General features: G+C 65.1%; 53 protein-coding genes and 1 pseudogene (2 of these 54 only partly in view). 17 read left to right on the top strand and 37 right to left on the bottom strand.

Annotated elements, in window-relative coordinates; translation table 11 throughout:
• Window positions 1–191 carry the 3' portion of a sulfurtransferase TusA family protein gene (locus GWK63_RS00760; RefSeq protein WP_007397055.1) on the top strand. It extends 49 nt beyond the left edge of the window, so the window shows 191 of its 240 coding nt (coding positions 50–240); the start codon falls outside the window, past its left edge; its stop codon occupies window positions 189–191.
• Here GWK63_RS00760 and rimI read toward each other — a convergent pair.
• The 13 genes from rimI to hrcA all read right to left on the bottom strand — a co-directional run bounded on the left by rimI (window position 181) and on the right by hrcA (window position 13,958).
• Window positions 181–630, bottom strand: coding sequence for a ribosomal protein S18-alanine N-acetyltransferase (gene rimI, locus GWK63_RS00755; protein WP_039998511.1), 450 nt, complete (start codon window positions 628–630; stop codon window positions 181–183). The two genes, GWK63_RS00760 and rimI, sit on opposite strands and share 11 nt — an antisense overlap.
• Window positions 627–1,337, bottom strand: coding sequence for a tRNA (adenosine(37)-N6)-threonylcarbamoyltransferase complex dimerization subunit type 1 TsaB (gene tsaB / locus GWK63_RS00750; RefSeq protein WP_039998512.1), 711 nt, complete (start codon window positions 1,335–1,337; stop codon window positions 627–629). The genes rimI and tsaB overlap by 4 nt, the downstream gene beginning before the upstream one ends.
• 3 nt (window positions 1,338–1,340) lie before the next feature.
• Entirely contained in the window at window positions 1,341–1,925 is a 585-nt protein-coding gene (locus tag GWK63_RS00745) for a malonic semialdehyde reductase (protein WP_007397058.1), read from the bottom strand.
• Between the two features lie 33 nt (window positions 1,926–1,958).
• On the bottom strand, window positions 1,959–2,522 hold the full coding sequence (locus GWK63_RS00740) for a NifU family protein (protein WP_007397059.1): 564 nt from the start codon (window positions 2,520–2,522) through the stop codon (window positions 1,959–1,961).
• A 114-nt stretch (window positions 2,523–2,636) separates the two neighbouring features.
• Window positions 2,637–3,980, bottom strand: a complete 1,344-nt coding sequence (locus GWK63_RS00735; RefSeq protein ID WP_007397060.1) for an ATP-binding protein — start codon at window positions 3,978–3,980, stop codon at window positions 2,637–2,639.
• A 50-nt stretch (window positions 3,981–4,030) separates the two neighbouring features.
• Complete coding sequence (locus GWK63_RS00730) at window positions 4,031–4,804, bottom strand: response regulator (RefSeq protein WP_007397061.1); 774 nt, start codon at window positions 4,802–4,804, stop codon at window positions 4,031–4,033.
• Between the two features lie 191 nt (window positions 4,805–4,995).
• Window positions 4,996–6,303: a tol-pal system YbgF family protein gene (locus tag GWK63_RS00725; protein WP_223846602.1), complete on the bottom strand. Its 1,308-nt coding sequence runs from the start codon at window positions 6,301–6,303 to the stop codon at window positions 4,996–4,998.
• Window positions 6,304–6,423: 120 nt separating this feature from the next.
• Window positions 6,424–7,194 carry a MotA/TolQ/ExbB proton channel family protein gene (locus tag GWK63_RS00720; protein WP_034926875.1) on the bottom strand — a complete coding sequence of 257 codons (771 nt, stop codon included), beginning with the start codon at window positions 7,192–7,194 and terminating at the stop codon, window positions 6,424–6,426.
• An 88-nt stretch (window positions 7,195–7,282) separates the two neighbouring features.
• Window positions 7,283–7,705, bottom strand: a complete 423-nt coding sequence (locus GWK63_RS00715; protein WP_223846601.1) for a hypothetical protein — start codon at window positions 7,703–7,705, stop codon at window positions 7,283–7,285.
• Between the two features lie 145 nt (window positions 7,706–7,850).
• Window positions 7,851–8,982, bottom strand: a protein-coding gene (gene prfB, locus GWK63_RS00710; RefSeq protein WP_099963273.1) for a peptide chain release factor 2 whose coding sequence is annotated in 2 segments (ribosomal slippage) — window positions 7,851–8,912 and window positions 8,914–8,982 — 1,131 coding nt in all. Because the reading frame shifts where the segments join, the coding sequence is not laid out codon by codon here.
• 62 nt (window positions 8,983–9,044) lie between these two features.
• Window positions 9,045–11,609 (bottom strand): penicillin-binding protein 1A, encoded by a 2,565-nt coding sequence (locus GWK63_RS00705; protein ID WP_039998514.1) that lies wholly within the window; start codon window positions 11,607–11,609, stop codon window positions 9,045–9,047.
• A 261-nt stretch (window positions 11,610–11,870) separates the two neighbouring features.
• Window positions 11,871–12,758 (bottom strand): aldo/keto reductase, encoded by an 888-nt coding sequence (locus GWK63_RS00700; protein WP_007397069.1) that lies wholly within the window; start codon window positions 12,756–12,758, stop codon window positions 11,871–11,873.
• 120 nt (window positions 12,759–12,878) lie between these two features.
• Complete coding sequence (gene hrcA, locus GWK63_RS00695) at window positions 12,879–13,958, bottom strand: heat-inducible transcriptional repressor HrcA (protein ID WP_007397071.1); 1,080 nt, start codon at window positions 13,956–13,958, stop codon at window positions 12,879–12,881.
• Window positions 13,959–14,101: 143 nt separating this feature from the next.
• On the opposite strand from hrcA, the gene rph reads away from it, so the two are divergent.
• Both rph and rdgB read left to right on the top strand, forming a co-directional pair.
• The gene (gene rph, locus GWK63_RS00690; RefSeq protein WP_034927256.1) at window positions 14,102–14,830 is read left to right on the top strand and encodes a ribonuclease PH; all 729 of its coding nucleotides are present in this window, start codon (window positions 14,102–14,104) and stop codon (window positions 14,828–14,830) included.
• Window positions 14,827–15,447, top strand: coding sequence for an RdgB/HAM1 family non-canonical purine NTP pyrophosphatase (rdgB, locus tag GWK63_RS00685; RefSeq protein ID WP_007397073.1), 621 nt, complete (start codon window positions 14,827–14,829; stop codon window positions 15,445–15,447). Before rph ends, rdgB begins: the two co-directional genes overlap by 4 nt.
• Window positions 15,448–15,592: 145 nt before the next feature.
• On the opposite strand, the gene GWK63_RS00680 is transcribed toward rdgB, so the two are convergent.
• The 4 genes from GWK63_RS00680 to truB all read right to left on the bottom strand — a co-directional run bounded on the left by GWK63_RS00680 (window position 15,593) and on the right by truB (window position 20,752).
• Window positions 15,593–17,011, bottom strand: coding sequence for an NAD(P)H-dependent flavin oxidoreductase (locus GWK63_RS00680; protein WP_039998517.1), 1,419 nt, complete (start codon window positions 17,009–17,011; stop codon window positions 15,593–15,595).
• Between the two features lie 90 nt (window positions 17,012–17,101).
• Entirely contained in the window at window positions 17,102–19,240 is a 2,139-nt protein-coding gene (pnp, locus tag GWK63_RS00675; RefSeq protein WP_034926867.1) for a polyribonucleotide nucleotidyltransferase, read from the bottom strand.
• Between the two features lie 297 nt (window positions 19,241–19,537).
• The gene (gene rpsO / locus GWK63_RS00670; RefSeq protein ID WP_034927253.1) at window positions 19,538–19,807 is read right to left on the bottom strand and encodes a 30S ribosomal protein S15; all 270 of its coding nucleotides are present in this window, start codon (window positions 19,805–19,807) and stop codon (window positions 19,538–19,540) included.
• 24 nt (window positions 19,808–19,831) lie between these two features.
• Entirely contained in the window at window positions 19,832–20,752 is a 921-nt protein-coding gene (truB, locus tag GWK63_RS00665; RefSeq protein ID WP_007397077.1) for a tRNA pseudouridine(55) synthase TruB, read from the bottom strand.
• A gap of 252 nt (window positions 20,753–21,004) precedes the next feature.
• On the opposite strand from truB, the gene GWK63_RS00660 reads away from it, so the two are divergent.
• Complete coding sequence (locus tag GWK63_RS00660) at window positions 21,005–21,976, top strand: MlaD family protein (RefSeq protein ID WP_007397079.1); 972 nt, start codon at window positions 21,005–21,007, stop codon at window positions 21,974–21,976.
• Window positions 21,977–22,185: 209 nt separating this feature from the next.
• On the opposite strand, the gene rbfA is transcribed toward GWK63_RS00660, so the two are convergent.
• From rbfA to rimP, 5 genes are read right to left on the bottom strand one after another with little or no spacing between them, the layout of a single operon-like run.
• Window positions 22,186–22,602, bottom strand: a complete 417-nt coding sequence (rbfA, locus tag GWK63_RS00655) for a 30S ribosome-binding factor RbfA (protein ID WP_007397081.1) — start codon at window positions 22,600–22,602, stop codon at window positions 22,186–22,188.
• Window positions 22,603–22,625: 23 nt separating this feature from the next.
• A complete protein-coding gene (infB, locus tag GWK63_RS00650) occupies window positions 22,626–25,328 on the bottom strand; it encodes a translation initiation factor IF-2 (protein ID WP_099963274.1) in 2,703 nt (900 codons plus the stop codon).
• Window positions 25,325–26,032, bottom strand: a complete 708-nt coding sequence (locus GWK63_RS00645) for an RNA-binding protein (RefSeq protein WP_007397083.1) — start codon at window positions 26,030–26,032, stop codon at window positions 25,325–25,327. The genes infB and GWK63_RS00645 overlap by 4 nt, the downstream gene beginning before the upstream one ends.
• A complete protein-coding gene (gene nusA, locus GWK63_RS00640) occupies window positions 25,992–27,539 on the bottom strand; it encodes a transcription termination factor NusA (RefSeq protein WP_034927251.1) in 1,548 nt (515 codons plus the stop codon). Before nusA ends, GWK63_RS00645 begins: the two co-directional genes overlap by 41 nt.
• Before the next feature lie 20 nt (window positions 27,540–27,559).
• The gene (gene rimP, locus GWK63_RS00635) at window positions 27,560–28,210 is read right to left on the bottom strand and encodes a ribosome maturation factor RimP (RefSeq protein WP_034926854.1); all 651 of its coding nucleotides are present in this window, start codon (window positions 28,208–28,210) and stop codon (window positions 27,560–27,562) included.
• Between the two features lie 175 nt (window positions 28,211–28,385).
• Between rimP and GWK63_RS00630 the strand changes: the two genes are divergently transcribed.
• The 3 genes from GWK63_RS00630 (at window position 28,386) to GWK63_RS00620 (ending at window position 31,351) form a co-directional block, all read left to right on the top strand.
• Window positions 28,386–29,027 carry a hypothetical protein gene (locus GWK63_RS00630; protein ID WP_172459740.1) on the top strand — a complete coding sequence of 214 codons (642 nt, stop codon included), beginning with the start codon at window positions 28,386–28,388 and terminating at the stop codon, window positions 29,025–29,027.
• A complete protein-coding gene (locus tag GWK63_RS00625) occupies window positions 29,024–30,298 on the top strand; it encodes an AAA family ATPase (protein WP_007397087.1) in 1,275 nt (424 codons plus the stop codon). The genes GWK63_RS00630 and GWK63_RS00625 overlap by 4 nt, the downstream gene beginning before the upstream one ends.
• A gap of 111 nt (window positions 30,299–30,409) precedes the next feature.
• Window positions 30,410–31,351 carry a hypothetical protein gene (locus GWK63_RS00620; protein WP_007397089.1) on the top strand — a complete coding sequence of 314 codons (942 nt, stop codon included), beginning with the start codon at window positions 30,410–30,412 and terminating at the stop codon, window positions 31,349–31,351.
• Between the two features lie 82 nt (window positions 31,352–31,433).
• On the opposite strand, the gene GWK63_RS00615 is transcribed toward GWK63_RS00620, so the two are convergent.
• Both GWK63_RS00615 and acnA read right to left on the bottom strand, forming a co-directional pair.
• On the bottom strand, window positions 31,434–32,330 hold the full coding sequence (locus GWK63_RS00615; RefSeq protein WP_007397090.1) for a LysR family transcriptional regulator: 897 nt from the start codon (window positions 32,328–32,330) through the stop codon (window positions 31,434–31,436).
• A 231-nt stretch (window positions 32,331–32,561) separates the two neighbouring features.
• Window positions 32,562–35,255: an aconitate hydratase AcnA gene (gene acnA / locus GWK63_RS00610; protein WP_039998520.1), complete on the bottom strand. Its 2,694-nt coding sequence runs from the start codon at window positions 35,253–35,255 to the stop codon at window positions 32,562–32,564.
• A 308-nt stretch (window positions 35,256–35,563) separates the two neighbouring features.
• On the opposite strand from acnA, the pseudogene ccmA reads away from it, so the two are divergent.
• Window positions 35,564–36,178, top strand: a pseudogene (ccmA, locus tag GWK63_RS00605) (heme ABC exporter ATP-binding protein CcmA); the annotation flags it as partial.
• Window positions 36,179–36,201: 23 nt separating this feature from the next.
• Window positions 36,202–36,855, top strand: coding sequence for a heme exporter protein CcmB (gene ccmB / locus GWK63_RS00600; RefSeq protein ID WP_034926846.1), 654 nt, complete (start codon window positions 36,202–36,204; stop codon window positions 36,853–36,855).
• 6 nt (window positions 36,856–36,861) lie between these two features.
• Here the strand turns inward: ccmB and GWK63_RS00595 are convergent, their stop codons facing one another.
• On the bottom strand, window positions 36,862–37,272 hold the full coding sequence (locus GWK63_RS00595; RefSeq protein ID WP_007397094.1) for a copper resistance CopC family protein: 411 nt from the start codon (window positions 37,270–37,272) through the stop codon (window positions 36,862–36,864).
• A 253-nt stretch (window positions 37,273–37,525) separates the two neighbouring features.
• Window positions 37,526–38,656 (bottom strand): type III PLP-dependent enzyme, encoded by a 1,131-nt coding sequence (locus GWK63_RS00590; protein ID WP_039998521.1) that lies wholly within the window; start codon window positions 38,654–38,656, stop codon window positions 37,526–37,528.
• A 385-nt stretch (window positions 38,657–39,041) separates the two neighbouring features.
• On the opposite strand from GWK63_RS00590, the gene GWK63_RS00585 reads away from it, so the two are divergent.
• Window positions 39,042–39,983, top strand: a complete 942-nt coding sequence (locus tag GWK63_RS00585) for a YihY/virulence factor BrkB family protein (RefSeq protein WP_007397098.1) — start codon at window positions 39,042–39,044, stop codon at window positions 39,981–39,983.
• Window positions 39,984–39,995: 12 nt separating this feature from the next.
• Here the strand turns inward: GWK63_RS00585 and GWK63_RS00580 are convergent, their stop codons facing one another.
• Window positions 39,996–40,544: a septal ring lytic transglycosylase RlpA family protein gene (locus GWK63_RS00580; protein ID WP_166498084.1), complete on the bottom strand. Its 549-nt coding sequence runs from the start codon at window positions 40,542–40,544 to the stop codon at window positions 39,996–39,998.
• A 161-nt stretch (window positions 40,545–40,705) separates the two neighbouring features.
• On the opposite strand from GWK63_RS00580, the gene aroQ reads away from it, so the two are divergent.
• Genes aroQ through accC form a run of 3 tightly spaced genes read left to right on the top strand, consistent with a single transcriptional unit; the run spans window position 40,706 to window position 42,968 of the window.
• Window positions 40,706–41,161 (top strand): type II 3-dehydroquinate dehydratase, encoded by a 456-nt coding sequence (gene aroQ / locus GWK63_RS00575; RefSeq protein WP_010514708.1) that lies wholly within the window; start codon window positions 40,706–40,708, stop codon window positions 41,159–41,161.
• Window positions 41,158–41,616, top strand: coding sequence for an acetyl-CoA carboxylase biotin carboxyl carrier protein (locus GWK63_RS00570; RefSeq protein ID WP_034926834.1), 459 nt, complete (start codon window positions 41,158–41,160; stop codon window positions 41,614–41,616). Before aroQ ends, GWK63_RS00570 begins: the two co-directional genes overlap by 4 nt.
• Window positions 41,616–42,968 (top strand): acetyl-CoA carboxylase biotin carboxylase subunit, encoded by a 1,353-nt coding sequence (gene accC / locus GWK63_RS00565; RefSeq protein WP_007397103.1) that lies wholly within the window; start codon window positions 41,616–41,618, stop codon window positions 42,966–42,968. The genes GWK63_RS00570 and accC overlap by 1 nt, the downstream gene beginning before the upstream one ends.
• Window positions 42,969–43,093: 125 nt before the next feature.
• Here the strand turns inward: accC and GWK63_RS00560 are convergent, their stop codons facing one another.
• From GWK63_RS00560 to GWK63_RS00545, 4 genes are all read right to left on the bottom strand, one after another.
• Window positions 43,094–45,328, bottom strand: coding sequence for an FUSC family protein (locus GWK63_RS00560; protein WP_039998523.1), 2,235 nt, complete (start codon window positions 45,326–45,328; stop codon window positions 43,094–43,096).
• A 137-nt stretch (window positions 45,329–45,465) separates the two neighbouring features.
• Window positions 45,466–45,996 (bottom strand): adenine phosphoribosyltransferase, encoded by a 531-nt coding sequence (locus GWK63_RS00555; RefSeq protein ID WP_007397106.1) that lies wholly within the window; start codon window positions 45,994–45,996, stop codon window positions 45,466–45,468.
• A 185-nt stretch (window positions 45,997–46,181) separates the two neighbouring features.
• A complete protein-coding gene (locus tag GWK63_RS00550) occupies window positions 46,182–47,471 on the bottom strand; it encodes a multidrug effflux MFS transporter (RefSeq protein WP_007397107.1) in 1,290 nt (429 codons plus the stop codon).
• Window positions 47,472–47,582: 111 nt separating this feature from the next.
• A complete protein-coding gene (locus GWK63_RS00545; RefSeq protein WP_223846600.1) occupies window positions 47,583–48,266 on the bottom strand; it encodes a TVP38/TMEM64 family protein in 684 nt (227 codons plus the stop codon).
• A gap of 116 nt (window positions 48,267–48,382) precedes the next feature.
• Between GWK63_RS00545 and GWK63_RS00540 the strand changes: the two genes are divergently transcribed.
• Window positions 48,383–49,453, top strand: a complete 1,071-nt coding sequence (locus GWK63_RS00540) for a COX15/CtaA family protein (RefSeq protein WP_050800553.1) — start codon at window positions 48,383–48,385, stop codon at window positions 49,451–49,453.
• Window positions 49,454–49,484: 31 nt separating this feature from the next.
• On the opposite strand, the gene GWK63_RS00535 is transcribed toward GWK63_RS00540, so the two are convergent.
• Window positions 49,485–50,858: a glycosyltransferase family protein gene (locus GWK63_RS00535; protein WP_007397110.1), complete on the bottom strand. Its 1,374-nt coding sequence runs from the start codon at window positions 50,856–50,858 to the stop codon at window positions 49,485–49,487.
• A gap of 463 nt (window positions 50,859–51,321) precedes the next feature.
• Here GWK63_RS00535 and GWK63_RS00530 point away from each other — a divergent pair, with 463 nt between their 5' ends.
• Window positions 51,322–51,834 (top strand): hypothetical protein, encoded by a 513-nt coding sequence (locus GWK63_RS00530; protein WP_223846599.1) that lies wholly within the window; start codon window positions 51,322–51,324, stop codon window positions 51,832–51,834.
• Window positions 51,835–51,914: 80 nt separating this feature from the next.
• On the opposite strand, the gene hemH is transcribed toward GWK63_RS00530, so the two are convergent.
• The 3 genes from hemH to GWK63_RS00515 all read right to left on the bottom strand — a co-directional run bounded on the left by hemH (window position 51,915) and on the right by GWK63_RS00515 (window position 54,317).
• A complete protein-coding gene (hemH, locus tag GWK63_RS00525) occupies window positions 51,915–52,976 on the bottom strand; it encodes a ferrochelatase (protein WP_039998527.1) in 1,062 nt (353 codons plus the stop codon).
• A 66-nt stretch (window positions 52,977–53,042) separates the two neighbouring features.
• Entirely contained in the window at window positions 53,043–53,180 is a 138-nt protein-coding gene (locus GWK63_RS00520) for a hypothetical protein (protein ID WP_166498083.1), read from the bottom strand.
• Window positions 53,181–53,237: 57 nt separating this feature from the next.
• The gene (locus tag GWK63_RS00515) at window positions 53,238–54,317 is read right to left on the bottom strand and encodes an A/G-specific adenine glycosylase (RefSeq protein WP_034927247.1); all 1,080 of its coding nucleotides are present in this window, start codon (window positions 54,315–54,317) and stop codon (window positions 53,238–53,240) included.
• Window positions 54,318–54,396: 79 nt separating this feature from the next.
• On the opposite strand from GWK63_RS00515, the gene GWK63_RS00510 reads away from it, so the two are divergent.
• On the top strand, window positions 54,397–54,831 hold the full coding sequence (locus tag GWK63_RS00510; RefSeq protein ID WP_039998528.1) for a DUF721 domain-containing protein: 435 nt from the start codon (window positions 54,397–54,399) through the stop codon (window positions 54,829–54,831).
• Window positions 54,832–55,127: 296 nt separating this feature from the next.
• Complete coding sequence (locus tag GWK63_RS00505; protein WP_034926809.1) at window positions 55,128–55,484, top strand: hypothetical protein; 357 nt, start codon at window positions 55,128–55,130, stop codon at window positions 55,482–55,484.
• Here the strand turns inward: GWK63_RS00505 and GWK63_RS00500 are convergent.
• Together GWK63_RS00500 and pyrF are read right to left on the bottom strand one after the other, a co-directional pair.
• Window positions 55,481–56,110 carry a phosphoribosylanthranilate isomerase gene (locus GWK63_RS00500; protein ID WP_039998531.1) on the bottom strand — a complete coding sequence of 210 codons (630 nt, stop codon included), beginning with the start codon at window positions 56,108–56,110 and terminating at the stop codon, window positions 55,481–55,483. The genes GWK63_RS00505 and GWK63_RS00500 overlap by 4 nt on opposite strands.
• A gap of 134 nt (window positions 56,111–56,244) precedes the next feature.
• On the bottom strand, window positions 56,245–56,421 hold the end of the coding sequence (pyrF, locus tag GWK63_RS00495) for an orotidine-5'-phosphate decarboxylase (protein WP_007397121.1). It continues 531 nt past the right edge of the window; 177 of the gene's 708 nt are visible here — the last part of the coding sequence; its start codon lies beyond the right edge, outside the window; it ends in the stop codon at window positions 56,245–56,247.

The raw sequence follows: 56,421 nt of genomic DNA, 5'->3' as shown, positions 1-56,421 counted from the left end.
CCATGACTTTCGTCCGTACCAGACTGGCACTTGACAGACTGTCCACCGGAGAAAAACTGATTGTCCGCCTGCGTGGCGCAACCCCGCTGGACAATGTTTCCCGCAGTCTCGGGCTGCTCGGGCATGTTGTGGAAGAAATACAGACAGAAACAGATGGCATGACACACCGGCTGGTCGTGCTCAAATCCTGAGCTGCATGACACAGGCATCCGTCCCGTCGGGGTAATAATTGCGCCGCAGCCCCACCGGCGCGAATCCGGCGGCATGATACAGGCCCAGCGCGCCCGCATTGTCCCGCGCCACTTCCAGAAACACGCTCACCACCCCGGCAGAGGCCGCCTGCCGCACGCAGCGCGCCAGCAGGTCACGTCCGATGCCCCGGCGCTGGCATACGGGATCAACGGCAAAGGTCAGGATCTCGGCTTCATCACCGATCATGCGCGCCATGATGAAACCGCTGGCCTCCCCGTCCAACTCCTCCGGCGCCAGCACGGTCAGGACACCCGGCATGTCGATCAGCGCCTGCATGGCCCGCGCATCCCAGCGGTGAAGGGGCGCGAAGGCCGCGGCATGGATACGGGCCAGCATGGCGGCATACGGTGTTATGGGGACCAGGGGCACAGGATTCATGCAGCCGAACCGGCCGGGGCCGGGCGCAGGCCTGCGGCAGGCAGTTTTGCTTCCGGCGCGTCGACATAAAGCGGCTGGGCGGCCCGTGACGGCAGGGCGCCCTGCCAGCGGCGCAGGGCGGTGGCGGCAATGGCCAGCGGGTCAGGCTGCGGCAGGGGAAGGAGATGCACGTCCTGACGTTCGGGCACGGCATCCTTCACCCATTGCGCGCCATTACCGGCCAGCAGCAGCGGGCCGGGGGGCAGGTCAAGCGCGTCAAGCATGTGGGCCGATACGTGCGTGTCCGCCCCCGCGCCCGGCATTTCGATGAAGACGCGCCCCCGCCGCGCAATGGTGCACCACAGGGGACGGGCGCAAAGCGGCTGGGCGGCGGCCTGCAGGGCATCACGCATGGCTTCCCCGGTCGTGACCCCCACCACCGCACAGCCGGACCCTGCCGCAAGGCCATGGGCAAAGGCCAGCGAGGCCCGCAACCCCGTAAACGATCCCGGCCCCACAACCACCCCGATCAGTTCCGGCATGCTATGGGTCCAGCCACACCGGGCGAACAGTTCGGTGGCAAGCTGGGGGAACTGCTCGGCGGCCCCGCGCCCCGTGGCAATGCGGCTGTCCAGCATGGCGGGCACGCCATCGCGCACCACAAGGCAGGCAATGACGGCCTGCGCGTCCGCCCCGGTCGGGGCACCATCCATCACCAGGACCCGCATGGCCTATACCACCACGCAGGCATCATCAAAATCCAGGCGGGGCGCACGCGGCGTGGACGGCGGCCCGTCGGTATAGCCAAGGCAGACAAGGAAATTGGCCTGCCAGCCCTGCTGTGACAGGAAACCCTCCTCCACCATGGCCGCATCGAACCCCGACAGCGGCAGCGCGGACAGCCCCAGCGCGCGCGCGGCCATGATCAGGTAGCCACCCTGCAGCGTGCCGTTGCGCAGGGCCGTCTCCTCCGCCAGTCCCACATCGGCGGCAAACCACTGCCGGACGCCGGGTGCCGCGTTCAGCGTGTCCATGCGGTCGAAAAACAGCGGGTCATGCGCCACGATGACCGTGACCGGCGCGGTCATCACCCGCTGCACGTTACCGGCGGACAGGGCGGGACGCAGGCGTTCGCGGCAGCCTTCGGTGGTGATGAACACGAAGCGGGCCGGGCAGCAGTTGCCCGATGTCGGGCCAAGACGGACCAGATCATATAACCGCCGCAGCGTATCCTGCCCCACGGGCCGGTCATTCCACGCAACCGGCGTACGTGCATCCCGAAACAGAAGATCAAGCCCAGCGTCGTCAAGCGCCATGAAACATTCCCAGGTTACGCGCAGGCCTGCCGATCAGGCCTCTACCTGCTCCACCGATACCACTTCCGGCACGTAATGGCGCAGCATGTTCTCCACCCCATGCTTCAGCGTCGCGCGTGAGGAGGGGCAACCCGAACACGCCCCCTGCATGGTCAGGCGCACCACGCCATCACGGTAGCCACGGAACACGATGTCCCCGCCATCGCCCGCCACGGCGGGGCGCACGCGGGTATCGAGCAGTTCCTTGATCTGCTGCACGATTTCCTCATCACCCGGCGCGATCAGGTCTTCCACCACCTGTGCATCACTTTCCACAACCGCCTGTCCGGTGGCCAGATAGTCGGCCAGAACGGCCAGAACCTGCGGGCGCAGCCCCTCCCATTCCACGCTGTCGGAACGGGTCACGGCCACGAAATCCGCGCCGAAGAAGACACGCGCCACGCCATCCAGGTCAAACAGCAGTTCAGCCAGGCGCGACCGTCCGGCCACGGAATCGGGGCTGATGAAGTCCGCCGTGGCACCGTTGGCCATGATCTCGCGCCCCGGCAGGAATTTCAGCGTGGCAGGATTGGGGGTGTCTTCCGTTTCGATGAACATTGCTCGGTCTTCCAGACATGACGGGACAGGGGAGAGGCAAAAGTACTGCCCGGGTCCTGTTATATGATCGACCCGGCCGCGAATCCAACCCCACCCGAAGGTACGGGTACGCTTTTAACCGGCCGGGCGTATCACGGTATTGCGGGGCAGGACAATTTCCGCGCACAGCCCGCCCTGCGGGCGGTTGTACAGCCGGAAGCGGCCACCATCACGCGCAACCTCCCGGCTGACAATGGCCAGACCCAGCCCAAGGCCGCCGGTACTGCGCGAGCGCGATCCCTCCACCCGGTAGAACGGGGTCGTGACACGGCCGATTTCCGCATCGGGCAGGCCCGGCCCGTCATCTTCCACCCGGATCAGCAGGCTGTCTTCCAGCACCGTCAGGCTGACATGGGCATTGCCGCCATAGTTCACGGCATTGTCAATCAGGTTGCCCAGCACGCGCTTGAGGGCAAGCGGGCGCACGATAGCCTGCGCCTGATCAGGGCCGGAATAGGTCACATCACGGCCCTGATCGGCATCATCATCCACACGCGTGGCCAGGATGGAGGCGACATTGGCCGGACGCGCCGGTTCAGGGTCCTTCTCCCCCGACAGATAGGCCAGCACGCCGGTTATCATGGCCTCCATTTCCGTCACATCCGCCTCGATTTCCTTCTGGGCGTTCGCGTCATCCAGAAAACCCGCGCGCAGCCGCAGGCGGGCCAACGGCGTGCGCAGGTCGTGGGAGACGGCGGCCAGCGCCTCGGTGCGGTCGGCGATCAGGCGGTTGATGCGGTCCTGCATCTCGTTGATGGCGCGGGCCAGGTAGCGGACCTCACGCGGGCCCTTGTCCGCCAGTGGCACCCAGCGGCCCGAACCCACCGTATCGGCCACATCGGCCAGTGCGCGCAGCGGCATGCTGAGCGCCCGCACCAGCATGCCCGCCGCCAGCAGGACCGCGCCCGCAAGGATCGCGGCCGACACGATCCCGCGCCGCATATGGTGGGGCTGGAGGATATCAGGCGCCATGAAGCCCATGTAACTGCCATCGGACAGGCGCAGCGTGCCCCGCACGTCGGTCGTGCCCGCAATGGTGCCCGACAGGTTCAGCGCATCCCCCTGCAGCGAAGGCAGCGTGCCCGCCATACGGTCGTGCAGCATGCGCAGCGAGGCCGGCTGCCCCTTCATCACACCCTGCTGCGCCGGCGTGCGCCAGTCCACCGTCAGGTCCCCGGTGGAAAGCATGGCGGCCAGCACCATGCGCTGTGACGTGGGTGTGGCCGCCAGCACGCGCGCATCGATCACCAGCCGTTCGCCCACCTGTTCAAGCTGGGCATCATCTATGGTGTAGGTCTCGGCTTCCTCATAGAAGGCGGAGCTGCCCACAAAGACAAGGGCCACGGCCACCAGCAGCACGAACATGACCCGCCCCACCAGCCCGCGCGGCCACAGCGTGATCCGCCGCGCCGCAGGCATCGGGACGCGACCATTATGGGCCGCCCCCTGGCCTGCCACCGGATCCGCGCTCAGATCCGTTCCACTTCCGATGTAAAGATGTAGCCCATCCCCCGTACCGTACGGATCAGGCTGTCCGCATCCGGTCCCAGCTTGCGCCGCAGGCGGCTGACCAGCACATCCACGCTGCGGTCGGACACATCCCCCAGCCGGGTGCGCGACAGTTCAAGCAGCCGGTCGCGGCCAATGACACGCTGCGGGTTGTCAAGGAAGCTGGTCAGCAGGTCATGCTCCGCACCGGAAATCTCGACCGCCACACCCGAAGGGTCCGTCAGTTCACGCCGCCGCAGGTCCAGCATCCACCCGCCGAAGCGCACGGTCTCCCTGCGCTGCCGCCCGGCGCTGGGGGTGGTGACCCCACCGCCGCGCCGGCGCAGCACGGCGCGTACACGCGCCAGCAGTTCCTTCTGGCCAAAGGGTTTGGGCACGTAGTCATCCGCCCCCAGTTCCAGCCCCTGCACGCGGTCCAGTTCCTCGCCACGGGCGGAAACGATGATGATCGGCACCTCCGTCAGCGGTGCCTCCCCCGGTGCCGCCGGGCTGGCCTGCGCGCGCAGGCCCCGGCACAGGTCAAGCCCGTTGGTGCCCGGCAGCATCACGTCCAGAATGATCAGGTCGGCCCCCTGCGCACGCAGCGCATCCCACATCTCGGGGCCATCCTGCACGCCGCGCACGCGGTAGCCGTCACCCTGAAGCGCACGGACAAGCAGGGTGCGCATGCCAGGGTCATCTTCCACCACAAGGATGCGGGCGGGCAGATCATCAGTGGCAGGTATCTGTGTCATTCTCTCGGCCATGTTCTCGGTTCAGGACTGGCATGATGCCATTCATGCCACGCCCTTCAGCATATCCAACGCACCGGGACGGGATAAGACCATGGTTCATGTCATAAAATGTCTCTCCCGCCCGGGCGGAAAACAAAAACGGAGTGCCGGACCCAGCCGGCACCCCGTTCCCGTTCCGCTATGCGTGGCGGCTAGTGCGCGGGGGGGGCGGCGTTGAGCTTGAGCACCCAGAACTGGGCAATGTCACGCGCGCCGTTATTGCCTTCAACACTGCCGAGGGTGGCGATGGCAGCAGCCTTCTGCCCGGCGGCGGCCTGCGCCAGCCCCAGATGCAGGCGCCCGATATTGACATCGGACGGCCCCTTGGAAAGGCCCTGCTGCATGAGGGCCAGCCCCTTGTCCGCCTGGCCGAACAGCACATAGTTGTAGCCCGCCGTCAGCATGGCGTTGCCGGTGGTGGCCTGTGCCGCCGCCGCGTCAAGCCCGGCCTTGCGGTCTGCCACGCTCTGGGTCACCAGTGCCTTCAGCTTTTCCTCACGCGGGGCGCTGGCGTCATGCCCCAGCACGCCGCTGCTGTAACCCTGGTTGATGATGTCGAGCGCAAGCTGCGGCATGCCCGCCTGCATGGCAAGCTCGGTAATGTCCATGTATTCGGACGGTGTCTTGACCAGGCCCGCTTCCAGCCGCACACGGTCGATATCGAACCGCAGCCCCGGCGCCATGTTGGGCACGCTCAGCACGGAATGGACCACCTGCGCCCAGTAATCGGGCTTGGGGTAATAGGTTGCCAGCAGGACATAGGTCTTGGTCAGCGCGCTGTTGTCCTTCAGCTGCGCCTGACAGGTGGCCAGCAGCAGGAGCTGGTTCTCGGCCGGCTTCGCACCCGCCTTGAGCGTGGCATCAATCTGCGCCTGCTGCACACGGGCGGCATTGGCATAATCATGCTGGAGGTAATAGGCCTGGATCAGGATGGTCAGCATCTGCGGGTTCTTGCCACCCGCCTTGATGTATTTTTCCGTTACCGCAACGGCGGTGGGGTAATCCTTGGCGGTGAACGCCATGCTGCCCTCGGCCAGCGCCATCTGTTCCTTGGTGGCGGCGGGCGTGCGCGGCGACGCGATCAGCGTGTCATAGGCCGCGATCGCGGCCGGCACGTTGCCCGACTGCGCCGCCACGGCGGCGCGCATCTGCGCGATGGTATAGGATTCAAAGTCGGACTTGCCGCTCACGGCATCGGCTGCGTCCACATCGGCCATGGCCTGCGGGTATTTTTTGGCGGCAAGTTCGGTCTGGGCCTTCTGCAGCGCCACGCCAACCTTCTCTCCCAGCTGGTCCGCCGCATGGGCGCCATGCGCGGGCAGCACGCCCGCCACCGGCAGCGCCATCATGACCCCCGCCAGCAGGCGCCCGCGCAACTGGAAGAGCGATTTGGATGTGATGTTTTTCAACTGGATGTCCTTCCATGAACGGGTCATGGCCCGATTGATCGGCCAGGGCATCAGGATGGACCCGCTCGGCCCATCATTCAATCCGCCCTGGCCAGCGGCAGCGGCGGGTCCGATACAGAATGGACCCGCCACGCCGGAATGCAGGATCAGCTCACACGCGCAGGCGGCGTGTCATTTCGCCACATCGTGCGTTTCATGGCGATAGCCGCCAATCAGGATGGACTGCAGGTCGGCCGCGAAGTTGCGCACCTCGTCCAGCGCGCCCTTGTTGCGGCGGACCAGCATGTTGTAGCCCAACACCGCCGGCACCGCGGTGCCCAGGCCGATGGCGGTCATGATCAACGATTCACCGACCGGGCCGGCAACCTTGTCGATCGAGGCCTGCCCCGCGATGCCGATGGCCGTCAGCGCGTGATAGATGCCCCACACCGTGCCGAACAGCCCCACGAACGGAGAGGTGGACCCCACCGTGCCAAGGAAGGCCAGGCCGCCCTGCAGGCGGTTCTGGACAAAGTCCACCGAACGCTGGAGGGACAGCGCGGTCCAGGACGGCAGGTCGATGGTTTCCTGCATCGTGCCTTCATGGTGCTCGGCGGCCTTGATGCCGGTATCGGCAATGTAGCGGAACGGCGACGCGGTATCGAGCTGGCTGGCCCCCTGCCGGATGTCGGCCGCGGGCCAGAACTTGGCCTTTACTTCCTTCACATCCTTGAAGATGCGCGCCTGTTCCAGGAACTTGATGATCATGATGTACCAGGTGCCCACCGACATCACCACCATGATGAGCAGCACGGTACGGGCGATGAAATCACCATTCGACCACAGCGCACCCAGCCCGTACGGGTTGGAGTCGGCCGCGGCGGCTGGGGTTGCATACGCAAGGGCTGGCAGGGCGGTAAGCAGCGCGGCCGCGATGACTGAGTTACGATGCTGTCGGGTCATTTCCCTAAAATCCTCTGACGAATAAAGCCATGGCTCTGGCCTGCAACACTTTTCATGATTGCTATCTGACCAGTCCGGACATTGAAAATCAATCCACCTGTAACGATTTCGGAACAATTTCCGGCTGGCGGACACGCCTGTCCGCCCCGATGACCGGGGCGGGAATGACGGGTCCCGCCGGCTGGACCATGACCGGGCGCGGCAGGGCGGGTGCCTTCGGCACGAAGGGCGGCGGCATGGGAATGATCCGCAGCGTAACCGGCGGCAGCGGGCGATAGGGCGCCGGGAACATGGGCCGGGCCTTGGGGCGCAGCCCATAGGCCAGCACGGACAGGACAACGACATGGACCAGCACGATCACCCCGGTCACGCGCAGATAGGGCGTCCGCCTGCGCTGCCGGGCCGCGTACTCCATTCCCATCGCTTCGTTAGACCACATGCCGCCCCTGTTCACCCGCCATAGCAGCGGCCCGCCCGTATGGCGCAGGCCCGCAACTGATTGCCAGACCATGAATTGGGGGTGGTCAGGCTGTGTGTGTCAAGCAGGTTATGCAACAGATGCGCAACAAAATTCCCTTTACGGAACAATGTCTCACCCTGCATGCCACAAAAAACCCCGCAGCCGGGGCTGCGGGGTGGAACACGACCGGCGCGGGTTACTGCGCCTGGGCACTCGCCTCGGAGCGGGTCGCCCCCACGCGCGCGGCCAGGGCCGCGGCCATGAAGTCATCAATGTCACCATCAAGGATGGCGTCGGGATTGGTTTTTTCCACGTTGGTCCGCAGGTCCTTCACCAGCTGGTAGGGCGCCAGCACGTAGGAACGGATCTGGTGGCCCCAGCCGATATCGGTCTTGTTCGCCTCGGTCTGGGCGGCGGCGGCCTCGCGCTTCTGCAGTTCCTGCTCGTACATGCGCGCCTTGAGCATGGTCATGGCGGTGGCACGGTTGCGGTGCTGGGAGCGGTCGGTCTGGCAGGCCACCACGATGCCGGTGGGGATGTGCGTGATACGGATGGCCGATTCCGTCTTGTTGACGTGCTGGCCGCCCGCACCCGATGCACGGAAGGTGTCCACCCGCAGATCGGCCTCGTTGATCTCGATCTCGATCGAATCGTCCACCACCGGATAGACCCATACGGAGGCGAAGGAGGTCTGCCGCCGTGCCGCCGCATCAAAGGGCGAGATACGGACAAGACGATGCACCCCGGCCTCGGTCTTGAGCCAGCCATAGGCATTGGGGCCACTGACCTGGATGGTGGCGGACTTGATGCCGGCCTGCTCGCCCTCCGAGCTTTCCATCATGGTCACCTTGTAACCATGCTGCTCGGCCCAGCGGGTGTACATGCGCAGCAGCATCTCGGCCCAGTCCTGCGCCTCCGTGCCACCCGCGCCGGCATTGACTTCCAGATAGCAGTCATTGCCATCCGCCTCGCCCGAGAGCAGGCTTTCGGTCTCGCGGCGCTTGGCTTCCTCGGCCAGGGCGCGCAGGCCCGCCACCGCTTCGGCCACTACGGCCGAGTCGCCTTCCATTTCCGCAAGCTCGACCAGTTCGAGCGTATCATTCACATCGGCTTCAAGCCGCTGCACGCCCTCGATCTGGTTGGCCAGCAGCGTGCGCTCGCGCATGAGCTTCTGCGCCGCTTCGGCATCGTTCCACAATTCGGGGTCTTCGGCCCGGTTGTTCAGTTCCGCCAGGCGGTCGATTGCGACATCCCAGTCAAAGATGCCTCCTCAGCAGTGCCACCGACTGCTTGATCTGGTCGTTCAGGGCCTCTGTCTCGGCAGACATGGGCTTGCTCCTTGGTCAACGGTCATAAGGGCCGGGCGCACGCGGCACCCGCCAATGGGGCGTCAATACAGGCCACCCATGCCAATGTCACCCCCGGAAGGCTGGGATGCGGCCGGTGCGCCGGGGGCCATCGCATGCCCGGCCGAAGTGGTGCCGTCAGGCGCCACGACCGGGCTGCCCGGCGTGGTGGCCATGTCCGTCTCGGAATCGGGCATGTTCTCGGCCCCGGTATCCGCCGCAGTCAGCGCCATGCCCGAACCGGCACCCAGATCAACGCTTATGCCGGGCACCTGCCCGGGCTTGAAGGCGTCGATCGCCATGCCCATGCCGGTATCATAGCGGGCCAGCTGCACGCCTTCGGGCACACGGAAGTCAAGGCGCGGGCGCGTGGCCAGCGCCGCCTTCATCACCTGATTCCAGATCGGGCCGGCAATCACGCCGCCGGTCTCGTTCTTGCCCAGCGACTGCGGCGTATCGAATCCGACCCACACCACCGTGACCAGATCGGGCGAGAAGCCCGCGAACCATGCATCGTTGAAATCCTGGCTGGTGCCGGTCTTGCCCGCGATGGGCCGGTCGATGCCCGCACCCGCATGGGTGCCGGTGCCACGCCGGATCACATCCTGCATCATCGCCACGATCTGGCTGGCGGAGGCGGCGGAGACGACCTGCGGCCGGGTATCGACCATCCGCGGGCCATCGGCGGGCGTACCGCCGGGCTGCCAGTCGAGACCGCCGGAACGCCACATCACGTTGCCGTTGCGATCCTTGATGTCATCGATCAGGGTGGGTGTGACCAGCCTGCCGCCATTGGCGATGGTGGCGTAGGCGGCGGCTTCACGCATGACCGTGGTTTCCACCGCCCCAAGGGCTGCGGGCAGCACCAGCGGCATGGAATGGGCCAGCCCCAGTGTCTGCGCCAGTGCGGCCACCGGCTTCATGCCGATCTGGGCCGCCAGGCGGATGGTGACAAGGTTACGCGATTCGCGCAGCGCGTCATGCAGCGTGGTCGGCCCCCAGAAATCCTTCTCGTAGTTGTTTGGATGCCATTCACCGTAGCTTACCGGCGAGTCATCGAATTTCTGCGAGGGCGAGATCCCCTGTTCCATCGCCGCCAGGTAGACGAACGGCTTGAAGGAGGAACCGGGCTGGCGGGCGGCCTGTGTCGCGCGGTTGAACTGCGATTCCCTGAACGACCAGCCGCCGACCATCGCCATCACCCGGCCGGTATGGACATCGATGGTGGCCAGCGCGCCCTCCACCCGTGGCACCTGCCGGATGGCAACGCCACTGCCATCGGCCTGCGGTTCGACCAGCAGCACGTCACCTGTCTGGATGCCCTTGCCACCGCGCATCCAGGCCCGGTCACGCGCCAGCAGTTCACCCGTACGGGGCACGACCGGATCACGCCCCTCCAGCCAGCCCACGCGGCCGGTGGCGGCCGACAGCACCACCGCCACCCGCCACTGTTCCAGCATGGCAACCGGCGGCGTGACACGGGCCAGCGCGTTGGCCCAGTCGCCCGTCGCCTCGCTTTCATCGACATGGGCGAACGCGCCGCGCCAGCCACCATGGGCGCGGTCATAGCGCAGCAGCCCGTCGCGCAGGGCGGTGGTGGCCACCTGCTGCAGGTGTGAGTCAAGCGAGGTATGGACCGAAAGCCCACCTTCCATGGTGGTGCCGATGCCGTAGCGTTCGATCAGTTCGCGGCGCACTTCCTCGGCAAACCATTCGGATGCGGGCACCGGGCCGGGACGGGTGAAGTTGGCGGGCACCAGCGGTTCAAGCTGGGCGGCACGGGCTTCCTCCGGCGTGATGACCTTCAGGTCCGCCATGCGGTCCAGCACCCAGTTGCGGCGATTGGTCGCCGCCTGCACGAAGCGGTGCGGGTTGTAGTTGGTGGGGGATTTGGGCAGCGCGCCCAGAAAGGCGGCCTCGGCATTGTCAAGCTGGTCGAGCGGCTTGTTGAAATAGGTCTGTGCGGCAGCGGCGATGCCGTAGGCGCCCTCGCCCAGATAGATTTCATTGAGATAGATCTCGAGGATCTGCTCCTTGCTCAGCGTCTGTTCCAGCCGCATGGCCAGCAGCGCTTCCTTGATCTTGCGGTCGATCGACACCGCATTCGACCCCAGCAGCATGATGCGCGCGACCTGCTGGGTGATGGTGGAGGCACCGATGGGGCGATGCTTGGTGCCATGCATCATCATGTCGGTCAGGCCCGCGCGCAGGATGGCCATCGGGTCCACGCCGCCATGGGTGAAGAATTTCTGGTCCTCGGCCGCCAGGAAGGCACTGCGCACGCGCTCGGGTATGGCGCTGTAGGGGACGAATATACGCCGCTCGGCCGCCAGTTCCGCCATGACCTGGTCATCACCGGAATACAGGCGGCTCATCACCGGCGGCTGGTAGGTGCGCAGGCCGTCCACCGTGGGCAGGCCCTCGCTCAGGCGTTCATATTCCCGCCATGCCACCAGTCCCGCCGTGCTGCCACCCAGCAGCACCACGGCCAGTGTCGCGCCCGCCAGCCAGCGCACCATCCGGTAGCGGGGCCGGCGTGGGCCACCCGGACCCGGCCGGGAGGGTCCATCAATCCGGCCATCACGGCCTGATCCGTCAGCAAGCGTCATCCGGTATCCAATAGGGAAAGAAAGGGGCCGTTATGTGTCGATGGCCCCTGTCTAGCATTGTCCGCCGCCGCCGTCGCCCCTGATCCATCCGCCCATGCCAGTCCGCGCGCCCGGAAACCGTTTCCACAACGGACCTTCGATAAGGCATGGCAAACGTTTCCGGAGGCCGCCTTTTTTCAACAAGGGCAGCGTTCTCCGGAGTTTTTTGAAAAAAGCCTCACCCAAAACCCCTGCACGATCTACAGCCTGCGGACCAGCCTTTCAGGCATTGTTCCGGCTGGCCCATTCGGCCCGGCCGTCATTGTCCAGCTGGCGGAATTCCTCATCACTCAGGTCAGTGGCGGCGGCGGCCGCGTTATCGGCCAGGTGGTCGGGGCTGCTGGTGCCGGGAATGGGCAGCATGACCGGCGCGCGGCGCAGCAGCCATGCCAGCGCGACCTGGCCGGGCCGCACGCCCTTCTCGCTGGCCAGGCGGGTCAGCAGGGTATCGCCCTTCGTCAGGCTGCCCGCCGCCAGTGGCGCCCATGGAATGAAGCCGATGTTCTCCTTCGTGCAGTAATCCAGCACATCTTCCGAATACCGGTTGACGAGGTTGAAGCGGTTCTGGACGGTCGCCACCGGGAAATACAGCCGCGCGCGCTCGATCATCTCCACCGTCACCTCGGACAGGCCGACATGGCGGATCAGCCCCTGCGCGCGCATGGTGGCAATCGCCTCGAACTGCCGTTCGGGCGTGCAGTCGGCACCCACACGATGCAGCTGCCACAGGTCGATGCGCTCCACCCCCAGCCTGCGCATGCTCATCAGCACGCACTGGCGCAGGTAGTCGGGGTTGCCCACCGGCTTCCATATGTCCGGGCCGTGGCGGGTGTGGCCGCCCTTGGTGGCGATTATGGTATCCGTGTAGGGATGCAGCGCCTCGCGGATCAGGTCCTCGCTCACAAACGGGCCGTAGGCATCCGCCGTATCAACGAAGTTGATGCCCAGTTCGGGCAGGCGGCGCAGGGTGGCGAGTGCCGCCGCCCGGTCGGCCGGTTCCCCCCATATGCCGGGGCCGGTAATGCGCATGGCGCCAAAACCCAGCCGCGTGACCTCCAGGTCACCCCCGATCATGAATGAACCGGACTGCCTTGCATCAGGCGTGAACATACCGTTCTCCTTGCGCGTTCAGGCGCGTCGCGGCCCCGTTGGAAGGCTGCGGCGCGCGGTTGTGCCGTGTGGTGGACATAAAGGCCGCCAGCGGGCCGGGTTGCATGACAATACCGGCCTTCAGCCCAGCATGCGGCCAATCACGCGGGCGGTATAGTCCACCACGGGAATGATGCGGGCATAGTTGATGCGCGTGGGTCCGATCACACCGATCGCGCCCACGATGCGGTTGCTGTCGGTGCGCGCGGGAGCAACCACGACCGACATGCCCGCCATGCCGAACAGCCCGCTTTCCGCCCCGATGAAGATGCGCACCCCTTCGGATTCACGGGCAAGGTCCAGCAGGCGCAGCATGGTCTCCTGCGTTTCCAGCCGCTCGAACAGCATCTGGATGGTGGTCAGGCGCTCGATCTCGGTCACATCGGCCAGCAGGCGGCCCTGACCGCGTATGAACAGGGTGCCGCCGCGCTCGTCAGCGTCACTCCATGTGGCAAGGCCACTGGCCACCACCTCCGCCGTCAGGTGGTCCAGTTCGTTGCGGTTGGCCGTCATGTCGGTACTGACCGTCTCGCGCAGGCGGTCCAGCGTCTGGCCGGACAGATGGGCGTTAAGGTAGTTGCCCGCTTCCACCAGTGCGGAAGGCGGCAGGCCCGGCGGGGTCTCGATCACGCGGTTTTCCACCTGCCCGTCCGCACTGACCAGAATGACCAGCGCCCGCCCCGGACCAAGGGCCACGAATTCGATATGCTTGATGGTGGCGCCATCGCTTTTGGGTGCCATGACCACCCCCGCCGCCGAGGACAGGCCCGACAGCATGGACGATGCCTGCGCCAGCGTATCCTCCAAGGAGCGGCCCTTTACATCCAGCATGCCCGCGATGCTTTCGCGCTCCTCCTCGCTCAGGTTGCCGAACTGCAGCAGGCCATCGACAAACAGCCGCACGCCCTTCTCCGTTGGCAGGCGACCGGCCGAGGCATGGGGGGAAAACAGCAGCCCCGCATCGGTCAGGTCCGCCATGACATTGCGAATCGTGGCGGGCGAGAGCGAAAGCGGCAGGCGCTGCGAGAGCGTGCGCGAACCCATCGGCTCGCCCGTTTCGACATACTGCTCCACGATCTCACGCAGGATCGCGGCGGATCGCGGGTCCAGCCCGGACAGCAGGCCCGGCTGCGGTACCGGTGGTCGGGTTTCCATCGCCATGCCTCCTGTTTGCCTCATCCATCCCCTGCGGTGCCCCGCATGTCGCCATTATAGCAGATCATATGCTTCCCTGCCCACGCGGGACTGGAAATAGACGGGGATTGCACGCTATGCCGCCCCATCACCTTGCGGAGACCCATCCCATGCGCCCATCCGGCCGTGCCACCGACGCGCTGCGTCCCGTCTTCATCCAGACCGGCTTTGCCCGCCATGCGGAAGGCTCGGCCCTGATCCGCATGGGCGGAACCGAAGTCCTGTGCGCCGCCAGCGTGGAAACGCGCGTCCCCTCCTTCCTGCGCGGCAAGGGCCAGGGCTGGGTCACGGCGGAATACGGCATGCTGCCGCGCGCCACCCACAGCCGTGGCCCGCGTGAGGCCGCAAAGGGCAGACAGAGCGGCCGCACCCAGGAAATCCAGCGCCTGATCGCCCGCTCACTACGCGCCGTGACCGACCTCAGGGCATTGGGGGAGATCTCGATCACGGTGGATTGTGACGTGCTCAACGCCGATGGTGGCACGCGCTGCGCCGCCATTACCGGCGCATGGGTGGCGCTGCGCCTGGCACTGGAAACGCTGGTACGCGCGGGCACCCTGCCCGCCGTGCCGCTGAAGGGGCAGGTTGCCGCCGTATCGTGCGGGCTGACGCAGGAAGGCGCCGTGCTTGACCTTGATTACGCGGAAGACAGCACGGCGCGCGCCGATTCCAATTTTGTCCTGACCGCCGATGGTGGCATTGTGGAAATACAGGGTACCGCCGAGCAGGACCCCTTTACCGAGGCACAGTTCAATACCCTCATGCGGCTTGCCCGCACCGGGACGGCGGAACTGTTCCGCATCCAGACCGCCACAGTCGAAGAGGCCCTCAAGGCATGACAACCCGACCCAACCGCCTGAACCGGGGCGACACACTGGTCCTGGCCACCCATAACAAGGGCAAGATTGCCGAATTCGCGGCCCTTCTGGGGGGCTACGGCATTCATGTCCGTTCGGCGGGCGACCTTTCACTGCCCGAGCCGGAGGAAACGGCGGACAGCTTTGCCGGAAACGCCGCCATCAAGGCCGTGGCCGCCGCAAAGGCCGCGAACCTGCCCGCGCTGGCCGATGATTCCGGCTTCTGCGTCTCCGCCCTTGGCGGGGCACCGGGCATCTTCTCCGCCCGCTGGGCCGGGCCGGACAAGGATTATCCCGACGCCATGCGCCGTATCCATGAGCAGATCGGCGACAGTCCCGACCGGGGCGCGTGGTTCATTTCCGTCCTGTGCCTTGCCTGGCCCGACGGGCAGACCGAAACATTCGAGGGCCGGATTGACGGCCATGTCGTCTGGCCGCCGCATGGCACCAACGGCCACGGCTATGACCCGATTTTCGCCCCCGGCGATGGCGCCCGCACCTTTGCCGACATGACGGATACGCAGAAGAACGCCATAAGCCATCGCGGGCTGGCCTTCGCCCTGTTCCGCGATGCCTGCCTGCCGCAGGACGCGGCATAAAATAAGGCCGGCCCCCACAGGGCCGGCCTTCAGAAACTGACAAACGTTTCCGGGTGCCGCCTTTTTTCAGAAAGGCGGCGTTCCCTGAAGCTTTTTGAAAAAAGCTTCACCAAAAACATCTGTTCTTTTTTATCGACAATGGCGCCTAGCGCCCGGTCATGATCCGTTCGAGCAACTGCGCCACGGTGGGCACGAAGCCATTGGCGTAGAACGGATCGGTGGCGAACCGCCATGCATTGGTGCCACCGAACATGAGGTTGTTGTCAATCACCGCCTCCTGATCCGGCCCATGGGCGTGGGCTGCGGCCTGCAGGGTTTTCTGGATGCAGTAGGAACGCGGGTCCGCCTTGTGCCCGTTGGAATAGGCGGGCGGGCGCTGCGACCAGTTGGAAAACCGGCATTCCGACAGGCAGCCCATGCAGGCCCCCTGATCGGCCAGGATCTCGCGCGCCTTTTCGGGGCTGACGAACACCACCGTGTTATCCGGTGTGCGCATGGCCTCGGTATGGCCTTCCTGCATCCACAGCTGCGCGCGCTGCCGGTCGGCGGGGGTGACAAAAACCTGCCGCCCGCGTGCGCCAATGGCCAGTGGCGCGGTGTGCTCGCCCATTTCCTCGGGCGAGAAGGGCACCTGCCGTTCCGAACGCCCGCGCAGTTCGCGCAGGAACGTGTTGTTCACGGCGGAAGAATAGAAGCCCGTGGGCGAGAAGCGGTTGAGGAACACATCCCCCTTCTTCAACGTCAGCAGGCGGCGCTTCCACGCATCGGGGATCGGGCTTTCGCGCGTCAGCAGCGGGCGGGTGCCGAACTGGAACACGATCGGCCCCAGTTCGGGGTTGTCGATCCAGTCCTGCCATTCCTCCAGCCACCACACGCCACCGGCCATGATGATGGGGGTCTGATCCAGGCCAAAGGCGCGCATCTGCTTGCGCAGCGCCAGCACGCGGGGGAACGGATCTTCCGGTGCCAGCGGGTTTTCGGTGTTGGACAGGCCATTATGGCCGCCAGCCCGCCATGGGTCTTCATACACCACGCCGCCCAGCAGTTCCGCCGTCTTATGGTACGAACGGCGCCACAGGGCATTGAAGGCGCGGGCGGAAGAGACGATGGGATAGTAATGGATGCCGAAACGGGCCGCGATTTCCGACAGGCGGTACGGCATGCCCGCGCCACAGGTCAGCCCCTGGATCAGGCCCGGTGCACCTTCCAGCACGCCGGTGATGACCCGCTCGGCCCCACCCATTTCCCACAGGATGTTGGCGTGTATCCGCCCCCTGCCACCGGCAAGCTCATGCGCGATGCGCGCCTGGGCAATACCACCGCGGATGGCGTAATCGACCAGTTCCTCGTGCCGTTCACGCCGTGTCCTGCCGTGATAGGTCTGGGGGACGATGTTGCCGTTCTCATCATAGGAATCGGCATTCACGATCGAGATCGTGCCAGCGCCACCCGCCGCCGCCCAGTGTCCGGCGGAAACGCCAGTCGAGATCGAGACGCCCTTCCCCCCTTCTACCAGGGGCAGAATATCCGTCCCGCCCATACGGATCGCATTGATCGGCTTCATCACCATTCCATCGTCATGTATCTGCCCGGGCGCGGGGCACGCCATCTGGCGCTCCCGCGTCCGGGTTATCAATAGGCCGGGACCCGCGTCTTACCGCGCGCCGGGGGCACGGCCGGGCCGGGCGCCCACGGTGTCGGTGATGTCGGCGCCGGTCTTCTGGTCAACCACGCGCATGGACAGCTTGACCTTGCCGCGATCGTCAAAGCCCAGCACCTTCACCTTCACTTCGTCTCCCTGCTTGACGACATCCGTCGTCTTGGAAACGCGCCCTTCGGCCAGTTCGGAGATGTGAACCAGCCCGTCACGGGGGCCAAGGAAGTTGACGAACGCCCCGAAATCGGCGGTCTTGACGACCTTGCCATTATAGATGTGGCCCACTTCGGGTTCGGCCGTGATGCCACGGATCCGCTCGATGGCCTTCTCGGCCTGATCGTCGGAAGACGCGGCAATCATGATCGTGCCGTCATCGTTGATGTCGATCTTCGCACCCGAATATTCAACGATCTCACGGATAACTTTACCGCCCTGGCCGATCACGTCGCGGATCTTCTCCTTGGGCACCGAGATCGTGGTGATCTTGGGCGCGGAAGACGAGACATCCGAACGGCCTTCGGTCAGCGCCTTGGCCATCTCGCCCAGAATGTGCAGGCGGCCCTGACGGGCCTGACCCAGCGCGATCTTCATGATTTCCGGCGTAATCGACGTGATCTTGATGTCCATCTGCAGGGCGGTCACACCCTGCTCGGTGCCGGCCACCTTGAAGTCCATGTCACCCAGGTGGTCTTCATCGCCAAGAATGTCGGACAGGACGGCAAAGTCGTCCTCTTCCTTGATCAGGCCCATGGCGATACCGGCGACCGGACGCTTCAGCGGCACGCCCGCATCCATCAGCGCAAGCGAGGTGCCGCACACGGTGGCCATGGAAGACGAACCATTGCTTTCCGTGATCTCGGACACCACGCGCATGGTGTACGGGAAGGTGTCCTTGCCCGGCAGCAGCGGGTGGATGGCGCGCCACGCCAGCTTGCCATGGCCGATTTCACGGCGGCCGGGGGAGCCCATGCGCCCGCACTCACCCACCGAGAAGGGGGGGAAGTTGTAGTGCAGCATGAAGTTGTTGCGGTATTCGCCTTCCAGCGCGTCCACGATCTGCTCGTCCTGACCGGTGCCAAGCGTCGCCACCACAAGGGCCTGCGTCTCGCCACGGGTGAACAGGGCGGAGCCATGCGCGCGCGGCAGGATGCCGACTTCGGACACGATGGGACGGATCGTTTCCAGATCGCGGCCATCGATACGGTAGCCGGTGTCGAGCACTTCGGTGCGGACCACGTCGGCTTCCAGATCCTTGATCATGGGCTTGGCGGCATCGGCGTCGGCCTCGCCAATCTTGGCAAGGATGGCCTCACGCGCCGCGGCGACCTTCTTGTAGCGCACCTGCTTGGCGCGTTCCTTGTACGCCTCGGCGATCAGGGCGCGACCGGCCTTGTCCACCTTCTTGCGCAGCTTGATTTCCTCGGCCGTCGGCTCGGCCAGGTCCCACGGTGCCTTGGCAGCGCTCTCGGCCAGGTCGATGATCAGGTCGATCACGGGCTGGAAGGCTTCATGGCCAAAGGTCACGGCGCCCAGCATCACGTCCTCGGACAGTTCCACCGCCTCGGACTCGACCATCAGCACGCCTTCGGACGTCCCGGCCACGACCAGGTCCAGTTCGCTTTCCTTAAGCTGGGAAATGGTCGGGTTCAGCACGTATTTGCCGTTGCTGTACCCCACGCGGGCCGCACCCACCGGGCCGAAGAACGGAATGCCCGACAGCGTCAGCGCCGCCGAGCAGCCGATCAGCGCAACCACGGCCGGGTCGTTCTCCATGTCGTGGCTGAGCACGGTGGCGACGACCTGCACTTCGTTGCGGAAGTTCTCGGGGAACAGCGGGCGGATCGGGCGGTCGATCAGGCGCGAGTTCAGGACCTCGGCCTCGCTCGGGCGGCCTTCACGCTTGAAGAAGCCACCGGGGATCTTGCCCGCGGCATAGGCCTTTTCCTGATAATTGACCGTAAGCGGGAAGAAATCCTGCCCCGGCTTGACACTCTTGGCGCCCACGGCCGTGCACAGCACCACCGTATCGCCATAGGTCACGACAACCGCGCCATCGGCCTGGCGGGCGATCTTGCCCGTTTCCAGCACCAGCGGGCGGCCGCCCCATTCGATTTCCTTGCGAAAATAATTAAACATCCAGACAACCCTGTCCGTTGAGTGCCGCAATGCAGGCGGCCCGGACATGGGAACGTTTGGTGGCAGCGCCTCGGACGGCATGGAGCGCGACGGCACGGCCGCCAGAACACCATGTGGCCTGAAACGCTGCGATCCGGGTCCGGACATCTCCGCCATGGCATGGCAGCGTGTTGACGGCGCCCCTAGGGGCGCCTGAAAATATCCGGCCCGACCGGGCACGGGCATGCAGCCGCATGCGCCGCGTCCGTGCAGGCCGGGCGGGCACGCATTATGACCGCGTTCCCGCCATGTCGCAAATCAGCGACGCAGGCCAAGGCGCTTGATGAGCGTTTCGTAACGGGCCTGGTCCTTGCGCTTGACATAGTCCAGCAGGCGGCGGCGGCGGCCGACCAGCATCAGCAGGCCACGGCGGGAATGGAAATCCTTCGCGTGGGTCTTGAGGTGGTCGGTCAGGTTCACGATCCGCTCGGTCAGCAGGGCAACCTGCACTTCCGGCGAGCCCGTGTCGGTCGCGGCATTCTGGTATTCGCCAATAAGCGCCGTGCGGCGTTCAGCAGTAATCGACATCATCGTCTCCATTGGTCATCCGGTTCAGAGCATGCGCACTGATCGCAGCCATCCCCCCTCGGGGCGGCACAGCCCGACCACGCGCGCCCCATCCATCGCACGCACGACGCCGCTGCGCGGGTCGGTGTGTTCCGGCATCCGGTCCGCCAGCTGGTTCAGGTCGATCACCTGACCAAATGACAGGGCATCCGCTTCCTCCCGTGTCAGGGCCAGCGCCGGGATGTCGGCCAGCGCGGTCGCGACCGGAAGGAGCAGATCCGGTGGGGCAGGCGCGTTGTCGGCGCTTGGGACAATTTTGTCCAGTGGAATCGCATGGGATTCATCAAAAGGCCCCACGTTCAGCCGCCGCAGCGCCGCCACATGGCCCACCGTGCCGCAGGCCAGCGCTATATCGCGCGCAAGCGCGCGCATGTACACCCCCTTGCCCGATTCCACCTCGAACACGGCCGTATCGGCATCGGGCCGCGCAATCAGCTCGAAACGGTCGATGCGCGCCGGCCGCGCGGCCAGTTCGGGCGCATGGCCCGCGCGCGCCATGTCATAGGAACGCTTCCCCCCCACCTTCAGCGCGGAATAGACCGGGGGCACCTGCATGATCTCGCCACGGAAGGCCGGCAATGCGGCCTCGAACGCCGCATTGTCGGGGCGCACGGGGGATGTCGCGGTCACCGCGCCCTCGGCGTCGTCACTGTCGCGTGCCTCACCGATACGCAGCGTGAAGTGGTAGCGCTTGGTGCCGTCCATAATATAAGGCACGGTCTTGGTCGCCCTGCCAAAGGCTATGGGCAGCAGCCCGGTCGCCAGCGGGTCCAGCGTGCCGCCATGGCCCGCTTTTGCCGCGTCAAACAGGTAGCGCACCCGGCCCACGACCTGGGTGGAGGTCATGCCGGATGGCTTGTCGATCACCAGCCAGCCATCAAGCGGGCGTCCACGTTTGCGTCGCATTGCAGGGCACCTTGTACGGATAATGGGGGTGGGCTGCGTTTAGACGAGGCACGCATGCACGGCAATGCCCCATTCCGCCACGGGGGCTGGCGGCCAGCCCCCCACATGGTAAAAGGCAGGGCGGGCACATGCCTGCCATCCCCGTATCCCGCTTTGCCTCCGGCCAGCGCGGTGCCATCTTGCGACAGACGGGCGCATGGCTGATTGTGTTCGGGAGTTTTTTCATTCTGCGTCTAGGGAGACCTGAACACCATGGCTGAACGGCAGACCACGGTCGGTGCATTTGTGTTGGGTGGGGCCCTGCTTGGTGTGACCGCCATAGCGCTGTTCGGACAGTTTCATCCCTTCTCCCCCACCAACCGCGCGATGGTGATCTTCGACAGCCCGGTCAACGGGCTGGGGGTTGGCGCTCCCGTCACTTTCGATGGCGTGCAGGTCGGTCATGTGGACCATATTGCCGTACAGTTCGACCCCCAGACCCATCAGGCCTATATTCCCGTAACGCTGGAACTGGAAGCCAACGGCGCGCGCATGGCGGGCAGCCATGGCCGGGCACTTGATACCAAGGAACTGCCGCGCCTGATCGAAAACGGCCTGCGGGCGGAACTGCACATGCAAAGTTTCGTGACCGGCCAGGAAGAAATCGACCTGACATTCGACCCCGGCGTCCCGGCCAAGCTGCATCCCGGCCTGAGCCCGCTGATCGAAATTCCCGCCCGTGAATCGGACATGCAGAAGCTGACCGACGCGCTGACCGCGCTGCCGCTCAAGAACATCGCCAACAATGCCGATGCCATGCTGGTCAGCATCCGCACGCTGGCTGACAAGCTGGACAGGGATCTGCCACCGCTGGTGGACAGCGTGCGCGCCACATCCGACCACACGCGGGTTACGGTCGATACCGCGACCGATGCCATCCGTGACCTTGACCATCGCATGGACGGCACGCTGGCCTCCATCAACCACCTGGCCGATACCGGCACGGCGCAGCTTGATGCACGCGGCGACGAACTGCACACCCTGCTGGTCAATTCCAACGACACGGTAACCGAAGCACGCGGCGCGCTGGCCGGACTGCATGACATCACCGCGCCCAGTTCCGCCGACCGCTCCAATATCGATTCGTCGCTGCGTGACCTGGCCGCCGCCGCCGCCGCGTTGCGCGGCTTTGCCACCGATGTGGAGCGTAACCCGCAGCTGCTGCTGATGGGCCGGCGCAATTGAGCCGCGCCTGAAAAGGCACGATGCAAAAAGCCCGGTTCTGGCAGATGCCAGACCGGGCTTTTTAATCTGGTGGTGAAGAACAAGAACAGTTTTTGGGTGTCGCCTTTTTCAAAAAGACACTGTGTTCTGAAGCTTTTTGAAAAAAGCTTCACCAAAAACTTCTTTATGGTTGAACCGGATATTTCATGAACAGGGTTCTGGAACCCGGTTCAGTCTTCCTTCAGATCGCGCTGGACTTCGGGCTGGCGCAGCATGGTGTCAACTTCCATGGCATAATCCAGCGCGGTATCGGGCTGGAAATGCAGGTCCGGCACACCACGCAGCCGCAACGCGTGCGACAGGCGCGTACGCAGGAACGGTGTTACACGCTTGAGTGCGGGCAGCAGTTCGGCCACATCGCTCCGGCCAAGACGTGCAACAAATACGGTGGCATGCTTCAGGTCGGGCGAAATCCGCACTTCGGTCACGGTAATCCGCACATCCGCCAGGTCCGGATCACGGAACTCGGTACGGGCGAATATCTCCGCCAGCACGCGACGGACTTCTTCTGCCACGCGCAACTGGCGCTGCGAGGGGCCTGACGCGGAATGGCCGGCAAGTTTCCCTGCCGGCCCGCTCTCGCCCATCCCTTTTCTGGATGAATTACGGCTCATGCCGGAACGAGTTCCATTTCATAACACTCGACCACATCGCCCTCACGCAGGTCATTGTAACCGGCGAAGGACAGGCCACATTCATAGCCGCGCGCAACTTCCTTGACGTCATCCTTGAAGCGCTTGAGCTGGCTCAGCTCGCCTTCATGGATCACCACATTGTCACGCAGCAGACGCACGCCACAGCCGCGCTTGACCACGCCTTCGGTGACGTAACAGCCAGCCACCTTGCCCACCTTGGTAATTTCGAAAACCTTGCGGATTTCGGCATAACCCAGGAACTTCTCACGATGCTTGGGCGCGATCTTGCCGCGAACCAGCTGTTCCACGTCATCCGCCACCTGATAGATGATGGAATAGTAGCGGATGTCCACGCCTTCACGCTGCGCCAGTTCACGGGCCTGCGCCGTGGCGCGCACATTGAAGGCCACGATGATGGCACCCGATGCCTTGGCCAGCTGCACATCACTTTCCGTGATCTGGCCAACGGTGGCATTGAGCACGCGGATCTTGACTTCCTCATGCTCCAGCTTCTGCACCGTGGCTTCAAGCGCTTCCGCCGAACCCTGCACGTCCGCCTTGATCAGGACGGCGACTTCCTTCTGCGCACCCGCCTGGATACGGGCCAGCATCTGGTCCAGCGTGCCGCGTGCGGCCGTCTGGCCTGCGGCCATGCGGTCCTTGATCACGCGCTGGCGGAATTCGGAGATTTCGCGGGCGCGATTCTCGTTTTCCACCACCACGAACGGCTCACCCGCACCCGGAACCCCGGTAATGCCCAGGATCTCGACCGGCATGGACGGACCGGCCTCGGAAAGCTGGCGGTTGCGGTCATCGATCATGGCGCGCACGCGGCCCCATTCGGCACCGGCCACCACAATGTCGGAACGGCGCAGCGTGCCCTTCTGGACCAGAACGGTCGCGACCGGGCCACGACCACGGTCAAGGCGGCTTTCAATCACCGACCCTTCGGCCACCCGGTCGGGATTGGCTTTCAGGTCAAGGATTTCCGCCTGCAGCAGGATCGCTTCCTCAAGCTTGTCCAGCCCGGTGCGCTTGAGCGCCGAAACCTCGACATCCTGCGTGTCGCCACCCATGCTTTCCACCACGATCTCGTGGTTCAGCAGTTCCTGGCGCACACGGTCGGGATTTGCCCCCGGCTTGTCGCACTTGTTGATGGCCACGATGATCGGGGCATCGGCCGCCTTGGCATGCTTGATGGCCTCGATCGTCTGCGGCATCACACCGTCATCCGCCGCAACCACCAGCACCACCACATCCGTTACCGACGCGCCACGGGCGCGCATCGCGGTAAAGGCTTCGTGGCCGGGGGTATCGATGAAGGTAATCTTCGCACCCGAAGCCAGCGTGACCTGATACGCGCCGATATGCTGCGTGATACCACCGGCCTCGCCATTGGCGACATCGGTCGTACGCAGCGCATCAAGCAGCGAGGTCTTGCCGTGATCGACATGCCCCATCACGGTCACGACGGGCGGACGCGGCAGGAGATCTTCCGCCCGGTCCTCGATCCCCTCGATCCCGATCTCGACATCGCTGTCGGCAACACGGCGCACGCGATGGCCGAATTCCTGCACGACCAGTTCAGCCGTATCCGCATCGAGCGACTGCGTAACCGTGGCCATCACGCCCATCTTCATGAGCGCCTTGATGACTTCACCCTGACGGGCGGCCATACGGTTCGCCAGTTCCTGCACCGTGATGGTTTCGGGCAGCACGACGTCACGCACCACGCGGACCTGATCGGAACGCAGGCGCTCCAGTTCGGCCTGGCGGCGCTCACGCTCACGCTGGCGGCGGACCGAGGCGAGCGAACGGGTCTTGTCGTCATCCCCCTCGATCGCGGCCTGCACGTCAATGCGGCCAGCCCGGCGGCTGTCGCTGTTCTTCTTGGCCCCACCCGACGGACGGCGGCTGGGTGCCGCACTGCCGGGACGGCGGCTGGGGCGACGCTCTTCCTCGCCCCCTTCCGCCCGGCCACTGCGCAGGCGCAGCGTCTCGCCCGCCGCGGCGCCAGCACCGGCACCCGCGCCACTGGCGGAACGCGGCGTGGCACCCCCCGCCGGACGCGACGGACGCACCGGCTGCGCGGGCATGATCGCCCGTTCGGCCAGCGGACGCAGGCGCTGCATCGGCGGCGCAAGCGTGACCTCGCCGGGAATGGGCACGGACGAGACGACCGGCCCGGCGGACTCGGGCTCGGCCGGAGCGGCCTTCTGGGCACTCCGGCTCTCGCGTTTGCGGGCCTCTTCCTCGGCCGCGGCATCTGCCTTCGCGCGGGCTTCTTCCTCGGCGCGGCGGGCATTTTCCTCTTCCTGGCGGCGGGCTTCCTCCGCGGCGGAGAGGATGGTGATCTTCTCCTGCTCGCGGGCTTCCTTCTCGCGCTGGATGGCGGCGTTGCGCTGTTCTTCCAGCACACGCTGGCGGGTCGCCAGCTCCGCTGCCGTCAGGGCGCGCCCGCCCCGTCCGCCGGCGCGACCGCCAGCCGGCCCCGATCCGTTACCTGCGGCCCCGGCCCCGCGCTTCTTGCGCACCTCGACCTGAACCACCTTTGATCGACCATGGCTGAAGCTCTGCCGCACGGAACCGGCATCCACCGTCCGTCCGACTTCCCTCCGGCCCGCCGGCCGCAGGGACAAGCGTCCCTTACCCTGATCCTGATCGTTGCCTTCGCTCATGTACCCGCCTGTTCACACCGTCCGGCGGAACACTCCGCCGAATTCGGGCCGGTCCTGCCGGACAGACCCGCAAAACGTTCACTCTCGATACGGAAACGGCGTGCCAGCTCACCATGCAGCATGGCTGCATGAACAACATGGTCACGGCCAAATGCCGCACCCAGACCCGATGCCGTAGGAACAGCCACAACCGGCAGTTCCCGTGCACCAGACAAAACTCTCTTCCTCTCGTCGGGACTGCCATCGGCTGCCTGGATGACCAGACCGGCACGACCGCCCTCAACCCACTCACGCACCTTGGCAAAGCCGCAGACAATCTGCCCGGCCCGCCGTGCCAGCCCCACGACATCCATCATGCGTCGCAGCAGCCCATCCCCTGCAAGATGGGTCAGGTCAGGGTGAATAACAACCCTTCCCCTTGCCGCACGGGCGAATACGCCGCGTGTGCGTGCTGTTTCTAACACATCCGCACGCGCGCTCAACCAAATTCCCCGTCCGGGCAGACGTGCGGAAAGATCAGGGATCACGACTCCATCAGGGGAAATGACAAACCGGATCATTTCCTCCTTTGGCAGCCGCACGCGGGTTACGGCGCAGCGGCGCAGGGGGCCGCGCTCCTCATGTTCCGTATCACCCGCGTCTTCCGCGTTCAGATGCTCCCGATCAGACGTCGGACGTCTCCTCTTTTCCGGGCTCCGCGTCACCCCTGTCGTCACCTTCGAACCAGTGGGCACGGGCCGCCATGATGATTTCGTTGGCCGCATCCTCGTCTATGGCATCGCTGCCCAGGATCTCGACCAGTTCGTCACCGGCAAGGTCGGCCAGGTCATCAAGCGTTTTCACGCCCTTTTCACCCAGCGTCACCAGCATCTGGTTGGTGAATACGCCCAATACCGCAATGTCGTCGCTCACGCCAAGTTCACGACGCTTTTCGTCCAGCTGTTCTTCCTGCTGGGCCAGATGCCGCTCGGCACGCAGGACGAGTTCACCGGCCACGTCCTCGTCAAAGCCTTCGATGTTCGCCAGTTCCTCGGGGTCGGCAAAGGCCAGTTCCTCGACGGAATGGAACCCTTCGGTCACCAGCAGCCCCGCAATCACGTCATCCACGTCAAGCGAAGTGACGAACTGGCTGCTGCGGCGGCGGAATTCTTCCTGCCTGCGCTCCGATTCCTCGGCCTCGGTCAGGATATCGATATCCCACCGCGTCAGCTGGCTGGCCAGACGCACGTTCTGGCCACGGCGCCCGATGGCAAGGCTGAGCTGGTCATCAGGTACGACAACCTCGACCCGCCCTGCTTCCTCATCCATCACCACCTTGCTGACCTCGGCCGGGGCAAGGGCGTTGACGACAAAGGTCGCGGCCTGCGGACTCCACGGGATGATATCGATCTTCTCGCCCTGAAGTTCCTTGACCACTTCCTGCACGCGACGCCCGCGCACGCCCACGCAGGCCCCCACCGGGTCGATCGCGGCATCACGCGAGATGACGGCCATCTTCGCGCGTGAACCGGGGTCGCGCGCCACGGCCTTGATCTCGATGATGCCATCATAGATCTCGGGCACTTCCTGCGCGAACAGCTTGGCCAGGAAGGCCGGATGCGTGCGCGAAAGGAAGATCTGCGGGCCACGCGGCTCGTCACGCACATCATAGATGTAGGCGCGCACGCGGTCGGAATTGCGGAAGCTCTCGCGCGGGATCAGCTCGTCACGGCGCAACAGGGCCTCGGCATCGCCAATCTCGACCAGCAGGTTGCCGTATTCCGTGCGCTTGACGGTGCCGTTGATGATCTCGCCCACACGGTCCTTGAAGTCATTGAACTGGCGGCGGCGCTCGTATTCACGCACGCGCTGGACAATGACCTGCTTGGCCGTCTGCGCCGCGATGCGCCCGAAATCGATGGGCGGCAGCGGGTCGATCAGGTATTCGCCCAGCTGGATCTCGGGCTTGAACTTGCGCGCGATGTAGAGCGGGATCTGGGTTTCCTCGTTCTCCACGGTCTCGACCGCCTCGGTCCAGCGCGAGAGGCGGACATCGCCCGTCCTGCGGTCGATGGTGGCGCGGATATCCTTTTCATGGCCGTACTTGGCGCGACCGGCCTTCTGGATGGCCTGCTCCATCGCTTCCAGCACTTCCTCGCGGTCAATCGACTTTTCCCGCGCTACGGCATCGGCCACCAGCAGCAGTTCGGGACGGGCAACGGACGTATCCATCAGTGTCTCCACAACATCGTTCAATTGGCCTTGCGCGCAGGCTTGCGGCCTGACCGGGCACCGGGCTTGCGCGTGTCCGCCGGGGGAACATCCCCGATGGCCGCATCCGCCCCGGCCTGCACTTCGTCAGGCCCGTTTTCCTTACTGGAGGCGGCCGGCCGCATCATCCGCGCACTCGCCTCGATCAGTTCGTCCGTCAGGACAAGGCGCGCCTTGCGCATCTCGGCGAAAGGCAGCGCAACCTCGGTTCCATCATCAAGGCGCATCAGGCCATGGCCATCACGCGCACCCAGCACGATCCCGGCGAAGCGCTTGCGCCCCTCGATCGGCATGTTCATCTCGGCACGGGCAAGATGGCCCGCGAACCGCTCCCAGTCCTTCGCACGGGTCAGGGGGCGGTCAATCCCGGCAGAGGATACTTCCAGCGTCCACGCCCCCGGCAGCGGGTCTTCCACGTCCAGTATGGCGCCAACCGCATGGCTGATCTGCTCACAGTCCTCGATGGCGATCAGCGTGCCATCGGCCCGGTCGGCCATGATCTGTACGGTGGGGGATTCGCGCCCCAGCACCGCCACGCGCACAAGGTCGAACCCCATGTCGGCCAGCGCCGGGGCGACCATCGCGGCAATACGGGCATCAAGGCCCGTCAGGAAAGGCAGATCAGCGTCCAATGCAAAAAAGGCAGCCCTGCGGCCACCCCCCAAAGAAAAAACCAGAGATGAAGGAATTGTCCGCAACATAGGTCACGGCCAGCATATCCGCAAGAACTATATATACGGGTCGGGGTTACATTTCCTGTCTCTTAACGTCTTGCCATGTCACCCCCCTCGCCCGCATTATGAAGTGATGACGCCCTTGCACTCACCGCCAGAACCCGCACGGGAACGCAGTGAACAACGCCCCGCCAGCCGCAAGCTGGTCGTGGTGGGGCTGATCGCGGCCGTGGTGGCGGCAGGGGGGCTGGGGAGTGGTGGCCTGCTTACGGCACGGGAAGGCGGCAGCGGAAGCCAGACGCCCCCCGTCGCGGCCGAAGCCGGGGGCGGGGGCACTGGTGACGGCAGTCATCTCACGCTCAATGCCCCGGTGCAGAACCGGCCCGACATGATGGGGCAGATGCCCATGATCTCGCCCGAGCACGCGGTGGACATGCTGCGCCAGACTTCCTATTCCATCCAGCAGCAGGCCGAGATCCTGGCTGCGCTGAAACGGCGGGAAATCGTGCTGGCGGACATGCCGATGTATGACATAACGGGTGGCAATGCGGTGGTGAACGTGCAGTCGCTGGGGCTGGTGCAGACCGTGCATCTGGGTGCGCAGCCCAAAAGCGTGATCCTGCCCATACGCATTGCCGGCAACGTGTCCATTACCGCGGCGGGTGATCCCGGGCCCACCGGCATCCATGCGGGTGCCGTGTTCGTGCCGGGGCCGACGCCGCTGCCGGTCCTGACGCGTGATACCGAAATCGTAATCGGGGTGGTCGTGCAATGAAACCGCTCTATCCGGCGCTGATGGAACGGCTTGTACCCCTCATCATGGTCATCTTCCTGGTGCTGGGCAGCTTTCAGGCGGCTATGGCGTTGCATCTTTCGCTCGCCAGCCTGCGGCATTTCATGGAATGGTGTGCCCCGGCCTATCCGGTCGTGGCAGCGGCCAGCGCCCTGCTGGCGCTGACCGGGCTGTGGTTCGAGAACCGGGCCGAAAAACTGGCCCGCAAGGGGATCCGACGCAGACGGGGATGGATAATGGACGTACTCGCCAGGCTGACCAATCGCAGCGCGCTGGAAGAAATGCTGGCGCGCGAACAGAAAGAAACCGTGATAGACGCGGAAGAGCTGGCCGCAAGCCTGCGCGCCCGCGTGATCGGGCAGGACCAGGTATGCGAGGACGTGGCGACCCAGCTGCGTCGCCGTCTGGCGCTGCAGGTGCGCGGCAAGCCGGTGGGGATTTTCCTCCTTGCCGGGCCACCAGGCACGGGCAAGACCTACCTGGCCAAGCAGCTGGCCCGGCAGCTTGACCGGCCGCTGCTCAACTTCGACATGACGCAGATGAGTTCCCCCCATGCCGCGACGCAGCTGTTCGGCTCGCCCAAGGGGTATGTGGGGTCCGATACCTATGGCAAGCTGACCGGTGGGCTGAAGGAAAAGCCCGATGCGGTGGTGCTGCTGGACGAGATCGAGAAGGCGCATCCCGATGTCTTCAAGAAATTCCTGACGGCGTGGAATGACGGCCATGTGACCGAGGCCTCGACGGGACAGCAGATCTCGACCGTGCGCTGCATCTTCATCCTGACCTCCAACATCGCCACCGATGCGCTGTCCGAGATCGCGGACCGGCTGGCGGACGAGCCGGACAAGATGCGTGCCGAGTCGGTGGAGGCACTGCGCCAGGCAGGCTTCGCGCCGGAAGTGCTGAACCGGCTGGACCGCATTTTCGTCTTCCGTCCGCTGGAGGGGCTGGACATTGCCCGCGTGTCCGCGCTCGAGATCGAGGCGATGATCGACAGCTACGGCCTGAAGGTGGAAACCGGCGGCATCGACCCCGCCCTGCTGTTCGAGGTCATGCGCCGGCAGGACCGCATGGGTCCCGCCGCCAGTGCGCGCGACCTGGCCCGCTCCATCGAGGACATGATCAGCGATTCCCTGATCACCGCCCGCCAGCAGGGCGCCAAACTGGTGCGCGTGGTGCAGAACGAGGACGGTATCGTGGCCGAAATCGCGGATCAGGACAAAGATGCCCAGCGCGCGCGGATCAGTTCCTGACCCATGGCCACCGTGACCTGCACCATGCCGCCATATGATACGCCATCCAGCCGTGCCTGCCCGTTTTCTCCTGCCCGCAAAGGGATGGCCGTGCGCGGCCTGAACGGCTGAATGTCCGCCTTCTCACGTCTGTGGCATCGGGCGCCGGCATGGCGGCTGTGCCTGTATCTCATCGTGCCGTTCGGGGTGCTGACCTGCATCTTCCCGCCTGCCTACCTGACGCGGCTGCTTCCCAGGCTTGCAACCCTTTCCACCGCCATCCACAACCGCCTTGGCATGCACGATGCCCCGGCGGAAGGAGATGGCGCAACGGACGGCAACGGGGGGGATGGCGTCATCACCATGATGCCCATTACCGACCGGCTGACCAAGGCGATTCCCTTTGCCGGGCGCATCCTGCCGCTGCCTGCGGGGGTGTGGCATCCAGTCATGAACGTCATCAACGGCCCGCATGGCGAGGTACTGGAAAATGTCCTGGTACGGGTGGAAGGCCATGTCGTGACCGGCCTGATCGGCGCGGAAGGCAGCACCCAGCCCGTACCGGAAACGGCCATCACCTCCATCGACTCCAGCTGCCATGATGACCGCAACTTCATGTCCCGCGTGCTGTCGGCGCATCCGCCTGCAATGGAATGCTGGTTCACCGCCGCCGTCTATCCCGCATCCATCAACCGCACGGCCATCATTGCCACGCGGCTGAAGGAAGAAGGCTTCATCCTGCCACCCGTATTCCTGAAAGCGGGCTGGAGCTACAGCACGCCCGCCGGTGATCATAACGTCAATGTCGAGACGGTGACCATCTTCCTCAACCCGGTCAACACGGACAGCACCAAGATGCTGCGCACACCGGAGTTCTGGAACAAGGACACGCTGGGCCAGCAGCCGGCGGCGGCCGATTTCGTCAAGCGCACGAATACATGGATGGCTGGCTGGGCGCAGGTCCTGCATGACGGGTTCAACAGCGACATGCTGGCTTCAAGCGAGGAGCAGCGTGCCCGTCTGTCCCGTGATCCGGCCGCGACCCCGCCGGGACAGGGCAACCCGCTGGACTGAATGGCGGCTTTGAAAAGCCTATGGAACGCCGCCTTTCTGAAAAAAGGCGGTACCCAAAAACTTCCCTTCCTTAATGCTTCTGTCAGCCCTGACGCAGCACGTCTGAAATCTCGATCAGGAAATCCAGCACCGTGCGGGTACGCAGCGGCAGGGTGCGCGGGCCGGTATGCACGGCATAAAACGGCAGTTCGGGAATCGTCCATTCCGGCAGCAGGTGCCTGAGCTTCCCGGATGCGATATCGTCCTCTACCTGAAAGGCGGGCAGCATGCCGATGCCAAGTCCCGCCCGGACGGCCTGCAGCACCGCTTCGCTGCTGTTGGCGCGGAAGGGACCACTGGCCGCCACCGCCGTCTCACCTTCCCCCTTGCGGGTAAACTGCCAGTCATGGCGGGTGCCGCCATAGCTGTAGGCAATACAGGGATGGTTGAGCAGGTCACGCGGATGCTCGGGCGTGCCGCGACGGGCAAGGTAATCGGTCGAGGCAATCACACAACGATGCACCGAACCCAGACGCCGCGCGATAAGCGACCCTTCGGCAATGGAGCCGATCCGCACGGCAAGATCCAGCCCTTCTTCCACCAGATCGCCAAACCCGTCACGCATGACCAGTTCCACCGACAGGTCGGGATGCTCTTCCAGCAGGGACCCCAGCCGGCTGGTCAGGTACAGCCCGAACGCCGTGGTCACGCCCAGCCGTACCAGCCCCGAAACCGAAGCCCGACGGCGGCCAAGCGCGGTTTCCGCCGTTTCCAGGATTTCCAGCACTTCATAGGCATGGGGCAGCAGGCTGCGGCCATCTTCCGTCATCATCAGGCTGCGGGTGGTGCGTGCGAACAGCGTGGCGCCATAATGCGCTTCCAGCAGGGCGATATGGCGCGAGATGGTCGGCTGGCTTGCACCCGTCTCACGCGAAACAGCGGAAAACGATCCTGTGGCAGCCACACGGACAAAGCTGTGCAGGGCAGAAAGCAGATCCATGGGGCTCCATCACATCCAAACGTGTTATTACACAATCATGGTTTTAGACGGCATCTTATTTATACACAATACAGAGAAAAGGCACCACGGATATGTGTGAAACGCAACGGTAACTGCCAAAACATATGCAAAACATGCATATATGACCTGTTCATAAAAAAACGGCGGCCCCTATGACTGGGCCGCCGTCCGATCAGTCCGCTCCGGCCGGGGCCGGAACGCCATGCAGGGTCAGGCTACCTTTGTCATGCCACGCAGCACGGTCTGGAGAATGCCGCCATTGCGGAAATACTCCACCTCGTCCAGCGTATCGACACGGCACAGCAGGGGCACGTCCTGCCTGGAGCCATCGGCGCGCGTGATGGTCATGGTCATGGTCATGCGCGGCGTGATCTTGTCCAGACCACGGATTTCGAAGGTTTCGTCACCCTTCAGGCCCAGCGTCTTGCGCGTCGTGCCCTCTTCGAACAGCAGCGGCAGCACGCCCATGCCCACCAGGTTGGAGCGGTGGATACGCTCGAAGCTCTCAGCCACAACCGCACGCACACCCAGCAGCAGGGTGCCCTTGGCCGCCCAGTCGCGCGAGGAGCCCATGCCGTATTCCTTGCCGCCGATCACGACCAGGGGCACGCCTTCCTTCTTGTATTCCATCGCCACATCATAGATGGAGCCTTCCTTGCCATCGGGGAAGTGCTTGGACAGCCCCCCCTCGGTGCCCGGCAGCATCTCGTTCTTGATGCGGATGTTGGCGAATGTGCCGCGCACCATCACGCGGTCATTGCCACGGCGCGAACCGTAGGAGTTGAAGTCCTTCTTCGCCACGCCATGCGCTTCAAGATACTTGCCGGCGGGCGAGCTTTCCTTGATCGCACCGGCAGGCGAGATATGGTCGGTGGTGATGTTGTCACCCAGCAGCGCCAGCAGGCGCGCACCGACAATGTCACCACGCGACTTGGGCTCGGGCGTGATGTCCTGGAAATACGGCGGGTCCTGCACATAGGTGGAGGACGGGTCCCACTTGTAGGTCTCGGACCCGGTGGCAACCTTCAGCGCCTGCCATTCCTTCGTGCCCTGGCTTACGTGCTTGTAGCGGTTGATGAACTCCTCACGCGTGATGGCGGAGCCGATCAGGGCCGCGATCTCGTGATTGGTGGGCCAGATGTCCCTCAGATAGACGGGCTTGCCATCCTTGGAGGTTCCCAGCGGCGCGGTGGTGATGTCCTCACGCATCGTGCCCAGCAGGGAGTAGGCGACCACCAGCGGCGGGCTGGCCAGGTAGTTGGCGCGCACGTTGGGCGAGATACGGCCTTCGAAGTTACGGTTGCCCGAAAGCACCGAGACCGCGACCAGCTTGTTGTTCTCGATCGCATCGACGATGTGATCTTCCAGCGGGCCGGAATTGCCGATACAGGTCGTGCAGCCATAGCCCACGGTGTTGAAGCCCATGGCATCCAGTTCCGCCTGCAGGCCGGCGCGGTTCAGGTAGTCCGTCACCACCTGCGAACCCGGTGCGAGCGAGGTCTTGACCCACGGCTTGGGCTTCAGGCCCAGCGCACGCGCCTTCTTGGCCACCAGACCGGCCGCGATCAGCACGGCGGGGTTGGAGGTGTTGGTGCACGAGGTGATGGCCGCGATCACCACGTCGCCGTGGCCGATCTCGTAATTGGTGCCGGCCACCTTGGCCTTCTTGTCCTTGTCGGCCGCGGGCACGCCCAGGCTGCCGGTCAGTTCGGTCTCGAACGCCTTGTCGGCACCCTTCAGCACCACGCGGTCCTGCGGGCGCTTGGGGCCTGCGATGGAGGGCACGATGGTGGACAGTTCAAGTTCCAGCGTGTCGGTGAACTTCGGATGCGCCGAATCGGCATGGCGGAACATGCCCTGGGCCTTCAGGTATTCTTCCGTCAGCTTGATGCGGTGCTCTTCACGACCGGTCTGGCGCAGGTAGTCCAGCGTCAGGTTATCGACGGGGAAGAAGCCGCAGGTCGCGCCATATTCCGGCGCCATGTTGGCGATGGTCGCGCGGTCGGCCACCGGCAGATGGTCAAGGGCGGGGCCGAAGAACTCGACAAACTTGCCGACAACGCCCTTCTTGCGCAGCATCTGGGTCACGGTCAGCACCAGATCGGTGGCGGTCGCCCCCTCCGGCAGCTTGCCCGTCATCTTGAAGCCGATCACATCGGGGATCAGCATGGCGATGGGCTGGCCCAGCATCGCGGCTTCCGCCTCGATCCCGCCAACACCCCAGCCCAGCACGCCCATGCCATTGACCATGGTGGTGTGGCTGTCGGTACCGAACAGGGTGTCGGGGTAGGCATAGTCCTTGCCGCCCACATTGGCCGTCCAGACCGCCTGGGCAATGTATTCCAGGTTCACCTGGTGGCAGATACCCGTGCCCGGCGGCACGACCGAGAAGTTCTCGAACGCTTCCTGGCCCCAGCGCAGGAAGGCGTAACGCTCGCCATTGCGCTCGAACTCGATGGTCACGTTGTCCTGCAGGGCTTCGGGGGAGCCCGCCACGTCCACCATGACCGAGTGGTCGATCACCAGGTTGACGGGAACCAGCGGGTTCACCTTCTGCGGGTCACCCTTGAGCTTGAGGATACCGTCGCGCATCGCGGCCAGGTCGACCACGGCGGGAACGCCGGTGAAATCCTGCATGAGGATACGCGCGGGCTTGAAGGGAACTTCCTTCGTGCTGCGCCCTTCCTTCTGCCATTCGGCAATGGCCTTCGCGTCCTCGACCGAGTAGGAATGCCCGTCCTCAAACCGCAGCACGTTCTCCAGCAGCACTTTCAGGCTGACCGGCAGGTGGCGTACGGAGCCGATCGTCTTTTCAGCTTCCGGGATTGAAAAATAGTGATAGGTCTTGCCGTCCACATTGAGTGTGCGGCCTGTTTTCAGTGAGTCGTGCCCAACCGTCTTCATTGGCTTTGTTTCCTCCGAGGCATCAGCAACGGATCATCCCGTATGACCGCTTTCCCTCCCCCCACTTCCATGGCGCGGGGTTTGCGGCCTTGTCGGGGACAACCTGCTTGATCTCCCAACGGGGGTAGAACATACCCGGACGCGGTTGCGACACAAGCTGGACCCGGTAACAAGAAACCGGGAGCAGGCTTTTTTTTCGCGCAGGCCGCCCGTCACCCACCGATCGGAGGATTTCCGTCATTCCTGCCTTTACCCCCCCCGGCCGTCCATTGCTGGAAGTGGAAAATATATCGGTTTTCCGCGGTGAACGGCTGGTTCTGGATCATGTCGGCTTTACGCTTGGGGCCGGTGACGCCCTGCTTCTGACCGGGCCGAACGGTGCCGGAAAGTCCACCCTGCTGCGTGTACTGGCCGGTTTGCGCAAACCGGAAGGCGGCCATGTGTTGTGGTCTGGCGTGGATGCGCTGGCCGATCGCAGCCAGCATGCCGACCGTGTTGCCTATCTGGGCCATCAGGATGCGCTCAAGCTGGGGCTGACCCTGCGCGAGAACCTGACCCTGGCCATGCGCGCAAGCGGCGGAAACCCTGACTTATGCATGAAATCACTCAATATTCTCGGGCTGGCCGACCTGCCCGCGCGCATGCTCTCGGCGGGACAGAAACGCCGCGCGGCACTGGCGCGCGTGCTGCTGGCGCAGGCCCCGCTCTGGCTGCTGGATGAGCCGAGCCTGGGGCTGGACATCAACACCATGGACCTGCTGGGCAGCCTGTTTGCCGCGCACCGGCAGGCTGGCGGAATTGTGATTGCAACCACCCACGTTCCGCTACCCCTTCCCGATGCCCGTACGCTGGCGCTGCCGGGCCTGAACGAATCCGACATCTCGCAACCGATCGAGGATTTCCCCGAGGACGACCTGCTGTGACATTCCGGATTCCCTCCCTCATCATGGCCATCCTGGAACGTGACCTGCGCCTTGCCCTGCGCCATGGGGCGGACACGCTGGGGGCCGTGCTGTTCTTCATCCTGGCGGGCGCGCTGTTTCCGCTGGCCCTGGGCCCCTCGCCCGAACTGCTGCGGCGCATGGCGCCGGGCATCGTGTGGGTCTGCGCGCTGCTGGCCGCCCTGCTGCCACTGGACCGGCTGTTTGGTTCCGAGCTGGAGGACGGCTCACTTGACCAGCTGCTCATGACCGGCCTGCCGCCATCACTGATCGCGCTGGCAAAAATGCTGGCCCACTGGCTGACCACCGGCCTGCCCCTGCTGCTGGCGGCGGGGCCGCTGGCCATCATGCTGGGCATGCCCACCCCCAGCATGCCGGTGCTGCTGATCGGGCTGCTGCTGGGCACGCTTATCCTGTCGCTGATCGGCGGGATGGCGGCCTCCGTCGTGCTGGGCGCGCGCCGCGGGGGCGTGCTGCTGCCGCTGCTGGTGCTGCCGCTGACCACACCCGCGCTGATTTTTGGCGCGGCGGCGCTGGATGCGGCGCAGACCGGCCTGTCATGGGGGCCGGACCTGGAACTGCTGGGGGCCTTCCTGGCAGCGGCCATCCCGCTCTGCCCGCTGGCGGCGGGTGCGGGGCTACGGGCGGCGGTGGAATAGGCCGCGCTATTTTTTTGCCATCGGCACCGGTGTCCCGGCCGGGGCCGGCCCCGCCGTGACATCAAACGGCAGCGTGCCCTGCACCGGATTCCCGGCCTGCGCGCGCATGCGCCAGTGCAGCACGTAATGCCCCGGCGTCAGGGCCACGGTTGTGGCCAGCCCATGCTGTTCATCATCCACAGGCGATGCGGGCAGCAGTTGCGGCACCCCGCTGGGCCCCAGCAGTAGCAGGCGGGCACGGAACGGGTCGATTACACTGTCAAAAGACAGTTTCACCGCCACATTGCCCGCAGGCACGGACTGGCCTGCGGCCGGTTCCGCATGGACAAGAACGGGTGCCGCAGCCGCCTGTCCGGCAAACCCGCCCAGCATGATGGCAAACACGCCACACCGGCGCAGCATTTTGGAAAAGGACACGGGCGGGACACCTCCGGCATGGGTTGGACTGCCGCCTGTATTCCCCTGATACACGCAGGGCGGCAAGACCTTCGTCCCGCCGCCCTGAAATCACGTACCGGGCTGGAAACCATTCCAGAATAGCCCGTTACCAGACATGGAAAAAGCCTCCGGGCGCCGCCTTTTTCCAAAAAGGCGGCGTTCTTCGAAGCTTTTTGGAAAAAGCTTCACCGAAAACCTTCCTATGCCTTACCGGACCTTCCGCGTGCCGGGTTCAGATATAATGTTCCATGATCGGCTTGAGGCCATTGAACCCGGTGGAGCAGTAGGTCGAGACATATGCCCCGGTGGACAGAAGTTCGATCCGGTCCCCCGACTCCAGCGCCAGCGGCAGGGCGTAGGGGGTCTTTTCGTACATGATGTCCGCGCCATCGCAGGTCGGGCCGGCAATGGCGACCGGGCCGGTTTCCATGCCGTCATGCGGGGTGCGGATGCCATAGCGGATGGCCTCGCCCTCGGTCTCGGCCAGGCCGCCAAAACGGCCGATATCCAGATAGACCCAGCGCACGCCATCATTCATGCCACGACGGCTGACCAGCACCACCTCCGACGAGACGACGCCCGCGTCCCCCACCATGAAGCGGCCCGGCTCGATGATCATCTCCGGCAGGTCATTGCCGAAATGCTCGGTCATGGCGTGGCTGATCGCCACGGCAAAACGGTCGATGCCCGGCACGTCATCACGGTAGCGGATGGGAAAGCCGCCACCCAGATTGACCATGCGCAGGTCAAGCCCCGCCGCCTTCAGGTCGGTAAACAACATGCCCACGCGGGCAATCGCGGCTTCGTACGCGCCGGTTTCCGTCTGCTGGCTGCCAACATGGAAGGACAGGCCATACGGGTCCAGCCCCAGGTCACGGGCACGCAGCATGAGGTCGCGCGCATTGTCCAGCGTAGTGCCGAACTTGCGCGACAGCGGCCAGTCAGCCCCTTCATTTTCCACGATCAGGCGGCAGTAGACGCGTGAACCCGGTGCGTGGCGGGCCAGCTTGTCCAGTTCCTCCGCGCAGTCAAAGGCGAACATGTCCACCCCCGCCTGATAGGCGCGGGCGATGTTGCCGGCCTTCTTGACCGTGTTGCCGAACGAGATGTCGGCCGGACGGGCACCCGCTTCGAGGCACATGGAAATCTCTTCCCACGAGGCGGCATCGAACGCCGACCCCAGCCCGACAAGGCGGCGGAGGATGGCATTGGCGGGATTGGCCTTGACGGCATAGTAGATCCGGGCCAGCGGCAGCGCCTCGCGCAGCGCGCGATAGCGTTCTTCCACCCGGTCAACGTCAACGACAAGGCATGGCGTTGCAGGAGCCTGCTCAGCCAGATAACGAGCGATTTTGGGAGTCATCGCACCCAAATCCCTTCTGTTCTGCCGCCCGGATGCATACAATTCTGGAATTGCACAAACGGACAGATGTTGCGAAACGGTCTAACGGACCAGCGACCAATAAGGACCCCCGCTTCCACGGCGGCCCGATTGCCAGAACGCTTGACGTCGTTGCGTAACCTCAGAGGGCCAGTGGCACGTGCGTTGTTGCGTAGGAAGCGCATATGAGGACAATACGCGCGCCATGCAATAGAAAAATCATCCTCTTATGCAGTTTTTGGCCTAGGGTTGCATCATCGTGGCACAATACACACATGCGGGCGGCCCGGACCGCCCGCCACACCGCAGCGCTTCATAACAGGACACGAATCTCCCCTTGATTGGTTCCCCATCCACCGAAATCGACATGACGGAAACCGCCCGACCGACTCCGCACCTGCCCCATTTTTCCTGGGCACAGGTCCGGCAGGTGCTGCGGCAGGTCGCCCGCAATATCGTATCCGACCAGATCACGCTGGCTGCGGCGGGGTGTGCGTTCTACGCCACCCTTTCGCTATTCCCGGCCATGAGCACGCTCATCTCCCTGTACGGGCTCCTGTTCGATCTGCAGACGGTGGAGCCACAGCTTGTGGTACTGCGCAACCTGCTGCCCCCTTCCGCCTATGGGGTGATTGGCGACCGGATCCATCTGCTGGTGGCCGAATCGCATTCCTCCCTCACGCTCAACCTGATCATTTCCACTACCATCGCCACATGGTCGGCCTCGGCGGCCACGCGGTCGCTGATCATGGCGATGAACGTGGCCTACAACACGCCCGAGACCCGCAGCTTCGTGCGCTTCCAGGCCATGGCCATGGGGCTTACGTTCTGCTCGATCTGCGGCGGCATCCTGACGCTGGCGCTCATGGTGGCGCTGCCATTCCTGATAGACTACCTGCCCGAGCACCTGTCGCTGGCGCCGCCACCGGGTTCGGTGGAACTGCTGATCCACATGGGTGGCCCCATCCTCATGCTGCTGTTCGTGCTGTCGCTGTGTTCGGTACTGTACCGCTTCGGGCCGAACCGGCCGCATACCTACTGGCGCTGCATCCTGCCCGGCTCGGTGGGGGCCACGCTGCTGTGGCTGCTCTCATCCAGCGGGTTTTCCTACTATGTCAGCCATATCGCGGGCTACAGCGCCACGTACGGGCCGCTGGGCGCGTTCATCGCCATCATGATGTGGTTCTATGTCTCGGCCTATGTGGTGCTGCTGGGCGCGGAACTGAACGCGGGGCTGGAAATCGAGATGAAGCTGCGCTGCGCGCCCGACAGCAAGATGGAAGGCTGGACCAAGCACCAGTCACTATAGCCCTGCAGGCCCCTAGCGCGGGGCGCTGGCCACTTCCTCATCGGCCGCCACGTCGGCGGGTTCTATGTCGACGGGGGCCGTGCCGGTGCCCAGTATGCCCAGCTGGCGTGCCGCTTCGGGCGAGAGATCAAGGATGCGATGGCCACGGAAAGGCCCCCGGTCATTGACGCGCACGACAACGCTGCGCCCCGTCCGCCGTGAATGGACCAGCAGCCGCGTGCCCAGCGGCAGCTGGGTATGGGCCGCCGTCAGGGCATCGGGATCAAACGTCTCACCCGATGCGGTGGCGTGGCCCAGCTGCCGGCCCGTGCCGTACCAGCTTGCCAGCCCGTGCTGGCTCCGGTGCGGGGGCACGCGCGACATGACGGGCGGCCGCCGCGCCGCGCCGCGCGTGCCATGCCGCACCATGACCGCGCCATGGCGCGCCACCGCGCAGGCCGCGTTCGCGGCACCGGATGCCGCCAGCATGAGACAGGCGATGACAACCGGCCAGGCAAACCGTGCCACGGGGCCGTGACCTGTCGCCTCGCCACCGCCGTGGTGATCGGGATATCCTGTCATCCCCCGATGATAGCACGACCCGGTCCAATATCCTACCATTACGGATGGCGGCCCGGCGCTGCGTGCCGGCCGCAACGGATGACGCGAATAATGCGCCCGCGGGGCACGGCGCCCATCAACAGACTTGGAACACGGCGGCGAGCGTGCTAGGCGCGTGCATCATGGAGCGCCCTCTCATTGCCGTGCTGAACGGCCCCAACCTCAACATGCTCGGACTCCGGCAGCCCGAGGTCTATGGTCACGCCACGCTGGATGACGTGGAGCAGGTCTGCGTCCAGGCCGCCGAACGGCTGGACGTGGCCATCGACTTCCGCCAGACGAATGGTGAGGGGGAACTCGTTTCATGGATACAGGAATGCCGGGGCCGCGCACGCGGCATCATCATCAACCCGGCGGCCTATTCCCATACCTCGGTCGCGATCCTTGACGCGCTGCTTGCCGTTGATCTGCCTGTGATCGAGGTGCACATTTCCAACATTCACCGCCGTGAAGCCTTCCGTCATCACTCCTACGTCTCCCGCGCCGCCATTGGCGTCATATGCGGGCTGGGCGTACGGGGGTATGCCCTGGCGCTTCAGGCCATGACAGACATGATTCTGGACGAGGACGATCAATGAGCCGACTGCTCGTGGATGCGGATGCCATTCGGGCATTGGCTGAGATTCTGACCGATACCGGCCTGACCGAGATCGAGATCGCGGAAAAGGACAACCGCATCCGCGTGGTCCGCGCAGCCAGCCCCGTCGCCCATGCCGTGCCGGCCCCGGCGCCGGTCGCGGCGGCCCCGGTGGCACAGCCCGTGGCCCCGGCGGCACCCGTGGCGGACCTGTCCAAGCACCCCGGCGCCGTGACCAGCCCGATGGTGGGTGTTGCCTATCTGGCGCCCGACCCGTCCTCCCCCCCCTTCGTGACCGAAGGCCAGCAGGTGGCCGCGGGCCAGACCCTGCTGCTGATCGAGGCGATGAAAACCTTCAACCAGATCAAGGCCCCCCGCGCGGGCACGCTGAGCAAGGTCCTGATCGAATCCGGTGAGCCGGTCGAATTCGGCGAAGCGCTGGTCATCATAGAGTAATGTTTTCCAAGATCCTCATTGCCAATCGCGGCGAGATCGCCCTGCGTATCCTGCGGGCCTGCCGTGAACTGGGCATTCCGACCGTTGCCGTGCATTCCACGGCGGATACGGATGCCATGTATGTCCGCCTGGCGGATGAAGCGGTATGCATCGGGCCGCCAGCCAGCCGCGACTCGTACCTGAATGTCGCGGCCATCCTGTCGGCCGCCACCATCACGGGCGCGGACGCGATCCATCCCGGTTACGGGTTCCTGTCGGAAAATGCCGATTTTGCCGAGACGGTGGAAGCCCATGGCATCACCTTCATCGGCCCCACGGCGGAGCATATCCGCATGATGGGCGACAAGATCACCGCCAAGACCACCATGATGGCACTGGGCGTGCCGCTGGTTCCCGGATCGGACGGGGCGCTGGAAAGCCTGGAGCAGGCCCGCGAGGTGGCGGCGAAGGTCGGCTATCCCGTGCTGATCAAGGCGGCGGCGGGCGGCGGCGGGCGCGGCATGAAGGTCGCCCCCACCGAAGCCGACCTGGAGGAAGCGTGGAGCGTCGCCCGCACCGAAGCCCGCGCCGCCTTTGGCAATGACGAGGTCTATCTGGAAAAATACCTCGACAAGCCGCGCCATATCGAACTGCAGATCATGGCGGACACGCATGGCAACGTGGTGCATTTTGGCGAGCGTGACTGCTCGCTCCAGCGCCGCCACCAGAAGCTGCTGGAAGAAGCGGGTTCCCCCGCCCTGACCGCCGCCCAGCGTGACGAGATCGGCCAGATCGCCACCTCCGCCCTGACCAGGCTGGGCTACCGCAACGCGGGCACGCTGGAGTTCCTGTACCAGGACGGGCAGTTCTGCTTCATCGAGATGAATACCCGCCTGCAGGTGGAACACCCGGTAACGGAAATGGTGTGCGACGTGGATCTGGTGCGCGAGCAGATCCGCATCGCCGCAGGTGAACCGCTGGGCTACAGCCAGTCGGACATCCACTTCTCCGGCCATGCGATCGAATGCCGCATCAACGCCGAAGACCCGCAGACCTTCATGCCCACGCCGGGCACGATTACCGTCTACCACCCGCCCGGCGGGCTGGGCGTACGAATCGACAGTGCGCTTTACGCCGGCTACCGCGTGCCGCCCTATTACGACAGCATGATCGCCAAGTTGATCGTGCGCGCGCCGACCCGGATCGAGGCGATCGAGCGCATGCGCCGCGCGCTGGATGAGTTCGTGATCGAAGGGGTCAAGACGGTCATCCCGCTGCACCGCAGGATTCTGGATGACCCCCAGTTCCGCAAGGGGGACTACACCATCCACTGGCTGGAAAACTTCGTGGCCCGCCAGCAGGCTGGCAACTAAACCCGGCATCCCCCGCCAGAACTGGTGGGGATGGCAGGTGGCAAAAAGGGTGGCACCCTTCCGGGGCGCCACCCTTTTTATGTCCCGCACCCCAGACCGTCGTGCCCCGGCGGGCCAGTGGATGGTCAGAGCATGACCGGATCAAGGTAGGGACTGGCGGCGTCAAAGAACTTCTGGTTATGGTCCAGTTCGAAGGAAATCACGTACAGGCAGCCCAGCGCACTGTCGATTTCCAGCCTGACCCCCAGATTGTCCTCCTGCCCCGCCAGCTGCTGCAGATGCGCGATGGCAAATTTGGCCGAGCGCGCGGTGCGTCCGTAATGGCCACCATACCGGCCGCTGAACTGCGCCATGCGGCCCATCATCTCACCCACCACGCGCTGGGCCTCGGCTGGCAGCAGGTGCCGCTCCAGAATGGCACGCAGGCGGATGACATTCAGCCCGATGGTCATGGCGGACAGGATGCCCTGCAGATAGGCGTCGATAATCGTATCGGGCGTGTTTTCCGCATTGGTCAGCAGGCGGACAAAACGGTCCACGTTATGTTCAACCACGTACAGCGTGGTGGGCAGGACACGCGCGCGCGCCACGTAACGCAGCCCGCGCAGGATGCCGGTGCGCATCTGCCAGCGCATGTCGTTCGTATCAAAGGGCAGCACCAGCCGGAAAGCCCACATCGCGTACCACAATGCCAGCACCAGCGGCATGGCGGTGTTGAAGAAGGCCACCTCGTCCAGCCGGCTCTGGTTACCCGGTCCCAGCAGGATGGGCAGGAACAGGTTGTACGAAACCGCCCCCAGAATCAGGGCAGGGTAGGCAAAGGCCAGCCCGCCGGCCAGCATGGGCAGGAACAGGCAGACGGCCATGATCTCGTACGTCGTCGGCTCGGCCAGCCGCCACAGCACCAGGATGCCCGCCACGATGGATGCAATGATGGCCCCGCCCAGGAAGGCCCGCGTGGCCAGCGCCGGTTTTTCCAGTGTCGAGAACAGGCTGCACACGATGGAGACGAACATCATGAACGTCAGCCCCGCCGACCATGCGGTCGTCACCCATATGACCCCGGAGCCGAATATGGTGACCGACGCGCGCAGGCTGTTGGTAAAGGCCTGCTGCCAGTCACGGAAGGTCTTGATGCGGTAATGGAAATGATCATGCAGCAGGGGGTGGCGGCTGGCATCGAACTGGATCAGCGCCTGTTCCAGTTCCTCCAGCATCTGCCCCAGGGCGGTATGGAGCATGCGCTGCTGTGACAGCAGGGCCACCAGCTGCGGATCAATCGGGGGGCCACCGGGGGTGCCCATTTCCTCATCCAGCGAATCGGCAACGCTCTGCCGGCACGCGGCCTGCAGCTCGGCCAGCCGGGCCAGAACGGGCGCGATGTCGTCACTGGCCTCAAGCCGGGGCGCCATGTCCTGAAGGAAGGCCTGCACCCGCGCCGATATCGCATTGAAGGACGCGCCCGGCACCATGTTGGCCCCGTGCATCAGCGCCGCCAGATCCAGCCCGCGCGAAAGCAGCATGGCCACGCGCGCCAGGGCGGCACGGGCGTGATCACCCTCGTGCCCGCGATGGGCACCCATCTCCACTTCCGCGAATTCGATCTGGTCACTCAGCGTGGTGATGTTGGAAAAGACACCCCGCGCCTGACGGAGCACCTGCCCGTTCCCCGCCAGCACGGCGGCCAGGGTCTGGCCGGCACCGTTGATGGCGGTCATGAAATTGGCGGCAAGACGCTCCTGCGCGCGCGTCTCCAGCCGGAACTGGAACAGCGAGGAGACGGTACTCTCCAGCACGATGCCCAGCACGATATAGGTCGCGCGCGACATGGCGGTCATGAAGATGTGCTGGGGGTCGGCAATGCCGTCCAGCGAGATGATGGCGTAGGTAAAGCCGCTCGCCCGCATGCCATGGATGCGGTAATTGGTCATGGTGGCGGGGCCGGGCAGCAGCGTGCCGATAAAGCAGAATGCCCCGATCCCGACCGCCAGCATGAGGATGAACATGATTGGCGCCTGTGGAAAGGCCGCCACAAGCAGCACCGCGCAGATGGTGCCCACCACCATGCCAAACAGGTGCCACCGCGCCTTGGCAACGCTCTTGCCACGCGTGCCCTGCGCCACCATCCACACCGTAAGCGCCGCCCATTGCGGGCTGCCCAGTTCCCACCACAGGGCGATGCCCAGTGCGATAAGCGAGGTGATGGTGGTGCGGAGCGCGTAACCGAAGGTAAAGAGACCAGGCGCGTACAGCCAGCGCAGATGATCCTGCCGCGGTGTCGCGCCCGGTGGCCACAGCCGCCTGAAGAACCCGCGGATCTGGTCCTGGAAACGGTTCAGGGAAAGCTCAAGACCTCTCATCCCCGCACCCTTCCTCCCCCATGCTTACACGGTCCACATGCACTGTACATCATCCTGCCGGCGCGAACAGGCAGGCAGCCGGGCAGCAGCATGCAAGGAAGCGTGTGCCCCATGCCCCGCGCCGCCCTGTCCGCCGGTTACTCGTCGTAGGAAAGGAGGGTCTTGACCGGAATATCCAGCCGCCCCCGGCCGCCAAGGCCCGTAAGCTCGATCAGGGTGGCCGCCCCCACCACATCCGCGCCCACCTTGCGCAGCAGGTGCACGGACGCATTCAGCGTGCCGCCGGTGGCCAGCAGGTCATCCATCACCACCACGCGCTGGCCCGGTTCGATCGCATCGGCCTGAATATGCAGCGAATCGGAACCATATTCCAGGTCATAGCTGTAGGAGACCGTACCCCCGGGCAGCTTGCCCGGCTTGCGCAGCATGACCAGCCCACAGCCCAGCCGGCTGGCAAGCGGCGCCGCCGTCAGGAACCCGCGCGATTCGATGGCGGCCAGCATGTCCGGCGCCCAGGGGGCAACGGCGGCGGCCAGACGCCCCATGGCGATCTGCCAGGCATCGGCATTCCGCATCAGGGTCGAGATATCGTAGTACAGGATTCCCGGCTTGGGAAAATCCGGGATGTTGCGGATGTATTGTTTCAGGTCGATCTTGGCGGTCGTCATGATCGGTGCGCGGTCCCCGTTGCATGGTCATACAGATTCGGGACATGCCAGCCCCGTTCACGAAAATGTCGCCCCTGCGGACGGCCCCCCGCTGTAGCCGCCACACGGCGGGGCGACAACCCCACCCGTTGCGGCCATGCATGCTTTGCCCCCCTGTCCGGGGGCAGATGGGGGACAGGAAGATTTTATTCCTTCGCCACGGCGCCACCGGGCGGGCGGGCAGGACGCAGCACGACCATAAGCAGCATGATCGCAGCCCCCAGCAGCATGACGCCCGCCATCGGAATGGGTGAATTGGCGGGCAGCATGCCCACGAACGCACCGGCAATGGCACCCAGCACGTATTGCAGCGTGCCGACAAAGGCCGAAGCACTGCCCGCAAAGCGCGGATGGTCGGCCAGTGCCCCCACCGTGGCGTTGGGGCCGATGATGCCCGTGGTGCCCAGTGACACCATCATGGTCAGGATCAGGCAGCCCAGCATCCACAGCGGCGGGTGGGCCCCATGCTGCATGGCAAAGGTAATGGCCGTGGCAATGGCGGTCATGGCAATGGTGCCGGCCACCGCAACCATGACCGAGGCCCCCAGGATACGCGCCGCGTCAATCCGGCCCACCAGCACGCCATTAAGCTGCGACGCCCCGATCATGCACACCGCGAACACCCCGAACAGCATGCCGAAATGCGCCGCCGACAGGCCAAACTGGCCCCGGAACACCGAAGGCGCCGCCGACAGGTAGGTAAAGGACATGAAGCACGAGAAACCCGCAATCATGGCATGCGTGATGAACCCGCGGTCGCGTGCCAGCATCACATAGCGGCTGAACAGGGTGACCGGAGAGAACTCGCTTCGATTCTCCGGCCGAAGCGTCTCGGGCAGGACGCGCCAGATCAGTACGATGCAGATCAGCCCGTACACCGCCGATGCCCAGAAGATCGACCGCCACGAGGCAATGGACAGCACCATCCCCCCCAGCGTGGGGGCCAGGATGGGCACGACACCCATCACCAGCACCAGCCGCGACATGAGGCGGGCGGATTCATTGCCATGCGACATGTCACGCACGCAGGCGCTGGGAATGATCAGGCTGGCGGACGCCCCGACCGACGCGATCAGCCGGAACAGCGAGAAGGTGGGAATGTCGCGCGCCATGGCGCACCCGATGGAGGCCAGCGTATAGACCACCGTGCCCAGCAGCATGGGCCTGCGGCGGCCAAAACGGTCGGAAAGCGGCCCCATGGTGATCTGCCCGATTGCCAGACCCACGAACCACACCGCCAGCGTCATCTGCGCCGAACCGGCGCGGCCGTGCAGGGAGGCTTCCAGTTCGGGGAAGGCAGGGAGGTATATGTCGGTGGAGACAGGGCCGACCGCGGTCAGGAACCCCAGCAGGATCGCGATCCAGCCCATCGGGCGGGCGGGCGAGCCCGGCATGGATGTTTCGGATGCATGGCCCGCTGTTGCGGATGAGCCCATGAGGCACTCCAGTATTGAAAGACTGTCCGGACTAGTAGACCAGCAGGGTCCACTTTTTCACCATCTAATTACGGCATTACTGCAATTCGCTATCGTGATACCCATACCGTGTCAGGGCGGAACAGAACGCATGCGGCGCATCAGCCATAGCCCCAGCAGGGCGGACAGGGCAAACAGCATGACCGCAATACCGATGCGCCATGGGCCTTCCAGCCGGATACCCGATCCCACCAGCACGAAGACGACTGTCTGCGGCAGGCTGCCCAGCGCGGTGGCCAGCACAAACGGCACGACCCGCACCCCCAGCATGCCCGAAGCAAGGTTGAGAAGCAGCGCCGAACCCACCGGCATGAGCCGCAGCGTCAGGACGGACACAAAGGGTTCGCGCCGCACGAAACCATCCAGCCGCGCCATGGTTGCCGCAAGCCGCGCGGGCATGCGCGGCCGTCCCGCCCAGCGCCCCCAGCCATAGCCGAACAGGCAGCCCGTCACGGTCGCCAGCGTGGCCAGCACGCAGCCCGCCCCGATTCCATAGGCGGCACCCGCCGCAAAGCACACGGCCTGTCGCGGCAGGCCGAACGCACAGAACGCACTGGCGGCCAGAACGAATAGCGCCACCCCTTCGCGGCCCGCATGCAGCCCGGGCGCAGCCGTCAGCAGGGCACGCATCCCCGGCAGGCGGCCCATGACCAGGGCCAGCCCGACAAAGGCCGCCAGCAGCACGACGGGCCGGACCAGCACACGCGACGTGGGCCGCACAGGGGGGGCAGGCCGTGCGGCGTGCGGTAATGTCATGCGTGCGTCCCGTTTCCGACAGCGATTTGCTCCTTCGCGCCTAGCATCGCCTTGCAGCGGACTGCAAGGGCGGTCTAAATCCGCTTATGTCCGCATATTCCCGAAGTGGCTCCCTGATGGGCCGCACGCCCCCGTCCGCGCAGGCGCTGCGCAACCGGCAGCGTATCTCGACGTGGCTGTTTGCAATCTGCTTCATGCTGGTTGGCATGATCGCCCTTGGCGGCTACACCCGCCTGACCGGATCGGGGCTGTCCATCATGGACTGGCGGCCCATTACCGGCATGATCCCGCCGCTGAGCCATGCGGAATGGGAACGGCAGTTCGCGCTGTACAAGACCATCCCGCAATACAAGATCCTGCATGACGGCTTTGGCCTGGCCGGGTTCCAGCAGATCTTCTGGGCTGAATGGACCCACCGCTTCTGGGGGCGGCTGATGGGGCTGGTGCTGCTGGTGCCGCTGGTGTGGTTTTCCGTTACCGGCGCGCTGGACCGGCGGCTTGCGCTGCGGCTGGTGCTGTTTTTCGTGCTGGGGGGACTGCAGGGCGCCATCGGGTGGTTCATGGTGGCATCGGGCTTCAACCCGGACAGCACGGCCGTGGCCCCGGTGCGGCTGGTCCTGCACCTGTGCTGTGCCTTCGCGCTCTATATCGCCATCCTGTGGACGGCGCTTTCGGTGCGCACACCACAGCCCGCCTTCATTCCCGCAACGCCGGAAGTGGTGCGGGTCCACCGCATGGTCTGGGCCATCTGCCTGCTGGTGGGCATCACGGTCATTGCCGGTGGCTTTACCGCCGGCACCCATGCGGGCTTTGCCTACAATACCTTCCCGCTCATGGACGGGCACCTGATCCCGGCGGGCTACGCGCGGCTGCACCCGTTCTGGCTCAACTGGTTCCAGAACATTCCCGCCATCCAGTTCGACCACAGGCTGCTGGCCACCACCACGGTTGTCATAATCGGCCTGACCATCGCGCTGGGGCTGCGCACGCCGCAGCTGGGCAAGCCCGTGCAGGGCGCGCTGGCGGTGCTGGGCTGGCTGGTGCTGCTGCAATACGCGCTGGGCATTACCACGCTGCTGCTGGTGGTGCCGGTCTGGGCGGGCACGGTGCACCAGACCTGTGCCGCCATCGTGCTGACGGCGGCCATCATCACCCTGCACCGGCTGCGCGGGGTGGGACGGCCCTGACTGGCGGCAGCCGGGGCCACACCCCCGGCCTTCAGGGTGTCACGATATAGGCGGCACCCTGCTCGCGCACATGGGTGTAGCGCGCGCGGACAATGCGCCACAGATCGGAAAACTCCCATATCTCGGCCGGTGGCCCGAAACGGGAACTGCTGACAAACGCCGCGATGCCGTGATGGTCCACCGCCTGTTGCAGGGCCGTGGCATCATGCGTTACCGCGACATGCTGGGAATAGTTGAAGAAATCGATCACCGCGGGCTTGGCCGCCCAGTAGCACAGGGCCAGCGTCTCGCACGCAACCTTGCCATCAATGGCGTGCACGGCGGCAATCGTCTCATTCCATGCCCCTTCATGCGCCGCGATGTCCGCCGCGCTGGTGTGATACAGGTAGGGCAGATAGGCCGGCAGGCTGACCACAACCGGCAGCAGGTTCAGCCCCACCACCCCGGCCAGGACGGGACGCGGCGGCAGGGTTCCCCACGTCTTCCCGCCACGCATCAGATACGATACGGCAAGGCCCGCGCACAGGGCGGCCGCGACCAGCGCCTCGAAACAGGCATTATGCGACACGCCCATGCCCATGCGCTGCACGATGGCGGAAGCGGCCGCAAGGAACAGGTACACCCCCACCAGCAGCCCGTAGCCATGGGCCAGACGCATCCGGCGCAGGAACAGGCAGGACACGCCCATGCCAGCCAGCCCCAGCACGTTTCCCATGCCCTTGAGCATGCCATGCACATGGAAGAGGCGCTTGTGACCAAAGACACCATGAACGAAATCCGGCCCGAAAGCGGCATAGAACAGGCCGCCCAGCAGACAGAAGGCCAGCAGGCAGCCGGACAGCCACGCAATGGCGCGCCGCCAGTCGGTCAGCACCAGCCACACGAAGGTCGCGGCCGGCAGGGCCAGGATATTATGCTTGAAGGTCAGCCCCGCCACCATCACGAAACCCGCGGCCATGGCCCGTAGCGTCATGCCGCGCCCGGCTTCCCCGCCACTGTCCACCAGCAGCAGGAACCCCAGCATCACAATCGCCTGCCCCAGCCATTGGGGGTCATCCATCCCGACATAATCACTATAGAAAACAGCACTATAGATGATAACAAGCAGTGCCGCGAACCACGCCCCGCCACGCGTGCCCCCCATGGCGCGCACGATGCGCCCGAGCGTAGCGGCACACACAAGCAGGGCCAGAAGGGAAATGATGCGCCCCGCCAGGATCATGTCCCCCAGCAGCCAGCCCAGCAGTCCTACGACATAGAAGGAACTGGGCGGATAATTGTTGAACACCATCTGGCCCGCAGGCGGGTAGAGCGGGGCATGATCCAGCCCCACGGCACGTCGCGCCAGATAGGCGTTCCACCCTTCGTTACTGGATAACGAGACATGACTGGCAATGAACGCCACATGGGGAGCGAGAAGAACAACGACAAAACATATTCCGAACAGAAGCCATACTGGACTTCCGGCATCCATTTCTCTTTTTTTGGAGTTCATGGTTTATATGTGACTTTTCTCTTTCGGAATACTTCAATACGCAGCAGGCCGACGATCCCCCTGAACAGGACGCATCTGGATATTCTTTTGCGCCAGACCTGACAATGCCCTGCCCCGACGGGCACCCGGATGACGGGTGGCCCATCCTGACCCGTAGCGGAGCGCACGGATACCTTCAGAATGTGGCTTAATAATTCCATATGTTACGCCGCCACCCCCGTGCAGGTGCAAACCGGATGGAAAATGCCCATATGGGACAGGGACCGCCTGGCCCCGGACGGGAGCAGAGCGATCAGGGCGCATGGGGCGTCCTCTCTTTCCCGGATGGATGGTTTTCTGCGATACATCGCACCCAGATATGCAGGAATGGAATATGCACAAGCTGAGACATGTCGTGACAGGCGTGATGCTGGCGCTGGTCGCATGGGGGGCACTGCTTCCGCAGGCCCATGCCGAATCCCGTGGTGGGCCGGGCGGCGGCGGCCGTGACGGTGGCGGATGGCACGGCGGCGGTGGCGGCTGGCGTGATGGCGGCGGCCGACGGGGTGGCTGGGGATGGGGCGGATGGGGTGGCTACTATTATGCCCCCGCCTATGCCGGCTGGGGATGGGGCTATCCGGGCTGGGGATGGGGTGGCGGCTGGGGATGGGGCTGGGGTGGCTATTACGCCGGTGCCGCCATGGGCGCTGCCGCCGCCGGCGCCAGTTACCAGGCCGCGCCGGAAATCTATAACGGCACCGGCAATACCGCGCCCGAGGATGACTCGGTCTATGACAGGGACCTGTCCACGCTGGTCAGCCCGCCTGCCCCTGCGGCAACACCCCGCCCCACCTGCCAGGCAGGGCAGGTCTATAATGACCTGACGGAAAGCTGTGACCGGCCCTAACACCCGGCCTGTCCGGAATACGGCGCGCCCGGTCCCTCCCCTCCGCATGGACAGGATGATCCGGGTGCATGGGCGGCAGGCTATCGCGCTTCCGGCGGGGTGGGGGGCTGGCGGGGAATCCAGCCCTGCAGTTCCTCGCGCACAAGGGTTTCAAGCAGGTCGATGGCGTCGGGCGAATTGTTCAGGCAGGGAATCAGGGCCAGTTCCCTGCCCCCGGCCTTTATGAAGGCATCGCCTGCCTCGTTACCGATTTCGTCCAGCGTTTCGATACAGTCGGAAATGAAGCCGGGCGTGATCACGGCAATCCGCTCGATTCCCCGTGCCGGCAGCGACTCGATAAACGGGGCGGTATAGGGTTCAAGCCATTTTGCCGGACCAAAGCGGGACTGGAAGGTCAGGGGCATCATCTGCGCGTCATATCCCATGGCATGACGCAGCGCGGTTATGGTGCGCCCGCATTCCGCCGCATAGGGATCGCCCTTTTCCACATAGACCCTGGGCAACCCGTGAAAGGACGCCACGATCATCTGCGGCTTGAAATCCAGCGTGCCAAGCCGTGCGGTAATGGAGCGGCCAAGGGCTGCGATATAGGCCGGATGGTCGGCAAAGGCTGGCAGGGTGCGGATGGCGGGCTGGTTGCGCATGCGCATGAGCGCGCGGAACGCCTGGTCATTGGCCGTGGCGGTGGTGGTGGCGCTGTACTGCGGGTAAAGCGGGGCCAGAAGAATCCGGTCGCATCCCTGCGCCACCAGTTCATGCAGCGCCTGACGGATGGAGGGCCTGCCATAGCGCATGCCCCAGGCCACCGGCACGCCATCCGCCGCAAGCCGTGCGCCCAGCCCCTCCGCCTGATCACGGGTATAGGTGCGCAGCGGGCTTTCATCACGATCGTGATGCCAGATGCGGTGATAGGCCTCGCCCGATCTGCGGGGGCGGAAGGTCAGCACCGGCCCATACAGGATGGGCTTCCAGATCAGGGGGCTGGCTTCGATAATACGCCGGTCCGACAGGAATTCCGCCAGGTAACGCCGCACGGCGGCATAGCCGGTGCCATCCGGGGTGCCCAGATTGCTCAGCAGCACCCCGGTGCGTGGCGCGGCGTCCCTGTGCGGTGCCGCGCGGTGTACGGTAATGAATGTCATGCCATCGCTGCTACAGGAAGCCGTGGCAGGATGCAAAGCAGGGGCAGCACACCCCCTGCCGCCTGATTACATGCCCCGCCCATGGCGACGGGCCCGTACCCGCACGGGCTGGAGCGCCGGGGCCTGCATGGTGAAATAACGCGCCACGCCGGCAACACCCAGCAGGGCAACAACGGGGGAAAGCATCTGGACAAAAGTGAGCATCACGGTCCCTTTCCATATCGGACAGGAAACCAGTGAACCGCGCGTCTCCCTCCCCCGTCAATCAAAAACATGAGCGGACTGCGCCAGCGCCACGCATTTGCGCATGAGCGAGGGCAGGGCCACGGCCCCGTCCCCCACGCGGTGGACCATGCCCTGCGCCCCGACCAGACTGTTGGGAAAGGTTTTTACACGGGCGGCATAGACATCCACCAGCAATGTAAAATGGGTAAAGACATGCCTGACCTGCCCCACTGCATGCCATTGCGGGCACAGGCGGGGGGCCGTGGGCGCATGGGCCAGGGCATCCGGCGCGGTCCACGGGCTGTCGCGCCATGCCGGCCCCGGCAGGCCCATCATGCCCCCCAGCAGCCCCTTTTCGGGGCGACGGACCAGCAGCAGGCCCCCGGCACCGTCCATCATGCAGAAATGTATTCCGTACCGCACGGGGCGCGCCGCCTTTGCCGCCCGGCGCGGCAGGGTGGCCGCGATTCCCTGCCGGTGCGCCGCACAGGCATCGCGCCACGGGCACAGCACGCAGGCGGGCGTGCGCGGCGTGCAGATACCGGCCCCGAGATCAAACAGGGCCTGCGCAAAATCGGATGGACGGGCGCGGGCCGGCGCATCGCCATTCAGCCCCATGGCCTGACGGGCGATGGCTTTGCGCGCGCCGGGCAGCGGGTCGGTCAGGGCGAAGAGTCGCGTGGTCACGCGCTCCACATTCCCGTCCACCGGCACGACGGGACGGCCAAAGGCGATGGCGGCAATCGCGGCGGCGGTATAGGCCCCGATTCCGGGCAGTTCCAGCAACCCCTCCACCGTGTCGGGAAACCGGCCACCGCGTGCCGCCACCACCTGCGCGCAGGCATGCAGGTTACGTGCCCGGGCGTAGTAGCCAAGCCCCGCCCATAACGCCATGACCCGATCCTGCGGGGCACGGGCCAGTGCTCCCACATCGGGGAAGGCCGCAAGGAAACGCTCGTAATACGGGATGACCGCCGTAACCGTGGTCTGCTGGAGCATGATCTCGCTCAGCCAGACCCGATAGGGGTCTGCACTCTGGCCCGGCAGGGCACGCCATGGCAGGATACGGCGGTGCCGGTCATACCAGTGCAACAGATCGGCAGCAGAAGGTAACACGGACCCGTTTATGACGAACCCGCCGCCCGCCAGCAAGCGAAAGAATGCCCCCACCCCGCCGGAACCGCCACGGCGGGCCATGCGCGCGCGCAGCCTGGCGTCGCTGCTGCCGGCTGTCAGCCGTCCGGTCTTTCGCAAGCAGTCGGCCGCCGCCGTGCAGGTCATGACGGACTGGCCGGATATTGTCGGCCCCCACCTGGCGGCCCTGACGGTGCCGCGCCGGTTGAGCGGGGGCACCCTTACGGTCGCCTGCTCCGGCCCGGTGGCGATGGAACTGCAGCACCTGGCCCCCACCGTGATCGCACGCATCAACACCACCTGCGGCCAGGGTGTGGTCAGCCGCCTGAAAATGGTGCAGGACCTGACCGTGCGCACCCGCCCGCCACAGCGGCCACGGCCAGCCGCCCCGCCTCCCCCGGTCCAGATCGACGACATGCCCGACGGGCCGCTGAAGGATGCGCTGGCACGACTGGGTGGATGGATGGGCACACGGCGCAATCCGGGAAGCCGGTAAGACAGGCGGCCCGCGCCGGAACGGGGCAATCATGGCGGGTAAATCATAAAGAAATTTTAAGGTGGTCCCGGCAAGGATTTTCCGGAACGCTAACCCGCAGATCCCCTGTTTTAAAAAAGAGCAGCAGCCAAAGGCTTTTATTATGATTTGCCAGCCCGGCGCATCAGGCCCGGAATACCGTACCAGCCCTGCATGCCCGCCGATCTGTTGCACAGGAGCGTGTGGCGGGCTGGATATTTACCAGCCCCATGCCAATATCGGCGGGAGCACGATGCCTGGGAAAAGGAAGCGAGCCGATGCGTAAGGTGGCCCTGTTGCTGGCTGTATCCATGGGACTGGCCGGTATGTTGCCCGCCTCCTCCGCCTATGCCTGGCGTGGTGGCGGCTGGGGCGGTGGCTGGCATGGGGGCGGATGGCGTGGCGGCGGCTGGGGCTGGCGTCCCGGCTGGGGCTGGGGCGGCTTTGGCATGGGCATTGCGGCGGGAACGGCGCTTGGGGTTGCCATGTCCCCCTATCGCTACCGGCCCTATTACGGTTACGGGTATGGTTATCCGGCCTATGGCTATCCGCCGCCGCCCTATGCCTATCCCGCACCGCCACCCCCGCCGCCCCCGGCCTATTATGGTGGCTATTACGGCGGTTATTACCGCTAGGCCGGGTTCCGCGCGGCCTGCACGAACTGATGGATCAGGGACGCGGATTTGACACCGGGGGCGGATTCCACCCCCGATGAGACATCAACCGCCCGCGCCCCGGCCTGCCGTATGGCGCGCCGGACATTGCCGGGGTTGAGACCACCCGCCAGCAGCCATGGCGCCGGGGCCTGCCACCGCGCCGTCAGGCCCCAGTCAAAGCTGCGGGCATTGCCCCCCGGCCGGTCCGACCCGGCAGGCGGACGGGATTCAATGACCAGCCCGTCCACGGCACAGGCATGCGGCAGGTCGGCGGGGGCTGCGACCCCGGCCGCCAGCCATACCGGCAGGCCGAAACGCGCCCGGATGGCCACGGCGCGCGCGGCATCATCATAGATCTGCAACCCGTCAAGGGGCACATGATCCAGAACCTGCCTGATCGCATCATCCGTGGGATGGACGAACAGGCCGATACGCTGCGGGCCATCAGGGGGTATGGCGCGGGCCAGCCTGCCCGCGACATCTGCCGTGACATGACGGGGGGAGCGTTCAAAAAACACGAACCCGACCCAGTCGGCCCCCGCCGCACAGGCCGCGTCCACTCCCGCGCGGTCACGCAGGCCGCATATCTTGACACGTACCGTCATCATCCGTTCGCCCTGAAGAAGGTCTGGGTACACTTCATTGATGAAAAAATAAAAACCGCCGGATATCGCCCTTTTCCATAAAGACGGCGTGCCCCCAGGCTTTCCCAAAAAAACTGGCGGCCCCGAACGGGCATTCAGGCTGCCAGTTCGGCCGCAATGGCGGCGGCGGCGGCGGCCGGGTCAGCCGCACGGGTAATGGGACGGCCCACCACAATCCAGTCGGCCCCGGCGGCCCGGGCCTGCGCGGGTGTCATGATCCGTTTCTGGTCGCCCGCCGCACTCCCGGCGGGGCGGATACCGGGCACCACCAG

It is taken from the genome of Komagataeibacter rhaeticus, from assembly GCF_011611525.1.
GTDB classification, from domain to species: Bacteria; Pseudomonadota; Alphaproteobacteria; order Acetobacterales; family Acetobacteraceae; genus Komagataeibacter; species Komagataeibacter rhaeticus.
The sequence above is the reverse complement of the archived record's forward strand: the minus strand, read 5'-3'. Positions and strand labels throughout refer to the sequence as shown.

Bases quoted from the DNA above. Each gene is read 5' to 3' on its own strand.
- rimI (WP_039998511.1), bottom strand. From the start codon at position 630: ATGAATCCTGTGCCCCTGGTCCCCATAACACCGTATGCCGCCATGCTG.
- tsaB (WP_039998512.1), bottom strand. From the start codon at position 1,337: ATGCGGGTCCTGGTGATGGATGGTGCCCCGACCGGGGCGGACGCGCAG.
- GWK63_RS00745 (WP_007397058.1), bottom strand. From the start codon at position 1,925: ATGGCGCTTGACGACGCTGGGCTTGATCTTCTGTTTCGGGATGCACGT.
- GWK63_RS00740 (WP_007397059.1), bottom strand. From the start codon at position 2,522: ATGTTCATCGAAACGGAAGACACCCCCAATCCTGCCACGCTGAAATTC.
- GWK63_RS00735 (WP_007397060.1), bottom strand. From the start codon at position 3,980: ATGCCTGCGGCGCGGCGGATCACGCTGTGGCCGCGCGGGCTGGTGGGG.
- GWK63_RS00730 (WP_007397061.1), bottom strand. From the start codon at position 4,804: ATGACACAGATACCTGCCACTGATGATCTGCCCGCCCGCATCCTTGTG.
- GWK63_RS00725 (WP_223846602.1), bottom strand. From the start codon at position 6,303: ATGCCCTGGCCGATCAATCGGGCCATGACCCGTTCATGGAAGGACATC.
- GWK63_RS00720 (WP_034926875.1), bottom strand. From the start codon at position 7,194: ATGACCCGACAGCATCGTAACTCAGTCATCGCGGCCGCGCTGCTTACC.
- GWK63_RS00715 (WP_223846601.1), bottom strand. From the start codon at position 7,705: ATGGTCTGGCAATCAGTTGCGGGCCTGCGCCATACGGGCGGGCCGCTG.
- GWK63_RS00705 (WP_039998514.1), bottom strand. From the start codon at position 11,609: ATGACGCTTGCTGACGGATCAGGCCGTGATGGCCGGATTGATGGACCC.
- GWK63_RS00700 (WP_007397069.1), bottom strand. From the start codon at position 12,758: ATGTTCACGCCTGATGCAAGGCAGTCCGGTTCATTCATGATCGGGGGT.
- hrcA (WP_007397071.1), bottom strand. From the start codon at position 13,958: ATGGCGATGGAAACCCGACCACCGGTACCGCAGCCGGGCCTGCTGTCC.
- rph (WP_034927256.1), top strand. From the start codon at position 14,102: ATGCGCCCATCCGGCCGTGCCACCGACGCGCTGCGTCCCGTCTTCATC.
- rdgB (WP_007397073.1), top strand. From the start codon at position 14,827: ATGACAACCCGACCCAACCGCCTGAACCGGGGCGACACACTGGTCCTG.
- GWK63_RS00680 (WP_039998517.1), bottom strand. From the start codon at position 17,011: ATGAAGCCGATCAATGCGATCCGTATGGGCGGGACGGATATTCTGCCC.
- pnp (WP_034926867.1), bottom strand. From the start codon at position 19,240: ATGTTTAATTATTTTCGCAAGGAAATCGAATGGGGCGGCCGCCCGCTG.
- rpsO (WP_034927253.1), bottom strand. From the start codon at position 19,807: ATGTCGATTACTGCTGAACGCCGCACGGCGCTTATTGGCGAATACCAG.
- truB (WP_007397077.1), bottom strand. From the start codon at position 20,752: ATGCGACGCAAACGTGGACGCCCGCTTGATGGCTGGCTGGTGATCGAC.
- GWK63_RS00660 (WP_007397079.1), top strand. From the start codon at position 21,005: ATGGCTGAACGGCAGACCACGGTCGGTGCATTTGTGTTGGGTGGGGCC.
- rbfA (WP_007397081.1), bottom strand. From the start codon at position 22,602: ATGGGCGAGAGCGGGCCGGCAGGGAAACTTGCCGGCCATTCCGCGTCA.
- infB (WP_099963274.1), bottom strand. From the start codon at position 25,328: ATGAGCGAAGGCAACGATCAGGATCAGGGTAAGGGACGCTTGTCCCTG.
- nusA (WP_034927251.1), bottom strand. From the start codon at position 27,539: ATGGATACGTCCGTTGCCCGTCCCGAACTGCTGCTGGTGGCCGATGCC.
- GWK63_RS00630 (WP_172459740.1), top strand. From the start codon at position 28,386: ATGACGCCCTTGCACTCACCGCCAGAACCCGCACGGGAACGCAGTGAA.
- GWK63_RS00625 (WP_007397087.1), top strand. From the start codon at position 29,024: ATGAAACCGCTCTATCCGGCGCTGATGGAACGGCTTGTACCCCTCATC.
- GWK63_RS00620 (WP_007397089.1), top strand. From the start codon at position 30,410: ATGTCCGCCTTCTCACGTCTGTGGCATCGGGCGCCGGCATGGCGGCTG.
- GWK63_RS00615 (WP_007397090.1), bottom strand. From the start codon at position 32,330: ATGGATCTGCTTTCTGCCCTGCACAGCTTTGTCCGTGTGGCTGCCACA.
- acnA (WP_039998520.1), bottom strand. From the start codon at position 35,255: ATGAAGACGGTTGGGCACGACTCACTGAAAACAGGCCGCACACTCAAT.
- ccmB (WP_034926846.1), top strand. From the start codon at position 36,202: ATGGCCATCCTGGAACGTGACCTGCGCCTTGCCCTGCGCCATGGGGCG.
- GWK63_RS00590 (WP_039998521.1), bottom strand. From the start codon at position 38,656: ATGACTCCCAAAATCGCTCGTTATCTGGCTGAGCAGGCTCCTGCAACG.
- GWK63_RS00585 (WP_007397098.1), top strand. From the start codon at position 39,042: ATGACGGAAACCGCCCGACCGACTCCGCACCTGCCCCATTTTTCCTGG.
- GWK63_RS00580 (WP_166498084.1), bottom strand. From the start codon at position 40,544: ATGACAGGATATCCCGATCACCACGGCGGTGGCGAGGCGACAGGTCAC.
- aroQ (WP_010514708.1), top strand. From the start codon at position 40,706: ATGGAGCGCCCTCTCATTGCCGTGCTGAACGGCCCCAACCTCAACATG.
- GWK63_RS00570 (WP_034926834.1), top strand. From the start codon at position 41,158: ATGAGCCGACTGCTCGTGGATGCGGATGCCATTCGGGCATTGGCTGAG.
- accC (WP_007397103.1), top strand. From the start codon at position 41,616: ATGTTTTCCAAGATCCTCATTGCCAATCGCGGCGAGATCGCCCTGCGT.
- GWK63_RS00560 (WP_039998523.1), bottom strand. From the start codon at position 45,328: ATGAGAGGTCTTGAGCTTTCCCTGAACCGTTTCCAGGACCAGATCCGC.
- GWK63_RS00555 (WP_007397106.1), bottom strand. From the start codon at position 45,996: ATGACGACCGCCAAGATCGACCTGAAACAATACATCCGCAACATCCCG.
- GWK63_RS00550 (WP_007397107.1), bottom strand. From the start codon at position 47,471: ATGGGCTCATCCGCAACAGCGGGCCATGCATCCGAAACATCCATGCCG.
- GWK63_RS00545 (WP_223846600.1), bottom strand. From the start codon at position 48,266: ATGACATTACCGCACGCCGCACGGCCTGCCCCCCCTGTGCGGCCCACG.
- GWK63_RS00540 (WP_050800553.1), top strand. From the start codon at position 48,383: ATGGGCCGCACGCCCCCGTCCGCGCAGGCGCTGCGCAACCGGCAGCGT.
- GWK63_RS00530 (WP_223846599.1), top strand. From the start codon at position 51,322: ATGCACAAGCTGAGACATGTCGTGACAGGCGTGATGCTGGCGCTGGTC.
- hemH (WP_039998527.1), bottom strand. From the start codon at position 52,976: ATGACATTCATTACCGTACACCGCGCGGCACCGCACAGGGACGCCGCG.
- GWK63_RS00520 (WP_166498083.1), bottom strand. From the start codon at position 53,180: ATGCTCACTTTTGTCCAGATGCTTTCCCCCGTTGTTGCCCTGCTGGGT.
- GWK63_RS00510 (WP_039998528.1), top strand. From the start codon at position 54,397: ATGCGCGCGCGCAGCCTGGCGTCGCTGCTGCCGGCTGTCAGCCGTCCG.
- GWK63_RS00505 (WP_034926809.1), top strand. From the start codon at position 55,128: ATGCGTAAGGTGGCCCTGTTGCTGGCTGTATCCATGGGACTGGCCGGT.
- GWK63_RS00500 (WP_039998531.1), bottom strand. From the start codon at position 56,110: ATGACGGTACGTGTCAAGATATGCGGCCTGCGTGACCGCGCGGGAGTG.